Here is a 56,183-nt window from a genome sequence, read left to right on the forward strand (position 1 = left end):
GGGTGGGGCCGGGCGGGAGGTCACAACACCCCGCTCAGTTCCGCCGAGCGGTCACGAATCGTCGACTCAGCCCGCTCCAGTCGACGCATCGTGACCGTTGGCCGGCGCAGGAGCGGGGAGTCGTGGCCGGCTCGTGCGTGCGGCTTGCGCGTGTCTGGGGTCGTCTCTCCCGCACAGGAGGCCCGGCTCACCTCGTTCTCCACAGGTTCCGACCGTGCGTGGTCGGCTCGGGTGCCCCGCAACGACCATGACGGCATGCCAGCTCCCCGTCGCCTCCCTGCTCCGTTCGACCGATCCACCTTCCGTGTGGCCGATGCAGTGGGGCACGGCATCGATCCGGAACGACTCCGACGCGCCGACCTGGCAGCCCCGGTCCACGGTGTGCGTGCCCCGATCGACTCGGTGGACTTCATCGACGCCGTCGCCCTGGTCATGCGTCCCGACCAGTTCTTCAGTCACACGACCGCCGCCGCGATCTGGGGTGCGCCACTGCCGCAGTCGGTGCGCTCGGTCGGGCCGGTGCACGTCTCGACCACGAGGGACGGTTGCCGGATGCGTCGGCCCGGCGTGGCCGCGCACCGCCTGGACCGGCCGAGGACCGTCGAACACCGCGGGTTCCTGGTCAGTGTCCCTGCACAGATGTGGTTCGAGTGCGCCGGCGTGCTCGCACGTGACGCGCTGGTCGCGATCGGGGACCACCTGGTCGGACCAGCCGGGCTGGCGACGGTGGACGACCTCCGTGCGTCGATCCGCCCCGGCACACGATTCGCGCTCGCTGCTCGGCGCGCGCTGGACCTCGTCCGGGCCGGGGCGGAGTCGCCGCAGGAGACCTGGCTCCGGCTGGCAGTGGTCGAAGCGGGGTTCCCGGAGCCGGAGCTGAACATCGACGTGCACGACGGTGCGGGGCGGTTCCTCGGCCGCGTCGACATGGCGTGGTCGGAGTTCGGCATCGCGTTGGAGTACGACGGCGATCACCACCGCGAGCGCGACACCTTTCGACACGATCAACGACGGGACAACGGGTTCGTGGTGAACGACTGGCTCGTGATCCACGCAACGGCATCGGACGCGCACCGACCCGCGGTGTTGTTCGAGCGACTCCGCCAGGCGTTCGAGGTCCGAGCGGTCGGAAGTCGTCGGCGGTCAGCGTGACGGCCGTGATCGCCACGCTGAAGATCTCGTCGCCGGGCGGTCATGACATGTCGTCGGCTGTGCGCCGGCCGGTCACGAACTGTCGGTCAGCGAGCTCGTGGACGACAGATCGTGACCACTCGGCGGCCTCGAACGGGGTGTTGTGACCGCCCGGGACGCCGCGGGGCGGGACGCCCTGGACGCCTTGGACGCCCTGGACGCCCTGGACGCCGCGGGACGCGACACCCGGGACGCCCTGGACGCCCGGGGCGCCGCGGGCCGTACGGCCCGCGCGGGTCAGGCGGAGAAGTCGCGGGGGAGCAGGGGGAGCCAGACGCGGAAGGTGGCGCCGCCGCCCTCGGTGTCGAAGACCTCGACGGAGCCGTGGTGCGCCGCGACGATGCCGGACACGATGGCGAGCCCGAGGCCCGAGCCGCCGGTGTCCCGGGCACGGGACGTGTCCGCACGCCAGAAGCGCTGGAAGATCTTCTCGCGCAGCTGCGGCGGGATGCCTTCACCGTGGTCGATCACGTCGAGGTGTGCCATGCCGCGCTCGTCGTCCACGCCGATGCCGATCTCGATCGGGTCGTCGTTCGCCGTGAACCGCATGGCGTTGCCCATCAGGTTCGTGACGATCTGGCGGATCTTGTTCTCTTCCGCCAGGACGATCGGCGGGCGCTTCGGGAGCACGACCGTGGGCAGCGGCGTGGTCTCGTCGGTCGGCGCGGCACCGGCGTCGATGTTCATGGCGCGGGTGCGACGGGCTCGGAGTCGGGCGATGGTCTGGCGTGAGAACGCGATCGGCCCGGTGGTGTTCGCCGAGGTGGGCGACACGGGCGGTGCTTCGCCGGAGTCCGGGGAGCCGATGGACGACGACGCCGACGGACGGACGGCCTGGGGCACGCTCTCACCGGTCAGGGAGTCCTCGACGAGGACCTGGATCTCGCGGTCGGGGTTGGAGGCCATCGTGTCGAGCGCCGAGTCACGTGCGATGGCGACGAGGTCCACCGGGCCGAGCTCGAGCGGCTTCGACTCGTCGATACGGGCGAGCTGCAGCAGGTCCTGCACGAGCAGGCCCATCCGCTGCGCTTCCTTCTCGATGCGCTCCATCGCCTGGGCGACGTCCTCTTCCTTGCGCAGGGCACCCATCCGGTACAGCTCGGCGTACCCGCGCAGGGACACCAGCGGCGTGCGGAGCTCGTGCGAGGCGTCCCCGACGAACCGACGCATCTGGGCGATGGTGCGCTCACGGTCCTCGAACGCGGAGTCGATCCGCTCGAGCATGACGTTGAGGGAGCGGTTGAGTCGGCCGACCTCGGTGTTCGGGGTGTCGGCTTCGAGGCGCTGGTTGAAGTCACCCGCGGCGAACCGGGCAGCGGTGTCCTCGACGTCGCGCAGCGGGTCGAAGGTCGCGGTGACGAGCAGACGGGTGAGCATGGCGCCGAGCAGGATGACCGAGGCACCGAACCCGAGGAAGATCGCGGTGAACTTGCCGATCGTCTCGTCGGTGCCGGCACTGGAGACGGCGATGAGCACGTAGCCGGTCTCGGTGGTGCCGTCGGACTGGTTCTGCAGGGACGCCGGGATGATCTGGGCGCGCCACTCGTGGTTGTGCTGGCTGTCGTAGAGCGAGATGCGCTGGTTCGACTGCGAGGCCTCGACCAGGGTGGCTTCACGGACGTCAGGTCGGCTCGACGCCTTCGTCTGGCAGATCCGGTCGCCGTCGGCGTCGTACGCGGCGACGTAGGCGCTCTGCGACACCACGACGGACAGCTTGCAGTACTGCTCGCCGTCACTGATGTTCTGGCCCTCGAGCTGCTCGGTCGTCTGCTTGACCGTGTTGTCGAGCTGCTGCATGAGGTAGGTGGACAGCACCGTCATCGTGCCGAGTCCGGCGACGAGCAATCCGAGCGCGACGAGGAGCACCGTGATCCCGGTGATCTTGGTGCGCAGGGAGATCCCGTCCCACCAGTGGTTCATTCGCGTGTGCATGCTGCCCCAACGATAGACAGCGGCCGCCCGGTGAAACCGGACGACCGCCGTGAAGTCGAGCCCCGCGGGGCTCCGGCCCTACGAAGCCTTGGACGCCTTCAGCATGTACCCGAAGCCGCGCTTGGTCTGGATGATCGGCTCGGCGGAGTACTGGTCGAGCTTGCGGCGCAGGTACGAGATGTAGCTCTCGACGATCCCAGCGTCGCCGTTGAAGTCGTACTCCCACACGTGGTCGAGGATCTGCGCCTTGGACAGCACGCGGTTCGGGTTGAGCATGAGGTAGCGGAGCAGCTTGAACTCGGTGGGCGAGAGCTCGATCTGCGCGTCGCCGATCGTGACCTCGTGGGTGTCCTGGTCCATCGTGAGCTCGCCGGCGCGGATGATCGCGTCTTCCTCGTCGTTCATGGTGCGACGGAGGATGGCCTTGATGCGGGCGACGATCTCGTCGAGCGAGAACGGCTTGGTGACGTAGTCGTCGCCGCCGACGGTGAGGCCGGTGATCTTGTCCTCGGTGTCGTCCTTCGCCGTCAGGAACAGGATCGGCGAGGTGTAGCCCGAGGAACGCAGGCGCTTGGTCACGCCGAAGCCGTTCATGTCGGGCAGCATCACGTCGAGGATGATGAGGTCCGGCTCTTCTTCCAGCACGGCGGAGATCGCCTGTGCCCCGTTGCCCACCGCACGCACGGCGAAGCCGGCGAAGCGCAACGAGGTCGTCAGGAGGTCGCGGATGTTCGGCTCGTCGTCGACGATCAGGATCTTGGGGCCATCGCTCATGGTCCTATCTTCTGACTGTTCCCTCGGGGTTTCCTGAGAGCGGTTCGTGCGTCAGCCCACGGGCGTCTGGACCTGATCGGCATCCAGGATCGTGTAGGAGTAGCCCTGCTCCGCCAGGAACCGCTGCCGGTTCTGCGCGAAGTCCTGGTCGACGGTGTCCCGGGCCACGAGCGTGTAGAACGACGCGGGCAGGCCGTCCTTGTTCGGGCGGAGGAGCCGGCCGAGTCGCTGCGCTTCTTCCTGCCGCGACCCGAACGAGCCGGAGACCTGGATGGCGACGGTCGCGTCGGGCAGGTCGATCGAGAAGTTCGCGACCTTCGAGACGACGAGCACGTCGACCTCGCCGGACCGGAACGCGTCGTACAGCCGCTCCCGTTCGTCGACCGGGGTCGCCCCCGTGATCTCCGCGGCGTCGAGCGACGCAGCCAGTTCGTCGAGCTGGTCGATGTACTGCCCGATCACCAGGATCTGCTCCCCGCGGTGCTTCTCGATGAGTTCCCGCACCACCGGGGTCTTGGCCGGGGACGTCGCGGCGAGCCGGTAGCGCTCGTCGTCGCTCGACGCCGCGTACTCCAGGCGGTCCTGGTGCGGCAGGTCGATGCGGACCTCGTAGCAGGAGGCCGGCGAGATGTAGCCCTGCGCCTCGATCTCCTTCCACGGGGCGTCGTACCGCTTCGGCCCGATGAGCGAGAAGACGTCGCCCTCGCGGCCGTCCTCGCGCACGAGCGTCGCCGTGAGGCCCAGGCGCCGGCGGGCCTGCAGGTCCGCGGTCAGCTTGAACACCGGCGCGGGCAGCAGGTGCACCTCGTCGTAGACGATGAGGCCCCAGTCGAGGGCATCGAGGAGCGACAGGTGCGTGTATTCGCCCTTCCGGCGGGCGGTGAGGATCTGGTAGGTCGCGATCGTGACCGGCCGGATCTCCTTGACGCTGCCCGAGTACTCGCCGATGTCCTCCGGCGTCAGGGTCGTGCGCTTGAGGAGCTCGGTGCGCCACTGCCGCGCCGAGACGGTGTTCGTCACGAGGATGAGCGTGGTCGCCTTGACGGTCGCCATCGCCCCGGCGCCGACGAGCGTCTTGCCCGCACCACAGGGCAGGACGACGACGCCGGAGCCCTGGGCGAAGAACGTGTCGACGGCCTGCTCCTGGTACGGCCGCATGTGCCACTCGGCCGTGTCCAGGTCGATCGGGTGCGGCTGGCCAGGGGTGTAGCCCGCCAGGTCCTCCGCCGGCCAGCCGAGCTTCACGAGCTCCTGCTTGATCTGCCCCCGCGCCCACGGCTGCAGCTCGACCTCGGTCGAGGACCGCATGTCACCGAGCAACGGCTTGATGCGCTTCGACCGGATGACCTCGGCCAGCACCGACGGGTCCTCGGCGGTGAGCAGCAGGAGCGGCAGCCGCTCGAGTTCCTCGGTGGGGGAGTTCGCGATCACGGGAGCGTCGGGCCGTTCCTCGCGACGGATGACGAGCCGTCCGTAGCGCGAGACCGTGTCGCGGATGTCGACCGTGACGCTCTGCGGCACGGGGAACTTCGCGAAGCGTTCCAGGGTGTCGATCATCGCCTCGGCGTCGTGGCCCGCGGCGCGCGCGTTCCAGAGTCCGAGGCGGGTGATCCGGTAGGTGTGCACGTGCTCGGGAGCGCGTTCGAGCTCGGCGAAGGCGGCGAGCTCGTGGCGTGCGTCCTCGGCGTCGGGGTGCGCGACCTCGAGGAGCACGGTGCGGTCGCTCTGCACGATCAGCGGTCCGTTCATGACCTGCCAGCCTAGCCGTCGGCACCTGCGCGCGGGTGACCGCGGCTCAGGCGTCGCTCTCGACCGACACGACGAGCGACAGCGGCAGGGTGCGTTCGACGTCGACGGCCGTGTCCCGCCCGCGGACGCGTCCTGCCGCGACCGAGGTCGGCACGATCGAGAACGGTCGCTCCGAGCCGTCCGGCATCCGGACGGTCACGCGGATCGGCGTGCGTCCGCGCACGGCCAGGTCGATCTGCCGACCGAGCCACTCCTGCTCCGGCTCCGCGTCGCCGCGCTGCGTCGTCAGGCGGAGCCGTTCGACGAGTGCGTGCGCCGACTGTTCCGGCGAGCGCCCGGTGGGGCTGCGCCGGCCGGGAGGCCCGTGGTGCGCCTCGGGGCGGGCTGCGGTCGTCAGGACGGCCGGGTAGCGCTGGTCCTCGAGTGCGGTGTGCACGACGTGCGGCGGGTAGCGCGTGGTCAGTGTCGTCAGGTCGGGCCGCTCCCACGCGAGCTGCCGGAGCTCGGCGTCCACCCCGACGAGGTCCAGCTGGTCGGCGGTGCCGCGGACCTCGGTCCCGACGCCGCCCGGCCCCCGGTCGACGACGATGCTGCCGTCGCGTCCGGCCACCTGGTCGATCAGGTAGGCGAGGGGCTGCGGGATCCCGGTGGCCGACAGCCGTCCGAGCAGGGACAGCAGGTCGTCGCGGGAGTGCCCGGCCCGGAACGCCGCGCGCAGGGTGTCCTCGGAGATGCGGTAGCGCGCCGCGAGCCCCGGTGCCTCGAGGACAGCGACGGTGCGCAGGGCGTCGTCGTCCACCGGCGCGAGCGGCCCCGGTGCGATGACGGTGAGGTCGTGCTGCAGGTAGACCCGCTCGACGGTGCCCGGCAGGTCGTCGGCGGCCTGCTCGGCGTCGCCGTCGAGGAGCGCCCGACCGGTGCTCGTGACGATGCCGTCGACCGCCAGGCCGAGCGACGCCGCGGTGCCGGCGACGTCGAGCAGCAGGGCGTCGAGCCAGCGGGACCCCGCCGGGTACGCCCAACGCCCGAGCGGCACGAGGTCGCGCAGGTCCCCGTCGGCCAGCTCGAGCACCTGGTGCACGGCGGGCGGGAGCGTGTCCGACCACGCGGCCACCAGCGACACCCAGCGCTCCGGCCAGCCGGCGAGCAACCAGGCGTGTCCGGCGTCGGTGACGATCCAGCGTCCGGTGTCGGGGTCGGCGAACCCGATGCCGTCGAGCAGCGCCAGGCGACCGGCGACGAGCTCGGCGTCGGTGCCGATGCGCTCGGCGAGGGTGCGGGCGAGCGGCATGCCGATACCGCCCTTGACGAGTTCGCGGACCGCGCCGGCGTCGACCGCCCGCAGCAGCTCGGCGAGCACGGTCATCGTGGCGAACGCCTGCTCCGCGCCGGTGGTGCGCGCACGCTCGAGCGCCGCGGCGTCGAGGGCGGGAGCAGCGGGGCGGACCTGCTCCGGGCCTCCAGGCTGCTCGTCGAGCGAGGTGAGGTCGGGGTGGGCGGCCACGCGTGCGGCGACCGCGTCGTCGACCGCGCCGTCCTCGTCGGTGAGGCCGAGTTCGATCGCGGGGCCGAGCGCGTCGACGGCACCGCCGTCCCGCAGCGCGAGGATCGTCGCGCGCGGCAGGTGCTCGACGGCGGCGTCCACGGCGTCGTCGCTGCGGAGCGCCTCGGCCAGGTCGAAGAAGTCGGTGATGCGCTGCGGGCCGGTCTCGGCGAGTGCAGCGGTGGGGAGTCGCCTCGCCGCGACGAGGCGCTCGAGCGCATCGTCCGGCATCGCCCGGAGTCGGGCGGCGAGATCGGCGGTGGTCGTCATCGTCCGGTGCCAGCGTCCGGGGCGGACGTCAGCGAGCCGTCCGGTTCGCTCGTGCGCGACGTGTCCAGGTGATGCCGAGGAGCGTGAAGACCAGCACCATGGCGATCGGGAAGCCGAACAGCGGGATCGCCATGACCACCGGCCACGGCATCGCACCCTGGGCGGCAGGCGCGGTGAGCCACATGATGATCATCGCGACGAAGCAGAGCAGGCCGAGGATGATGATCCCACCGATCATGAACGCCAGAGCGCGTTCGGTACGATTGAACGTCACCGGGGGTTCTGCGGAGTCCTGCGGGTTCCCGGTTGATCGGGTCGGCTTGGCCATCGACCCAGGATATCCGACGCACCACGGCCGTACCACGACCTCGAGGAGTCCACGCATGCCCACCGGCAAGGTCAAGTTCTACGACGACGACAAGGGCTTCGGCTTCATCACCGGAGACGACGGCGACCAGGTGTTCCTGCACGCGTCCTCGCTGCCCGACGGCGTCGTGACCGTCAAGGCCGGCACGCGGCTGGAGTACGGCGTCGTCCAGGGCAAGAAGGGGTCGCAGGCGTTGTCCGTGCGGCTGCTCGAGCCCCAGCCGTCGCTGTCGCGGATGACCCGTCGCTCCGCGGACGACATGGCCGTGATCGTCGAGGACCTGGTGAAGGAACTCGACCGGATCAGCGGAGACCTCCGCCACGGCCGCTACCCGAAGAACGGCGATCGCATCGCCGCCATCCTGCGGCACGTCGCAGACCAGTTGGAGGCGTGACCCCATGACCGAGTCCGAGACAGCAGGGGCCGAGACGGCTCCCGACGCGGCGTCCATCGACGCAGCGTCCATCGACGCAGCGTCCATCGACTACACCGACCTGGCGCGCGAGGCGTTGCTCGAGGTCACCCCGGAGTCGACCGTCGGCGCGCCCGTCGGCACGGTGGACGAAGGGGACGGCGTCGTGTCCGTCCTGTTCGCCAACCGGCTGCCCGGCTACCCCGGGTGGCGGTGGACCGTCAGCGTCGCCAAGGTCGGCGACGACGAGCCGACCGTGCTCGAGGTCGAGCTGATGCCAGGGGACGGCTCGCTCGTGGCGCCCGAGTGGGTGCCGTGGTCCGAGCGACTGGCCGAGTACCGGGCCGCGCAGGAGCACGAGGGTGCGGACGGTGCCGAGGACGCGTCGGACGAGGACTCCGACGACGAGGACTACGACGACGAGTCGGAAGACGACGAAGACGACGAAGACGACGAAGACGACGAAGACGACGACGAGTCGGACGACGAGGACTCGGACGAGGACGACGACTACGACGACTCGGATGACGACGAGGACGATGACGAGTCGGACGACGACGACGATGACGAGTTCGACGCCGACGAGGACGACCTCGACGAGTCGGACGACGACGACATCGAGGGTGTGGACGTCGATGCGCTCGCCGATGTGAGCGACACCGACACCGACACCGAGGACGAGGCCCCGCAACCGCCCCGTCGTCGCCGTGCCCGCCGCGTGCAGCCGTTCGAGCCGGACGCCGATCTCGAGGTCGACCAGCTCGACGCCGGCGAGGCCGACCCGGGCTTCCACCGCGCCTGACCCACCCGGACCGACGAACGGGCCCGGCACCACCGATCCGGTGGTGCCGGGCCCGTCCTCGTTCCGGCGGGTGTCCCCGACGTCAGCGCAGGGCGTCGATCGTGAAGTCGATCGCTCGCACGAGCTTCGCCACGTCGTCCGGGTCGATCGCGGTGAACGTCGCGACGCGCAGCTGGTTGCGGCCGAGCTTCCGGTACGGCTCGGTGTCGACGATGCCGTTCGCGCGCAGGGTCGCGGCCACGGCCTTGGCGTCGATCGAGTCGTCGAGGTCGATCGTGGCGACGACCTGGGAGCGAGCGGCGGGGTCGGTGACGAACGGGGTCGCCCAGTCGCTGGCCTCGGCCCAGTCGTAGATCGTCGACGACGAGGTCTTGGTTCGCAGGTCCGCCCACGCCAGGCCCCCGGACTCGTTCATCCACCGCACCTGCTCGTCGAGGAGCAGCAGTGTGGAGATCGCCGGGGTGTTCAGGGTCTGGTTCAGGCGCGAGTTGTCGACGGCGTTCTTGAGCGACAGGAACTCCGGGATGTACCGGTCGGAGGCGGCGATGCGCTCGATCCGCTCGATCGCGGCGGGGGAGAGCAGCGCGAGCCAGAGCCCGCCGTCCGAGGCGAAGTTCTTCTGCGGGGCGAAGTAGTAGACGTCGGTGGCGCTGACGTCGAACAGGGCACCACCGGCGGCGCTGGTCGCGTCGACGACGGTGAGGGCGCCGGCGTCACCGGTCGCGCGGACGACCGGGGCCATGACGCCGGTCGAGGTCTCGTTGTGCGGGTAGGCGTAGACGTCCACGCCCTCCACCGGCTCGAGTGCGGCGAGGGAGCCGCCCGGTGCCTCGACGACGTGCGGGGCCTCGAGCCACGGGGCCGCTGCGGCCTTGGCGAACTTCGACCCGAACTCGCCGAAGGACAGGTTCTCGGCACGGCGCTCGATGAGGCCGAACGCGGCGGCGTCCCAGAACGCGGTCGAGCCGCCGTTGCCGAGGACGACCTCGTAGCCCTCGGGGATCTGGAACAGGTCGGCGAGGCCGGAGCGGACGCTGCCGACCAGGTCCTTGACGGGCTTCTGGCGGTGCGAGGTGCCGAGGATCGTGGCGCCGCGCGTCACGAGGGACTCGAGCTGTGCGCCGCGGATCTTCGACGGTCCGCAGCCGAAGCGACCGTCGGTGGGGAGGAGTTCGGCCGGGATGACGATGTCTGCCATGCACCGATCCTAACGACGACGATCCGCCTGCCCGAGCCCGTGTACCGGCCGGACGGGGAGGGTTCGGCCCGCTCGTCCACCGCGTCGGATGACCCTTTCTCACGTGCGTCCGGGCGCCGGTCGGTGTTCGTCGGTGCGAACAAGTAGTGTGGTCGGCGCTGGGCCCAGACATGAGAGGCGGACCGTGACCGATCTCGTCGACACCACGGAGATGTACCTTCGCACCATCCTCGACCTCGAGGAAGAGGCGATCGTGCCGCTGCGCGCGCGCATCTCCGAGCGCCTCGGACACTCGGGCCCGACGGTCTCACAGACCATCGCCCGCATGGAGCGCGACGGCCTGGTCGTCGTCTCCGGCGACCGGCACCTGGAGCTCACCGACGAAGGTCGTTCCCGCGCCACCCACGTGATGCGCAAGCACCGTCTGGCCGAACGCCTGCTGGCCGACGTCATCGGGCTCGACTGGGCCTTCGTGCACGACGAGGCCTGCCGGTGGGAGCACGTCATGAGCGAGCAGGTCGAGGTCCGCCTGCTCGAGATGCTCGGCAACCCGACCGAGTCGCCCTACGGCAACCCGATCCCCGGACTGGCCGAGATCGGAGGCCCCGCGGCCGCCGGGTTCCTCGACGGCGTCCAGAACATCGTCGCCGCGACCGAGGGCACCGACGCCGTCACGACCGGGGTCGTCCGACGCCTGGGCGAGCCGGTGCAGTTCGAGCCGGAGCTCCTGCACCAGCTCCGCACCGCCGGGGTCATGCCCGGGCGCATGGCGAGCGTGCAGCGCGCGGGTGCCTACGTCGCGGTCCGCGTCGAGGGCGAGGACTCGGGCATCGAGCTGCCCATCGAGGTCGCGCAGCACGTCTACATCGAGCGGGACTGACCGTTCCTGGTCGTCCCTGAGAGTCTTTACCGTTTCGTTACCCACGGGGCGTTTGGTCTCGACACGGTAACGACGCCTCCGTACACTCGTCCGAGTCGCCGCGCTGCCCCTGAGCCGGAGACCCGTGGCAGGACGTCTCGAACCCGTCTCCTGCCTCGATCGGAAACGATGACGAACGGATGGGGTTGCACATCGCCGGACACCCACGGCGGCGTGATGACGAGACGTTGGAGACCCACCTCTTGACGCAGACCGGTACCGCCGCGGACGACCAGACGCCCGCGAACCCGACGAACACCGAGAACGCCACCACCGCCCCGCTCACCCGGCGGGCCGTGCGCGAGACCGAGGGCCGCCCGGTCCGCAAGGTCGTGCCGGTGCGCTCCGCCCCGCTGCCCGGTGGTCGTCGTGCCGCGCAGGCCGCGGCCGCAGCGAACACCGCCAAGGCCAGCTCGTCGTCGCGCAAGCGCAAGTTCCTCGCGCCGGTCGTCCTCACCGTGGCCGCCGGCATGTTCGGAACCGTCGCGGTCGCCCCGGCCTTCGCCGCGACGACCTCCACCAACTCGACCGCCGTCGCCGACGCCCAGCGGCAGGCCCGTGCCACGCAGAGCCAGGAGCTGTCGGTCTCCGACGCCGTGGCGCTGGCCGACACGAGCCGTGACGGCTACGGCGCGACCTCCACCGCGACGCTCGACGCCGAGAAGGCCGCCAAGCAGGCCGCCGCTGACCAGGCCGCCGCAGCGAAGGAAGTCGCCGAGCAGTCCGAGCAGACCCAGACCGCCCGCGCCGCGACCGCGAAGCAGTACTCCTCGTACACCGGGCCCACCGCCGCCGAGTACGCGGCCAGCTCGTCCGCCGCCGACACCCCGTTCTCGCTGCCGGCCGTGGTCGCCACCGCCAAGCAGTACATCGGCACCCCGTACGTCTTCGGTGGCGCGGACCCGTCGGGCTTCGACTGCTCGGGCTACATCATGTTCGTGTACGCCCAGTACGGCATCAACCTCGCGCACTCGGTGCCGCTGCAGGACCAGGCCGGCGCCACGATCCCCGAGTCCGAGGCGCAGCCCGGTGACGTCGTCATCTTCAACAACGAGGCGCACGACGGCTTCTACATGGGGAACGGCATGATCATGGACGCCCCGAAGCCCGGTGGCTCCGTGCAGATCCGTCCGATCTGGACCAGCGACTACCACATCGTCCGATTCGGCATCTGACGACCACTGCCCTTCCGGCGTGTGAACTTCACCGGAACCGGCCCGCGCACCCTCGTGCCGGGCCGGTTTCTGGGTTAACCTGACGCTGCACCGGTCCGCACCGGCGCGAACAGGAGACCCTCATGTCGATGTTCCGCACGACCCGCACCATGGGTCGGCGCGCGCGCGTCGACATATGGTCGAGCACAGCCTGCGGGCACGAGCACGCCCCTGCATGACGAGAGCACTGCCCATCCGGGTGGTGCTCTTCGTGGTTCCAGGGGTGTGAACAGGTCGTCCTCACCCGTTCGCGTCGTCGGTCCGACGCACCCGCAGCGCCTGGAAGCCGTCCAGGCACGTCGGAAGGGAACCCATGCGCACTCTCGTCCTCAACGCCGGTTACGAGCCCCTCGCGGTGATCTCGTTCCGACGAGCCCTCGTGCTGGTCATGAACCAGAAGGCCGCCATCGTCGCCGCCGACGTCGAACACCCGGTCACCGGGTCGACGTCGAGCTACGACCGTCCGTCCGTCATCATCCTCACCCGCTACGTGCGCATCCCGCACTCCAGGCTCGTGCCGGTGTCCCGTCGCGGCGTGCTGCGTCGGGACGGCAACCACTGTGCCTACTGCGGCCGGCACGCCACCACCATCGACCACGTGCAGCCGCGGTCGCGCGGTGGGCAGGACTCCTGGGAGAACCTCGTCGCCTGCTGCCTGGCCTGCAACAACACCAAGGGCGACCGCACCCCGCAGGAGATGGGGTGGCGCCTCCGGTTCCCGCCGAAGGTGCCGCACGGATCCTCGTGGGTCGTGCGCGGCATCGAGCGTCCGCAGGCGGAGTGGGACGAGTACCTCGTGGCCGCGTAGCGGCCGCCGCCGCGTTTCGTGTGCAGCAATGGTCGGGCCGATCAGGCCGACCCGACCGTTGCTCCACACCATGTGACGGACTGGAGGCCCGTGGTGACGCCGCCACGGGCCTCCAGTCCGCCTGTCGGTGGTGCTGACTAGCGTCGCCGGCATGGGCGAGACACCGCACATCGACGACGCGACCATCGACGACCTGCGCGCTCGGCTGCGTGCCACGCGCTGGCCGGACGCGCCCGCCGGGATCGGCTGGTCGCTCGGCGTGGACCTCGACGTCCTGCGCCCGCTCGTCGAGTACTGGGCCGACGGGTTCGACTTCGACGCGCACCGTGCCGAGCTCGCCGCGCTGCCCTCGCGCCGTGTCGTCGTCGACGGCATCGGCATCCACGTCCTGCACGCCCGCGCCCCGCGGCCCGATGCCCTGCCGGTCCTGCTCGCGCACGGCTGGCCGGACTCCGGGTGGCGGTACCGCAAGGTGCTGCCGATGCTCGTCGACGCCGGGTACGACGTCGTCGTGCCGGACATGCCGGGCTACGGCTTCTCGGATGCACCGCCGCAGGTGCTCGACGCCCGGCGGGTGGCCGACATGTGGGCGACGCTGATGACGGACCTCGGGTACGAGCGGTTCGCGGTGTCCGGTGGCGACATCGGCACGCACGTCGCCCGCTACCTGGCGCTCGACCACCCGGACCGGGTCGTCGCCGTGCACCGCATCGACGGCGGGCTCGCCTGGCCGGGGCTGGATGCGTCGACGTTGTCCGCGGCCGAGCGGGAGTTCGTCGCCGCGACCGATCGATGGCGCACCGCCGAGGGTGCCTACGCGATGCTGCACCGGACGAAGCCGCAGACCGCGGCCGTCGGGCTGAACGACTCACCCGCGGGGCTCGCCGCCTGGATCGTCGAGAAGCTCCGGGCGTGGAGCGACTGCGACGGGGACCTGTGGTCGGTCTACACGCGCGATGAGGTCCCCGCGCTGCTGACCGAGTACTGGGCGACCGCCACGATCGGGTCGGCGATGCGGATGTACCACGCGAACGCGGCGATCCCGGCAGAGCAGCTGGAACGACGGGTCGAGGTGCCGTCCGGGTTCTCGATCTTCCCCGGCGACATCGTGCCGGCGCCGCGGGAGTGGCTCGAGCGCACCACGAACCTCGTGTTCCACCACGAACTCGACCGCGGTGGGCACTTCGCGCCGTTCGAGCAGCCCGACCTGTTCGTCGACGAACTGCACGCGTTCCTGGGGCCCTTCCGCCGCTAGAGTGGACGGGCCAGCCTCTGTAGCTCAATGGAAGAGCAGTTCCGTCCTAAGGAAACGGTTGGGGGTTCGAGTCCCTCCAGGGGCACCAGCAGGATTCCAGTGTCTCGGGTCGTTCGTGGTCGGGCAGGTCCCGAGCAGCGGCCAGCATGGTGGCGAAGACCGAGAGTCGCTGCGATTCGTCCGGACGTCGAAGGCTTCGGTGGTCACCTCGTTCCCTTCCTCGGTCGCAGGAGTCTCCGCGCCGTGGTGCATCATCCAACCGGCTGGGCCGGCGGGTCCTCCGGCATGGGGTGTTCCGCCTGCCAGAGCGCGTCGACCTGGCCAAACTCCCGCGGGTAGCACTGGGTGTCGAACACCTCGAGGCCCTCGGCCGGCGTCGAGTACAGGTACCAGGGGCCCGTGCCCACCGGTCGGCTCGTCCAGGACCCGTTCGCGAACCACGAGAGCGGGACGTCGTCCATCGGGTGTCCCGCCTGCGTGAGACAAGCCTCGAGCCGGTTGAAGGCCGCGCGGTACTCGTCGAGGGTGATCAGGTCGTCCCGGAGCTCGGCTCGCTGCTGGGCAGAGGGTTCTGCGATCGGCGCAGACTCGACCCACGAGGCCCAGACGGCGTAGCGGGCGGAGCCGCCGCCCGTCACGCTGATGGTCGCTGCCGAGTGTCCGGAACCGGTCGCGGGGGACAAGCTCCAATGCTCACCGGTCGTGCCGGGGGTGCAGCGGGTGGGCCCGTCGATGGTCGTCCCGTCGACGGCCACGGTGAAGGTCCCTGGGTCGAGGCACTTCCACGTGAGCGTCACACGGTCGGCGCCCGCGGGGCGGGCACCGAGCGAGAACGAGCCGTCGCCCTGTGTGACCGCGAAGGCCGGAGTCCCGAGGATCGTGGCGTGGTTGGCATCCTCGACCATGTAGCGCGTCGAGGTCGCAAGGGCGCTCTCCAGTGGGGTGTCCAGGTCGTTCGACGGGAGGGCAGCCGCGGTGATCCCGCCCGTGACGGCCGATCCCGCCAGGAACGCCGCCGCGATCGTGAGGACCGTGCCCCGGGTCGGTCGGCGACGTCGACGGAGCGGCGCTCCGGTGGCGCTGGTCGCGTCGACCTCTGCGACGAGTGCGTCGCGCATCGCTGCGAGACGAGGGGAGATCTGGTCGTGGTTCACAGTGTGCCTCCGAGGGGTTCCGCTGTCGCCGAGTACTGCTTGTGGAGCCGCGCCTTCGCACGGTGGAGCCGGGACTTGACGGTGCCGGGTGGGACGCCGAGGACGGTCGCGGCCTCACGCTCGCTCAACCCCTCGAGCACGTAGAGGGACAGGACCCGCTGGTCCGCGATCGGGAGACCACGGAGCGCGGTCACCGCCTCTGCGTCGGTGAAGGAGTCCGCTGGGTCGGGTGCCGGACCGTCGACCGGGAACCTGCCGAGGAACGAACGGTGGCGCCGAGACGACCGCGTCAGGTTGTGCGCCGTGTTGGTCGCCGTGACGAGGAGCCACGGCAGCATCGAGTCGTCGACGAAACGGACGCGGTCCCGCTTCCGCCAGGCTTCGAGGAACACCACGGCGACCACGTCGTCGGCGTCGTCCGGAGTCGGGACGAGCGCTCGGACGTGACGACGCAGTCGCGCCGCGTGCCGGTCGAAGAGGCGACCGACGGCACGGCCGTCCCCGGCGACGCCCAGGGCCCAGTCGGACCGGTCCCCCGTGATCTGGTTCATGCCCTGTATTGTCCGGTCGCCCAGGATCGGTTCCGGTTCTGTGCGGCAAGTTCTCCACAACCGTCGCCCCGGACGGTAGTGGAGCCTGCTGGCCCCGTACGATTGACCCCGTGTCCAAGGTCCTGAGCAGTCTCCCCGTCGGCGAACGAGTCGGCATCGCGTTCTCAGGGGGTCTCGACACCTCCTGCGCCGTTGCCTGGATGCGCGAGAAGGGAGCGATCCCCTGCACGTACACGGCCGACATCGGCCAGTACGACGAGCCGGACATCGACGCCGTCCCGAGCCGCGCCCACGAGTACGGCGCGGAGATCGCCCGACTGGTCGACGCGAAGAGCGCCCTGGTCGAAGAGGGCCTGGTCGCGCTGCAGACCGGTGCGTTCCACATCCGCTCCGGCGGCAAGACGTACTTCAACACGACGCCGCTCGGCCGCGCGGTGACGGGCACGATGCTCGTCCGCGCCATGAAGGAAGACGGGGTCGACATCTGGGGCGACGGCTCCACCTACAAGGGCAACGACATCGAGCGGTTCTACCGCTACGGCCTCATGGCCAACCCGCGCCTGCGCGTCTACAAGCCGTGGCTCGATTCCGAGTTCGTCGAGGAGCTCGGTGGCCGCAAGGAGATGAGCGAGTGGCTCGTCGCCCGCGGGTTCCCGTACCGCGACTCCACCGAGAAGGCGTACTCGACCGACGCGAACATCTGGGGTGCGACGCACGAGGCGAAGAGCCTCGAAGAGCTGTCGAGCGGCCTGGACATCGTCGAGCCCATCATGGGCGTCGCCGCCTGGCGTGACGACGTCGAGGTCGCGACCGAGATCGTCAGCGTCCGGTTCGAGGCCGGTCGCCCCGTCGCGATCAACGGCGTCGAGTACACGGACGCGGTCGCCCTGGTCTACGAGGCGAACGCCATCGGTGGCCGGCACGGCCTGGGTGCCTCCGACCAGATCGAGAACCGCATCATCGAGGCGAAGAGCCGCGGCATCTACGAGGCTCCGGGCATGGCGCTGTTGCACATCGCCTACGAGCGCCTGCTCAACGCGATCCACAACGAGGACACGGTCGCCTCGTACCACAACGAGGGTCGCCGTCTCGGTCGTCTGATGTACGAGGGCCGCTGGCTCGACCCGCAGTCCCTCATGCTCCGCGAGTCGCTGCAGCGCTGGGTCGCCTCCGCCGTCACCGGCGAGGTCACGCTGCGCCTGCGTCGCGGGGACGACTACACGATCCTCGACACCACGGGCCCCGCGCTGTCGTACCACCCGGACAAGCTGTCGATGGAGCGCGTCGGCGACGCCGCCTTCGGCCCGGACGACCGCATCGGCCAGCTCACCATGCGCAACCTCGACATCGCGGACTCCCGTTCGCGGCTCGAGCAGTACGCCGCCGCCGGCCTCATCGGTGGCGCGACGGCCGAGCTCGTCGGCGAGCTCGAGGCGGGCGAGGCCGAGGAGATCCTCGGCGGCGCGATCGTCGCCTCCGACGCCGAGGACGCGATGGGTCGTCGCACGGACCTCGCCTCCGAGGGCGCGGCCTTCGACTCCGGCACCGACTGATCGAGCGGACCCGCGCCCTGGGCGCGCCCCCCTAATGACGGGAGGCCCGGTGCCAGCTGGCACCGGGCCTCCCGTCCGTCGTCCGCGGTCGGCCGGTCGGCCGGTCGGCCGAGAAGCGCACTGCGTTCGACGCGACGCCTCCCAACACCTAGCGTGGAGGTACCGGGTCAATCATCAGGGACTCGTCGTCACGATGCTCCTCACGATCTGTGAGGTCTGGCACAGCGGGTCGACCCGGGCGGATCCGAGATGCGCATCATCTCGAACGAAGGGCTGGTCGTCATGACCGCCACCATCCAGAACGCCTGGCACCGCCACGGCCTCCGTTCCCCCGAAGACCTCGCCGCCCTCGTTGCCGAACGGCTCGAAGGAACCGGCCACCAGCTCGTCAGCTTCAGCGAAGCGCGCTACGAGCCCACCTACGCGGACTTCCTCGGCGAGCAGCTCTGACCCCCAGCGGGCTGCCGCTCGACCGTCGGTAGAGTCTGCGCATGCGCACAGCCCGAACCGCCGCGGCGGCACTGGCGATCGTCGTGGCGGGACTGCTGACGCTCGTCGGCGTCCAGCCCGCGTCGGCCCACTCGGCCCTGACCAGCAGTACCCCGGCTGACGGGGCGGTCGTCACGGGACCGCTCGAGTCCGTCGACCTGACCTTCTCCGAGGCGCCGCTCGCCGGCCTCGACGCCGGACTCCGGATCCAGGTGACGGACGCCTCCGGCGCCGACGTCGCCACGGGAGACGTGACGGTCTCCGGGACGACCATGCGCCGCGCGGTCGACCTCGACCGGGGCAGCTACACGGTGCTCTGGCGGTACGTGTCGCCGGACGGCCACCCGATCGAGGGCAGGCTCGCGTTCGAGTACCGGGCCGCTGCGCCGGTGTCCACCCCGAGCGCGAGTGCCACCCCGACCCCGACGGCGGCGAGCGGTGCGCCGACGCCGAGTGCCACCGCGACGGCCACCGGAGCTTCGGACGGTGCTCCGTCGACGCCGCCGGGCATCGCGCCGGGCGTGTGGATCGGCCTCGGCGCCGGAGCCGTCCTGGTGGCCGGTGCGGTCGTCGTGCTGCTGCTGCGGCGCGGTCGCAGCGCGTAGCGCGCGCGGGCCGCGCACTTCGTGAGCAGAAGAGGTCGGGTCGCACGCGCGCGCCCGACCGTTCCTGCTCACGAAGCGCACGCGGCGCACGTCACGCGACCACGCAACGGACGGGAGGCCCGGTGCCGGACCGCACCGGGCCTCCCGTCCGCACGCGGTGCGTGACGCCGGGGGCGACGCGCCTCACGCCACGGGGGCGGCCTCCAGCGCGGCGTCGGCGCGTGCCGCGCTGCCCTCGGCCAGGCCTCGGGCGATGCGGCCCCGCGTCGCCAGCCAGAGGACGACGGCGGCGACGAACACGATGCCCTCGGTGACGGTGAGTGCCCAGATGATCCCGGCGAGCCCGAACCACACGTTGCCGGCGATCACGATCGGGATGAACAGCACGCCCTGCGCCATCGACAGCACCATCGCGGGCATGACCATCCCGGTCGCCTGGAACAGCGAGGTGAGCAGTCCCGTGAACCCGTTGACGACGGCGGCGACGAGCTGTGCCGTCAGGATCGTCATGCCGATCGCGAGCACCGAGTGGTCACCGGAGAAGATGGTGAAGACCTGCTCGCGGAACACGAACACGGTGCCGGAGAAGACGAGCACGATGCCGCCGACGGTGAGGGCCGCGGCGCGCAGGCCGGAGCGGAGTCGATCGGCGTCACCCGCGCCGAACGCGTAGGCCAGCAGCGGCAGCACGCCGATGGTCACGCCCATCACCAGGAACTCCGGCACCTGGGCGATGCGGACCGCGACGCCCATCGCTGCCAGCGGGTCGTCACCGTAGGCGGCGGCGAGGTTGTTGAGGACGAGTGTCGTGACGATGAGGAACGCGGACTGCAGCAGCTCGCCGACGCCGATGCCGAACACGGGCTTCAGGACGTCCGCACGCAGGGTGAACCACTTCGGCGCGAAGCTGACGTTCTCGCTGTTCCGCTGCAGCCAGGTCACCCAGTAGGCGATCGAGACCACGTTGGCCAGGCCCACCGCGAGTGCTGCGCCGCCGACACCCCAGTGCAGCCCCAGGATGAACAGGACGTCGAACACCAGGTTGCCGACCGTGGACAGGACCAGGCCGATCATCGCCTGCCTCGCGGCGCCCTCGGAGCGGACGATCTGCTCGAGCGCGAAGGACGCGGCGAGGACGGGGACGAACGCGAGCATCACGGCGATGTACTCGCTCGTGGCGGGGACCGCTGCCGCGTCGGCACCGAGGACGGCGACCAGCGGGCGGAGCAGCAGGAGTCCGACGACGCCGAGCACGGCTCCGGTCACGACCGCGCCCCACAGTGCGAACGAGGCGACGTGCTTGATGTCCCGCGCCTTGTCGGGGTCGTGTTCCGATGCTCCGAGCAACCGGGACATCAACGCGCTGCCGCCGACGCCGTACACCCCGCCCACGGCCATCACGAGGCCGAGCAGTGGCGTGCCGAAGGTGATCGCGGCGAGCAGGGACGTGTCGTGCTGGGCGCCGATGAAGCCCGCGTTGATGACGTTGTACAGGGCGCTGACGACCATCGCGGCGGCCATCGGCACGCACAGGTACACCAGGGCTCGGGCGATCGGGGCAGCGGAGAGGTACCAGCGGTTCGTCGCCGCAGCGGTGGTGGTGGAGGACATGACGGTTCCCTTCCGGGCATGACGGTGGGCGCGCCGACGGACGCCGGCACGGCAGGGGGAGCACGCGACCGATGGCGTTGCGGGGTCGCGGGGTCGCGAGGTCGCGAGAGAGCAGGATCGCGGGGTCGCGAGGGCGCGCCGGCGGATCCGGCTGGGAGGCGCGTGGTGCGTGAGCGGGTCGGGCGGTGGCGCGGGTGGTGCGCTGGCACGGGTGGTGCGGGTGGTGCGCTGGTGCGGTGGTGCGGTGGTGCGGCGGTGCGGCTAGCGGGTCGGCGGCGTGAGTTCCGCGGTCACCTTCTGCAGCAGTCGCCGCAGGGTGGCGCGTTCGTCCGCGTCGAGCGGTGCGAGCAGGGAGTCGTCGAGGGCGACCATCGCGTCGGTGAACCCGGCGATGAGGTCGATGCCGGCCTGGGTGGCGTGCACCGTCTTCGTCCGCCCGTTCGTGGCGTCCGGTCGTCGTTCGATCAGGCCACGCCGCTCGAGCCCCTGCAGGAGACTCGAGACGCTGGCCGCGCTGGTGCGGGTGACCTCGGCGATGTCCCGTTGGATGGCGCCGGGGTGTTCCTGCAGGTACCCGAGCACGAACGACTGCTCGTGGGTGAGGTCGCGCTCGCGGACCCACTCCTCGGCGCCCTTGCGCTGTGCCCATCCGATCCACCGCATGAGCTGGAGCGGTGTCGTGAAGTCCGGTGCCTGCATGATCAGGACTCTAACTGTTAGCCATCGAACTGTCAACGGATCCGGTCCGAGCAGTGACCCCACAACGGGGGCATCGAGTGCCGCGCGGGTCCTGGTAACTTGCACAGGAAGCGGCCTCACCAGCCGCCTTCGGCCCGTTCGGCGGGCCCACACATCCCTCGGCTCACCACCGGGGGCGGATCAGCGGCGGACCCCGTCGGAGGAGGAGGCACCGTGCCACACCACGGACGACCCACCGCGATCCCGGCGCGACGAGTTCGTCGTGCCTGACCAGGACGGGCGTCGGCGGGTACCGGCGTCCGCCTCACCGGGTCCGCGACACGTTCGGGTCGTCGCGGATCCCCGGGGCGGTGGTGATCGAGTCACCGCCGCCCCGGGACCTCGCGGTCGATCCGATCGGCGTCTTCGGGAACCTGCCGGTCCACGGAGCCGGATCGGCGTGATACTGGGGTGGTGCGTGAACTCCAAGCCGCCATCGCAGCGGACCTCAACGTCCAGCCGACCATCGACCCGGAGCAGGAGGTCGCCCGTCGTGTCGGGTTCCTGCGCGACTACCTGCTGACGACCGGGGCGAAGGGGTACCTCCTCGCCATCAGCGGCGGGCAGGACTCCACCCTGGCCGGCCGCCTGACCCAGCTCGCGGTCGAGTCGCTCCGCGCCGAGGGTCACCCGGCGGAGTTCACGACCGTCCGCATGCCCTACCGGGTGCAGGCCGACGAGGACGACGCCCAGCTCGCCCTGCAGTTCATCGCGGCCGACCCGGGCATCACCGTGAACATCGAGCACGGGGTCGACGGGGTCATGGAGGACACCGCGGCCTCGGGTGTCGAGCTGAGCGACTTCGTGAAGGGCAACGTCAAGGCGCGCATGCGCATGGTCGCCCAGTACGCGGTCGCCGGGCAGCGCGGCCTGCTGGTGGTCGGCACGGACCACGCGGCCGAGGCCGTCACGGGCTTCTTCACCAAGTACGGCGACGGCGGCGTCGACCTCACCCCGCTCACCGGGCTGTCGAAGAGCCAGGGGCGGCAGCTGCTCGAGCACCTCGGCGCACCGGCCCGCCTGTACGAGAAGGCACCCACCGCCGACCTGCTCGACGAGCTGCCCGGGCAGACCGACGAGGCGAACCTCGGGCTCACCTACGCCGAGATCGACGCCTACCTGCAGGGACACGACGTGCCGGTCGAGGTCGCCGAGGCCATCGAGTCGCGCTACCGCGCGACGGAGCACAAGCGTCAGGTGCCGGCGACGCCCTTCGACGAGTGGTGGCGTGCGGGCGCGTAGTCGCTGACGCAACCCCGGTCCGGAGGCTCGGTGCAGGTGATCCTGCACCGAGCCTCCGGTCTGTTGTCCCCATCTCTCCACCTCGCGCTCCGGCTGTCCGCATGCGCTCCTAGGATGGGAGCCAACGGAACAACAGATGCGGAATCCAGGCTGCCGCCTGGTCCGGAGGGGGAGTCATGGAAGTCCTGTTCGCGCTCGGAGCCGTCCCGCTGGTCATCGTGGGGATCATCGTCCTCGCCGTGATCGCGCTGATCTACGCGAAGGTCGTGTACCGCAACGCCGGTGCCGACGAAGCGCTCATCATCACCGGCAAGCGCTCCCGCAAGGTCAAGAACGCCGATGGCACCGAGACCGTCGAGTCCGGCATCAAGGTCGTGCTCGGCGCCGGCGTGCTCGTCCGCCCCTTCTTCGAGAAGGTCGCGAAGCTGTCGCTCAGCTCGCGTGCGATCGACATCAACGTCAACGCGCAGGACTCCCGCGGTGTCACCATCGACGTCGAGGCCGTCGCGCTCGTCAAGGTCGGCGAGACCGACGCCTCGATCCGGGCGGCCGCGCAGCGGTTCCTCGGGCAGGAGAAGAAGATCGACGACTTCGCGCGCGAGGTCCTGTCCGGTTCGCTCCGCGCCTCGATCGGTGCGACCGACGTGTCGACCATCATCCGCAAGCGCGACCAGCTCACCGTCGCCGTGCTCGACGTCGCGAAGGACGCCCTGCACAGTCAGGGGCTCGACGTCGACTCGTTCGAGATCAAGGGCATCTCGGACCGCAACGAGTACATCAGCGACCTGGGCCGTGCCGAGCGTGCACGCGTGCGACTCGAGGCCGAGAACGCCGAGGCCCAGGCCGACCGTGAAGCGCGAGAAGCCCGCGCGACCGCCGACCAGGCGATCGCCGAGGCCGAGAATACCCTGGCCATCCGTCGTGCGGCGCTGCAGCTCGACGCCGACCGCGCTTCCGCCGAAGCCGCTGCCGCCGGGCCGCTCGCCCAGGCCCGTGCGGCGCAGGGCGTCGTCGAGCAGGAGCAGATCACCGCGCAGAAGCGTGCCGAGCTGCGCCGTGCCGAGCTCGAGTCCGAGGTCTCCGCCGTCGCCGAGGCCCAGGCGCGCAAGACGCGCGTCGAGGCCGAAGCCGCTGCTGGAGCCCAGGTCGAGACCGCACGCGCCCAGGCCGAGGCCCGCCGGATCTCCGCAGAGGCCGTCGCGGCCGAGGCGAAGGCCGAGGCGGACGCCCGCAAGCTCGCCGCCGACGCCTCACGCGCCGAGGGTGAAGCTGCCGCCGACGCGATCCGTGCGAAGGGTCAGGCCGAGGCCGACGCGACCAAGGCGCAGGCCGACGCGCTCGCGCAGCACTCCGAGGCCGTCCTCCGGGTCAAGGCGATCGAGACGCTGCCGAGCATCGCCCGCGAACTCGCCGCACCGATGAGCAACATCGACACGCTCACCGTGGTGTCCTCCGACGGCGCCGGTGCGCTGTCGAAGAGTGTCGTCAGTCAGTTCAGCGAGGTCGATGCGTTGCTCGGTGCCACCGCCGGGTTCACGCTGAGCGACATCGTGAAGAGCACCACGACAGGGCAGGCCGCTGCCCGCGCCGTCGTGCGCGAGCAGCCGGTGCCCCAGGTCGAGCCGGCCGAGTAACCGAGCGGGTGCCTGCAGCGGGCGCGACGGGGGATCAGCCCTCGTCGCGCCCGTTCTCGTTCTGCGGGTCGCGCTGTTGTGCGCCGGCGTCCTCACGCTCGTCCGCGAGCCGCTGCTGCCAGACGACACTGCGGGCCGCGCCCGAGAGCACGTCGTCGACGCTGCGACCGCTCTGGGCGGCGAGGGCGCCGCTGAGCCCGGCGGTCAGCGTGCCGCCGGCCGACGCGAGTCGCTCGACGACCTCCTCCTGCCGCGGGGTCAGTGGTTCGTCGACCAGTTCGTCGATCGTTTCGCGGATGTTCTGCTCGCTCGCGTCCAGTGCCGCCTCGTCGCCGGACTGCAGGGCTGCTGCCTCTCCGACGACGACGAGACCGAGGCGCGCGGCGTCGTCTTCGGGACGCGGGGTGCGGTGCTCATCAGTCATGCGGTGGACCGTACGCTCCGGTGCGCTGCGCTCCCTGGACAGATGCGTCCCCCGGGCGCGCGGGCGGGCCGTCAGGCGGCCCAGCGGCGGAGCAGCCACTCGGCGGCGGCGACACCCTCGCGCCGTTGGAAGTCGCGGATGGTGGGCATGTTCGGCGGTGCCGGGGGCAGGGCGTGCTCGAAGAACAGCCCGGCGAGCCCGGCCAGCACAGCGTCGATCGTCGCGGCGGGCACCCCGGCGAAGACGGGGTGCGTGGCGAGGTGGTGTTCGACGTCGTCGTCTTCGCCGCGGACGAGCGTGTCGAGCAGGTAGGTCAGGGGGTCGAGCCAGTGCGCGCCCACGCTCGCCCAGGGCCAGTCCACCACCCAGACGAGCCCGGCGTCGTCGACGAGCAGGTTGTCCGCTCGGCAGTCGGCGTGCACGAGGTGTTCGCCGTCGACGAGTGCAGCTGCCCCCGAAGCCGCGCGGGCGATCGCGGGGCCGGCTTCGAGGACGTGCGGCGGGATGACCTCGGCGACGCGGACGGCGTTCGAGTCGTCAGCCAGCATACGGTCCCAGGCGCCGAACTCACCGCGCAGATCCTCGGCGATACGGGGGAGCGCCGCCAGCCCGTCGGTCGCGAGCGGCAGTGTGTGGAGTGCGTCGAGCACGGCCGTCGTGTCCGATCCGTCGAGGTGCCTGCCCGGGTGCTGCCCAGCGACGTCGTCGAGCACGAGCGCGACCCAGTCGTCGCCGTCGACCGTGGCGTGGGGCGCGTCGAGCAGCCGTGGCGCCTGCACGGTGGTCGGCAGCTGGGCCATGACCGCGGCCTCGCGGCGGTGCAGCTCGAGGGCGGCCTCGTTGCGCGAGCGCGACACCGTCTTCACGAAGGCTCGTTGCCCCGCCGCGGTGGTCACCCGGTCGGCGCTGCCGGGAGACCACCCGCCCGCCTGGGACTCGGCGGTCAGGACCGGACCGCCCAGTACCCCCTCCACCTGCTCCCGCAGCGTCGTCGGTACATCGGTCCAGGTGGTTCGCCCCATGCGCCGACGGTACCTGAGAACCCGTACACGAACGTGCACACTCGGCAACTTTGCGCTCGCAGCAAAGGTGCTGACGGTGTAAAGTTGCAGAGCCTGCAAGGTCGACCCTCGATCGGGGCGCCGACCAGGCCGACGACCACCACGCCACATCCCCTGTGAGGAACCCCGCATGTCCACTGCCACCGCACCCGTCGAGGTGTCGCGCGGACGACAGGACTCCCCGGCGAGCACGCCGGGCAAGCCGATCATGTCGCACCGCCAGATCCTGCTCGTCATCTACGGCCTGATGGCGGGCATGTTCCTGTCGTCGCTCGACCAGACCATCGTCGGCACGGCGATCCGCACGATCGGCGACGACCTGCACGGCCTCGACCAGCAGGCCTGGGTCACGACGGCCTACCTGATCGCCTCGACCATCACCACGCCGATCTACGGCAAGCTCTCCGACGTCTTCGGCCGTCGCCCGCTCTACATCTTCGGCATCGCGGTCTTCATCCTCGGGTCGCTGCTCTCGACCCTGTCGACGTCGATGACCATGCTCGCCGCCTTCCGCGCGTTCCAGGGCATCGGTGCCGGTGCGCTGATGTCGCTCCCGCTCGCGATCATGGGCGACATCCTCGCGCCCCGTGAGCGGGCGAAGTACCAGGGCTACTTCCTGGCGGTCTTCGGCATCTCGTCCGTGATCGGTCCGCTCATCGGTGGCCTGTTCGCCGGCGCGAGCTCGATCGTCGGCATCACCGGCTGGCGCTGGGTGTTCCTGATCAACGTGCCGATCGGCGTCGCCGCGCTCCTCATGGTGATCGCGTTCCTGCACCTGCCGAAGTTCGGCGAGGCCAAGGCCAAGCCGCGCATCGACTGGTGGGGCGCGACCTCGGTCATCGTCACGCTCGCGCCGCTGCTCCTCGTCGCGGAGCAGGGCCGCACGTGGGGCTGGGCTTCGGCCAGCGCGATCGCCTGCTACGTCATCGGTGCGCTCGGCCTCGTCGCCTTCCTGGTGATCGAGACCCGCATGCAGGACGACGCGATCATCCCGCTCAAGCTCTTCCGCTCGAGCACGTTCTCGATGGCGACCATCCTGGGCTTCCTGGTCGGCTTCGCGATGTTCGGCGCGATGCTCACCATCCCGCTCTACCTGCAGATCGTCACCGGCCTGACGCCGACCGAGTCCGGCTTCGCGACGCTGCCGATGATCGGTGGCCTGATGATCGCCTCGATCGCTTCGGGGCAGATCGTGGCTCGCACCGGCAGGTACCGGATCTTCCCGGTCATCGGCACGGCCCTGGTGTCGCTCGGCTACGTCGTCCTGACGTTCATGACGATCGACAAGCCGCTGTGGTTCCTGATGATCGGCATGTTCCTGATCGGCCTCGGCCTCGGCCAGCTCATGCAGAGCATCACCCTGGCCTCCCAGAACTCGGTGCAGCCGCGTGACATGGGTGTGGCGACGTCGTCCGCCACGTTCTTCCGCCAGATCGGTGGCACGCTCGGCACCGCCGTCCTGCTGTCCGTCCTGTTCTCGCTCATGCCGACGAACATCCTGCACGCCACGGCGGACGAGTCGAACCTCGAGCCCGCCCTCAGTGCGGCGCTCGACCCGGAGGTCGCCAGCGCGAAGGCGAACCAGGGCGTCATGGACCAGATCTGGGACCCGATCGTCACCCCGCTCCAGCAGCAGGTGCAGTCCGGCCTCGACACCGCCACCGACCAGGTGACCCAGGCCACCGCCGGGGCTCCCGACGCCGTGCAGCAGCAGGCGCTCACCGCCGCCGCCGAAAAGGCGCACGCCAGCGTGCAGGACGGCCGGCTCGTGGTCGACTGGTCGGACTCGGCGCAGCGCACCTACTGGGTGGACCAGCTCGCCCCGGAACTGTCGAAGCAGATCGACAAGGGCGCGAATGACTCGAGCGACTCGAACGCCGAGACGAGCGACACGTCGTACCTCAACGGTGCGGACGCTGCCCTGACCCGGCCGTTCATGTCCGGGTTCAACGCCTCGGCCGTGACCGTCTACTGGGTCGGCTTCGCGGTGATCCTGCTCGCGTTCGTCCTGAGCTTCTTCTTCAAGGCGCCGCCGCTCCGCAAGAGCTCGGCCCTGCAGGAGCAGGCGGACGACGCCGGCACCGCCGACGACCTCGAGGCGCAGGCCGTGCGGGCTGCGGACACGATGGGCTCGCCCACCGCCCCGGTCACCGGTTCGATCCCCGTCCAGGGTGGTCGGTCGCAGGTCTGAGTCACGCCGGGCCTCTTCGTCGCAGGACGCGGAGGCCCGGCACCGCGCGAACCAGGAGCAGCACGTGCACCAGCCGACCACCACCGAGGCCACCGCCCCGACCGACTGCGGCCTGCGGGAGCGCAAGAAGCAGCAGACCCGGTCCGCCATCCACCGGTCGGCGCTCGCCCTCGTCACCGACCACGGGCTCGCCGGGGTGACCGTCGAGCAGATCTGCGCGGACGCCGGGGTCTCCCCGCGGACGTTCTTCAACTACTTCCCGTCGAAGGCCGACGCCGCCCTGGGGCTGCCGGTGACGACGGTGCCGGACGAGGCGCGTGCGGTGTTCCTCGGTTCCGAGGGCCCGCTCGTGGCCGACCTCTGTGACCTCGTCGCGCAGACGGTCTCCCTGCCGGCGGACCGCCAGCGCATGAAGGAGCTCGTCCGAGCACGCCCCGAGATGGTCCCGGCGATGCTGCAGTGGATGGCCCACGCGCGCCAGACCGTGCTGGCGGTCGCCGCCGAGCGGGTCGGCGAGGACACCGGGCGGACCGCGACCACCCTCGTGATGGCGGCCGTGATCGAGTCCGCCCACCGATCGGCGGACGGCTCCCGCGACGAACTGGCTGCGCGGCTGCGCGCGGTCGTCGGGGAGATGGGGCGGCTCGCCGCCGCCTGACCAGCGTGACCATCGTGTCGTCCCCGGCGCGGGGCGACCACGGCCTGGAGGCGCGGTGCGGGTCCGACCCGCACCGCGCCTCCAGGCCGTGGTCGCGTCCACACCGTCGCGCCGTCAGTCATCGGACGGTTGCGCGATGACTTTCGCCAGAACAGCAAGAACAAGCCTCTTGACGCGCAAGACATCGGATGTTTTGATTGCACCATTCGGTCGACGGAGACCGGACGGCAGGAGACACAGATGAGCCGCATCACCGGTCTGCACGTGCACGACATCCGGTTCCCGACCTCGCGCGAGCACGACGGGTCCGACGCCATGAACCCCGCACCCGACTACTCCGCCGCCTACGTCGAGATCACCACCGACGCGCTCGACGGCCTGGTCGGCACCGGCTTCGTCTTCACCATCGGCCGCGGCAACGAGGTGCAGGAATCGGCGATCGCGGCGCTTCGTGGACACGTCGTCGGTGCCGATGCCGAGGCCGTCCTCGCCGACATGGGCGGCACCTGGCGCGCGATGGTGCACGACTCGCAGCTGCGGTGGCTCGGCCCGGAGAAGGGCGTCATGCACATGGCGATCGGCGCCGTCGTCAACGCCCTGTGGGACCTCCGGGCGAAGCGTGCGGGGCAGCCGCTCTGGGCACTGCTCGCCGACCTGAGCCCCGAGGAGCTCGTCGACCTGGTGGACTTCCGGTACCTGACCGATGCGATCACCCCGGCCGAGGCGCTCGAACTGTTCCGCGCCGCCCGACCGATGCGTGCCGAACGCCGGGCCCGCCTGGAGCGCGAGGGCTACCGCGCCTACACGACGACCCCGGGTTGGCTCGGCTACGACGACGAGAAGCTCGCGCGGCTGTGCCGGGAAGCGGTCGACGACGGGTTCACCCAGATCAAGCTCAAGGTCGGCGGCGACGTGGGCGAGGACGTCCGCCGGATGGGCATCGCCCGCGCCACCGTGGGCCCGGACATCCGGATCGCGATCGACGCGAACCAGCGCTGGGACGTCGACGAGGCCGTGGCGTGGATTGAACGACTCCGCCCCTTCGACGTCGCGTGGGTCGAGGAACCGACCAGCCCGGACGACATCCTCGCCCACGCCGAGATCGCCCGGCGCATCGCCCCGATCCCGGTCGCGACGGGGGAGCACATGGCGAACCGGGTGATCGCGAAGCAGTTGATCCAGGCCGGTTCGATGTCGGTGCTGCAGATCGACGCCACCCGGGTCGCCGGGGTGAACGAGAACCTGGCGATCCTGCTCCTCGCCGCCAAGCACGGCGTCCGTGTCTGCCCGCACGCCGGCGGGGTCGGCCTGTGCGAGGCGGTGCAGCACCTGTCGATGTTCGACGCGGTCGCCCTGACCGGCGACCTCGACACCCGGTGCATCGAGTTCGTCGACCACCTGCACGAGCACTTCGTGACCCCGGTCGACGTCCACGACGGCCGCTACTGGCCGCCGACCGCGCCCGGTGCCGGCACCGAGATGCGCGCCGACACCCTGACCACCCACGCGTTCCCGGACGGCCCGGTCTGGGCCGAGTCCGATCCCGATCGGGTCCCGGACGCCGTCCGGGTCGCCTGAACACCCCACCGCACACCCCATCACCACGACGAAGTGGAGACACCGATGCAACGACGACGCACCGCCGGGCTGGCGGCAGCAGCAGCTGCCGTGCTCGTGCTCACCGGCTGTTCCGCTGGCAGCAGCGCCAGCGACGGCCAGTCCGAGGACTCCCTCACCTGGGCCATGTGGATCGCCGGGAAGGAGGACAAGGCCGCGTGGCAGAAGGTCGCCGACACGGTCAAGACCGACGACGACGTGGACGTCTCGATCCAGGGCTCACCCTTCAACGACTACTGGACCAAGCTCCGCACCCAGCTGTCCACCGGCACCGCACCCTGCATCGTGAGCATCCAGTCGCTCCGCGCCGCGAACTACACGGACGTTCTCGTGCCGATCGACGACATGGCGAAGAAGGCCGACCTCGACCTGAGCGAGTACGACCAGACCGGGCTCGACGGGATGCGGGTCGACGGCAAGCTCTACGGACTGCCGTACGACACCGGCCCCATGGTCATGTTCTACAACAAGGACATCTTCGAGAAGGCGGGCGTCGACGAGCCGAAGCCGGGCTGGACGGTCGACGAGTTCGAGGACGCCGCGAAGCAGCTCGAGGCCGCGGGCACGCCGATCTGGGGCACGAGCGTCGAGGACATCCCCCTCGAGTCGATGATCCTCGGCTACAACGGCGGTCGGGTCATCGAGGACGACGGCACGCTCGACGCTTCGAACGCGGAGTTCGCCGAGGGGCTCGACTGGATCGGCGGTCTGGTGAAGGACGGCTACGCCACACAGGCGAGCACCGACGGCTCCACCGACGACAACGCGTTCGTGTCCGGTGACGTCGCGATGTACAGCGACGGCCCCTGGTCGATCATCAGCCAGAAGGCCAAGGTCAAGTTCGACCTCGGCATCACGACCATCCCCTCGGGCACGGACGGACCCAGCTCCTTCGCCGCCGGGTCGGGGTTCGGCATCTCGAAGCAGTGCAAGTACCCCGAGCAGGCGTTCAAGGCCATCACCACGATGACGAACGAAGCCACGCTCACCTCGCTCGCCGAGCAGGGGCGCGCCTTCCCGGCACGCACCGCGGCGCAGCAGGCCTGGTACGACAACGCCGGCATCGACGGGGTCGAGGACGCCCTGAAGACCGGACTCGAGAACGCCACCCCGTTGCCCGGCAACAAGCAGAGCGACCAGCTCAACCAGCTCTTCGCGCAGTACGCCCTGCAGGCGGTGAACGGACAGACCTCCGGCAAGGAGACGATGTCGTCCATCGCGAGCCAGCTCGGCTCGCAGTGACGAGCGTCACCCCCTGACGGACGGAAGGCGCGGGTCGACCCCGCCCCGCGCCTCCCGGTCCGTCCCATCCCCTGACCAGGACCGCGCGAACGACGAGGAGGTCGTCGCATGACCACCATCCAGGACCCACCCGCCGAGGCGGCGCTGCCCGCCCCCGCGGTCGCGGTCGCGACCGGCGCGGCCCCGCGCCGGAAGGACAGCGGCGCCGACGCCGAGCTCGGCCGCCGCTCCTGGTGGGGCGCCGCCTTCGCCGCTCCGCACTCGATCGGCCTCGTCGTGTTCACGGCGTTCCCGATCCTCGCGTCGCTCGTCGTGAGCTTCATGAACTGGCCGATGCTCGGCGAACGCTCGTGGGCAGGCCTGTCCAACTACGCGCAGCTGTTCTCCGACCCGATCTTCCGCACGGTGACGCTGAACACGGTGCTGTTCGTCGTGCTCTACGTGCCGCTCAACCTGGTCGTGTCCCTGGGGCTCGCGGCCTGGCTCACGCCGAAGATCCGCCACCGGCACGTCTTCCGCGTGCTGTTCTTCATCCCGACCATCACGCCGATCGTTGCGAACGTCGTGGTCTGGCGGATGCTGTACCAGCCGGGCGGTGCCATCGACGCGACGCTGCAGTCGACCGTCGGCGTGAACGCGCCGAACTTCCTGGCCGACGACGACTGGGCCATGCTCGCCGTCGTCGCGATGAGCGTCTGGCAGGGGTTCGGCTACAACATGCTGATCTTCTCGGCAGCGCTCGACTCCGTGCCGGAGAACCAGATCGAGGCCGCAGCGCTCGACGGGGCAAACGCGTGGCAGATGTTCTGGCGGATCAAGTTCCCGCTCATCTCGCCGTCGATCTTCTTCGCCACGATGATGACCCTGATCACCTCGTTCCAGGTGTTCGTCCAGCCGTTCGTCCTGACGAAGGGCGGCCCGGGCACCGCCACCGAGACCCTGGTGCAGTACATCTACAACACCGGGTTCCAGACCCAGCAGCTCGGGCTCGCGTCGGCCGGGGCGTGGGTGCTGTTCGTCATCATCCTCGGCATCACGGCCATCCAGTTCCTCGGACAGAAGCGGTGGGTGCACTATGACTGAGCTGACCTCGTCCAACCGGACGATCAACCCGCGGGCGCTGCCCCGCACGCACCGGCAGTCCGGCCGGGTGCGCCACGCGGTGGGCTACGTGCTGCTGTGCCTGGTGGCCCTGCTGTTCGTCTCGCCGCTCATCTACATGGTGGCGACGAGCCTGAAGCCGTCGGCCGACGTGTTCACCACACCGCCGACGCTGTGGGGCTCGTCCATCGAGTGGGGCAACTACGCGCAGGCGTTCACGTACCTGCCGTTCGCCCGGTTCATCCTGAACGGCGTCTTCGTCGCCGCGGCGGGGACGGCGATCAACGTCGCCGTCGCGGTGCTGTCCGGCTACGCGTTCTCGCGATTGCGGTGGCGCGGCCGGAACACGGTGTTCATCCTGTTCCTCGCGACGCTGATGATCCCGCAGGACGTGCTCGTGATCCCGATGTACGTGATGATGCAGGGCTTCGGGTGGGTCGACACCTTCCAGGCGCTCATCATCCCGTGGGCGTTCACGGCCCTCGGCGCGTTCCTGGTGCGGCAGTTCTTCCTCACCGTGCCGCAGGAGCTCGACGACGCTGCACGGGTGGACGGTGCCGGAGCGATCCGGACGTTCTTCTCGGTGATGCTCCCGCTCGCCCGACCCACGATGGCGGTCCTCGCCGTGTTCTCGTTCATCGCGTACTGGAACTCGTTCCTCTGGCCGCTCGTCATCGTCAACGACGTCGAGGCCCGCGGCACCATCCCGCTCGGCCTGCAGCAGTTCTTCGGGCAGCAGGGCTCCGAGTGGAACCTCGTGATGGCGGCGTCGGTGATCTCGATGCTGCCCACCGTGATCCTGCTGATCCTGCTCCAGAAGCACCTCGTCAAGGGCATCGTCACCAGCGGCCTCGGCGGCCGGTAGCGCTGCCGTGGCGTCTCCCCTCGTCCTCCCCTGAAAGGAACACTGGCCACATGACCATCACCGCACCTGCCGAGCCGCAGACCGCGACCGACGCCGCGGGGTTCCCCGCGTGGTTCTCCCACGACCGGTTCGGCATGTTCATCCACTGGGGGCTGTACGCCCTGCCGGCACGGCACGAGTGGGTGAAGAACCGCGAACGGATCACCGACGAGGACTACCAGAAGTACTTCGACCACTTCGACCCGGACCTGTTCGACGCAGCGGACTGGGCGCGTCGGGCACGACAGGCGGGGATGAAGTACGTCGTCCTCACGACGAAGCACCACGAGGGCTTCTGCCTGTGGGACACCGCGCTCACCGACTACAAGTCCACGAACACCCCCTTCGGCCGGGACATCGTCCGGGAGTTCGTCGACGCCGTCCGTGCCGAGGGGCTGCGCGTCGGTTTCTACCACTCGCTGATCGACTGGCACCACCCGGACTTCACCGTCGACGGCGTGCACCCGCGGCGGGACGACGGCGAGCAGGCGATCACGGCGCTGAACGAGGGGCGCGACATGACCCGGTACCGGGAGTACCTGCACGGGCAGATCGAGGAACTCCTGACGGACTACGGGCAGGTCGACTACCTGTTCTACGACTTCTCGTACCGGGACAACGACCACGAGGACATCTGGGGCGGCAAGGGCCAGGACGAGTGGGGCTCCGAGGAGCTCATGGCGCTGACGAAGCGCCTGCAGCCCGGCATCATCGTGAACGACCGGCTCGACATCCCCGGCGACCTGGTCACCCCGGAGCAGTACCAGCCCGACAAGCCGATGGAGGTCGACGGCGTCCCGGTGCCGTGGGAGGCCTGCCAGACGCTGAACGGTTCGTGGGGCTACGACCGTGACAACACGAACCTGAAGCCGGTCGACCTGCTCGTCCGCATGCTCGTCGACGGCGTCTCGAACAACGGGAACATGCTGCTCAACATCGGACCGACCGGTCGCGGCGAGTTCGACGGGGTCTCGCGGCAGACGCTCGACGGCATCGGGACGTGGATGCGACAGCACGCCCGCTCGGTGTACGGCGCCGGGCCCTCGCGGTTCGTCGCCCCGCGGAACACCGTCTACACGCAGAACGGCAACCGCCTGTACCTGCACCTGTTCGCGTGGCCGTTCGAGCACGTGCACCTGCCGGACCTCGCCGGCAAGGTGGCGTACGCGCAGCTGCTCAACGACGCGTCGGAGATCCACTTCCGCGAGATCCCACCGGGCACCCGGGCGCAGAACACCGGTCTCGGCGGCCAGCCCGCAGGCACGCTCACCCTGACGCTGCCGATCGTGCGACCCGACGTCGCCGTGCCGGTCGTCGAGCTTTTCCTGCGCGACTGATGCAGCGGATCCTCTCGCGCACCCGGCTGCGGCCCGGACGGGAGTCCGACTACGAGCAGGCGCACGCGGCGATCCCGCCCGCACTGGCCGACCGGCTGCGGTCCGCCGGGGTGTCGAACTGGAGCATCTGGCGCGACGGGCAGGACCTGGTGCACCTGATCGAGGTCGAGGACTACCGTGCGATGCGCCGCGCGCTGGCGGACGACCCGGTGAACGCGGCCTGGCAGGCGGTCATCAACCCCCTGCTCGAAGCGGACGACGACTACTCGGGCGACGACGACGGGATCCCGCTCGTCTGGACCCTGGAAGGACAGGCATGACGCAATCCGCTCAGGAGTTCGACCGTGGACCGTTCTGGCTGGGCGGCGCCGGGATCGGCAACCTGCTCCGCCCGGTCTCCGACGACGACGCCCGCGCTACGGTCGACGCTGCCTGGGACGCCGGGGTGCGCGGGTTCGACACCGCGCCGCACTACGGCCTCGGCCTGTCCGAACGACGACTCGGGGTGGCGCTCGCCGGACGCCCCCGGCAGGACTTCCTCGTGTCGACCAAGGTCGGACGGCTGCTCGTGCCGGGCCGTGGCGACGGCGACGACCTGGCCTCCGGCGGCTTCGCGGTGCCGAACGACACCGTGCGGCAGTGGGATCCGTCGCCGTCGGGCGTGCGGCGGTCGCTCGACGAGTCGCTCGGACGGCTCGGGCTCGACCACGTCGACGTCGCCTACCTGCACGACCCGGACGTCTACTCGCTCACCGACGGCCTGACCCAGGCGCTCCCGACGCTCGCCGAGCTGCGCGACGAGGGCGTGGTGCGGGCGGTCGGGGTCGGGTCGAACTCGGTCGAGGCGTTGTCGGCGGCCGTCGACACCGGGCTCTGCGACGTCGTCATGCTCGCCGGTCGGTACACCCTGCTCGAGCAGCCCGGGGCGGCGTTGGTGGCGCGGTGCGCTGCGCTCGGCGTCGCCGTGGTGGCGGTCGGTGTCTACAACTCGGGGTTGCTCGGGCAGGAGCGACCCGCGGTGGGGTCGACCTACGACTACGCCGAGGCGCCGACGGCGCTCATCGACCGGGCGAACGCCATCGCCGACGTGTGCGAGCGCCACGCGGTCACGTTGCCCGAGGCTGCGCTGGCGTTCCCACGCCGGGCCCCGGCGGTCGCGGCGATCGCCCTCGGAGCGCAGTCCGCCGACCAGGTGCGCTCGAACGTCGCCCGGTCCGCCGCCCACGTGCCGGAGGCGCTGTGGGACGACCTGCGCGCGGGCGGGCTGCTGGCGGTCTGACCCGCGCACGAGGAAAGGCACCCAGAACCACGCGGTTGCGTGGTTCGGGGTGCCTTCGGTGGTGCGCCGGTCGGACCGGCAGCGTGGTGCCTAGCGACGCGAACCGCGGCCGGCGACCCGCGTGTAGATGAACAGCACGATGATGGCGCCGATGATCGAGCCGATGATGCCGGCCGGCTGGAAGAAGCCGTCCATCGGGTCGTGCTGGAAGATCAGGAACCCGAGGAACCCGCCGACGAACGAACCGACGATGCCCAGGACGATCGTCATGAGGATGCCGATGTTCTGCTTGCCGGGGATGATGAGCCGGGCGAGAGCGCCGGCGATGAGTCCGATGATGATCAAGCTGATGATGAGACCGAGCACGGTGTCCTCCTCGTGGGTGCGGTTGCCGCGGCATGGTTGCCGGAGTCAGGGCCGAGGACTGACACAACTCCGAGGTTCCTGGGAGGACTGTCGGGTTCAGTCGAGTGAGCGTCGCAACCAGCGCTCGACACCTTCCACGTGCGACACGACGAGGGCCTGCACGAGCTGCGGATCCCGGCGCCGGATGGCGTCGACGATGGCCGCGTGCTCGTCGAGCGTCCGCTGCACCGACCCGTTCTGCGTCAGTCCGCGCCACACCCGCACCCGCACCGTCTTGCTCGACAGCGCGTCGAGCAGCCCGGACAGGTACTGGTTGCCGCCGATGCCCGCGATGGTCGAGTGGAACAGCAGGTCGTGGGCGACGAGGTCCTCGACGCCGGTGTCCTCGCCGACGGACTGCATCAGGGTCGCGAGCTCGTCGATCTGCTGCTCCGTGGCGCGGGCCGTCGCCAGGACGGCGGACGCCGGTTCCAGGATGCGGCGCACCTCGAGCAGGTCGACGAGCGACCGGTCGTGGTGCATGTCGACGACGAACGACACCGCCTCGAGCAGGACGCCCGGTTCGAGCGACGTCACGTAGGTGCCGTCGCCGCGTCGGACGTCGAGGACGCGGATGAGCTCGAGCGCCTTCACCGCTTCGCGCAGGCTGTTGCGGGACAGTCCGAGCGACTCGCTCAGTTCCTTCTCGGGCGGGAGGCGCTGGCCGGGTTGGAGCTCGCCGCTGACGATCATCTGCTGGATGCGTGCGATCGCATCATCGGTCAACGACGCCACGTCACCACCTCCTGTGGACCCGGCCGCGTGCGCGACGGGACGTCCCGACGATACCCGGGACGGGCCTCCAGGCCGGTGCGGCGGAGCCGCGGGGCGACCATCAGGCCGGCCGCAGCCGGAGCGCCTGCATCCCGCCGTCGACCGCCAGCTCGACGCCCGTCGTCGACCGGGCGAGCGGGCTCGTCAGGTAGGCGACCGCCTCGGCGACCTCCGCCGCCTGCACCAGGCGTCCGTGCGGCTGACGTGCCTCGAGCGCGGCGCGTTCGGCGGCCGGGTCGTCCGCGGAGGACAGGAGTCGTGCAACCCACGGGGTGTCCGCGGTACCGGGGTTGACGGCGTTGACGCGGATGCCCTCGCGGACGTGGTCGGCGGCCATCGCGCGGGTGAGTGCGGAGATCGCCCCCTTCGTGGCGGAGTAGAGCGCCCGCTGGGGCAGCCCGGCGGTGGCCGCGACGGAGCACGTGTTGACGATGCTCGCGCTGTCCGACGCTCGGAGGTGGGGGAGTGCGGCGCGGGACAGGCGCACGGCGCCGAGCACGTTGACCTCGTACACGCGTCGCCATTCGTCGTCGGTGTTGTCCTCCACCGTCCCCTGGGCGCCGATGCCGGCGTTGTTGACGAGCACGTCGAGACCCCCGAGCTGGTCGACCGCCGAGGCGACCGCGGCACGGACGGACTCGTCGGACGACACGTCGCACGTGACGGAGACGAATTCCTTGGCGGTGGACGGTTGCAGGTCGAGCACCGCGACCGCTGCGCCCCGCTCGTGCAGCGCGGCCGCGATGGCCGCGCCGATGCCGGAGGCGCCGCCGGTGACGATCGCGCGGAGACCCGCGTGGCTGCGGGGCGTTCCGGTCGTGCCGGTCTGGGCGGTCGTGTCGGCCATCAGGCTGCTCCCACCGTCTGTCGTTGCGAACCCAGCCCGTCGGCGGTGAGCTCGACCACGTCGCCGGGCTGCAGGTACGGTGCGTGCCCGGCGAGGGCGACCCCCGCCGGGGTGCCGGTGCTGATGACGTCGCCCGGGTACAGCACCATGAACTGCGACAGGTACCGGACGATCTCGACGGGTCGGAAGATCATGTCGGCCGTGGTGCCGTCCTGGCGGACCACTCCGTTGACGGTGAGCCGGAGCGCGAGCGCCGCCGGGTCGACCTGGTCGGGGGTGACCAGCCACGGGCCGAGGGGGTTGAACGTCTCGCAGGACTTCCCCTTGTCCCACTGCCCGCCCCGCTCGAGCTGGAAGGCCCGTTCGGAGACGTCGTTCGCGATGGCGTACCCGGCGATGCAGGCGCTCGCGGCCTCGTCGGAGTCGCAGTAGCGGGCGGTCCGCCCGATGACGACGGCGAGCTCGATCTCCCAGTCGGTCTTCTCGCTGCCGCGGGGGATCAGGACCTCGTCGTCCGGCCCGATCACCGTCATCGGGTCCTTCATGAACACGATCGGCTCGGTCGGGATCTCGGCACCGGTCTCGGCGGCGTGGTCGCGGTAGTTCAGGCCGATGCAGACGACCTTGCCGGGGCGTGCCACGGGTGCGCCGCGGCGGAGGCCCTCGGCGTCGGGGAGCGCTCGGACGTCGCCGGCGCTCCGCGCGTGCCGGACGCGGGTGACCGGGTCGGACGCCAGGAACGCCCCGCTGATGTCGGTCGTGATCGGGCGGAGGTCGAGGACCTCGCCGTCGGAGTCGACCGCGACGGGGATCTCGCCGCCCGCGGGGCCGAGTCGTGCGAACTGCATCGTTCCTCGCTCTCCGGCTGCACCGGCGCAACCAGAGACATCCTATGTCTGGTCCGGGGCTCCGACAAGGTTCCGGGTGCTGAGGGTCCTGCCGTGCAGGTAGGTGCGCTCCGCCGTCCCGCCGAGGACCGCCTGCCGTTCGTCCGGGGACAGGTCGCCCAGCGCTTCGGTGGTCCGCAACACGACGTCGTCGTACGTCGTGGCGAGCGTCGAGACCGGCCAGTCGGACCCGAACAGCGACCGCTCCGGGCCGAAGCACTCGATCACCTGCCGGGCGTACCGGTCGACGGGCTGCCGTCGCCACTCCGGGCCGGCCTCGGTGAACAGTCCGGACACCTTGCAGGCCACGTTCGGACGCGCGGCGAAGTCGTCGATCCGGCCCGGCCACCCGGGGTCCCCGCCCGCGATGTCGGGTTTGCCGGCGTGGTCGAGGACGAACGAGCCCTCGGGCACGGCGTCGAGCAGCGTGAGGGCTGCGCGGTGCTCCCGCGCGCGGACGAGCACGTCGAACACCAGGCCGGCGGCGGCCACGGCGCGGACCCCGCGGACGACCTCGGGCCGGGCGAGCCAGTCCGGGTCCGGTTCGTCCTGCGCCTGGTGCCGGATGCCGACCAGGCGGTTGCCGACCAGCCGGTCGCCATCGGGTCGCGCGACGACGGCGGCGATCCGGTCGGCGACGTCGGGGGCGGTCAGGTCCACCCAGCCGACGACGCCGGCGACCGGCTCGGGCTGCTCGAGGAGCCACGCGGTCTCGCCGGGGTCGTGCACGGCCTGCACGACGATCGTCCGGGTGACGTCGGTGCCCCGGGCGGCGGCGATCAGGTCGTCCACGTCGAACAGGCGGCGGATCGGAGCGACCGAGTCGTCCATCCAGGGGTACGACCGGTCGGCGGGATCCCAGAGGTGGTGGTGAGCGTCGATGATCACGCGATCATGATGCCCGATTCATCCGATGTCCGCCCGGTGCGGCCGGTGCCGCCGGTGCGGCGACCTTTCGCGCTCAACGACACCTCACGGACGCTGCGGCGCGTGAGGTGTCGCTGAGCGCGTGGGGTCGCAGGGGCGAGCGCCGATCAGACGATGCCCGAGGCCTCGAGTTCGGCCCGCAGCTCGGCGTCGGACGGCTCGACGAAGTGCTTGCCGTTGGGCAGCACCACGACGGGGATGTTCTTCCGGCCGCTGATCGCCTCGGCACGGTCGGCGGCGGACAGGTCCTGCTCCACGTCGACGTACTCGTAGTCCACGCCGAGGGTGTCGAGCAGCGCCTTGGACCGACGGCAGTCGCGGCACCAGTCGGCGCCGAACATGGTCACGCGGTCGGGGGCAGTCGTCGCATCGCTCATGTGCAGAGAGTACGTCGGAGCGCCCCCGGGCATTCCCGTGACGCCCCTCGCCCTGCCCGGAGCACGATGTGCCCATGAGCCTGCCCTGGGACACGCCCGTCGCACACCCCCACCACCGCCACGGCTGGTGGTGGAAGACCCTGCTCGTCGGCTTCGTGCTGTGGGTCGTCACGATCATCGTCACGGTGTCGACGCAGAACACGAACCTCGTGCCGACGATCATCCTGCTCGGCAGCTTCCTCGTGCCGTTCACCGTCGTGCTGTTCGTGATCGAACGGGTCACCGGCACGGTCAGCACCATGCAGCTCGTCACGGCGTTCTTCGTGGGCGGGATCCTCGGGGTGCTCGGGGCGTCGCTGCTCGAGGCCGACCTGGAGCAGGGAGCCGGGCTGTACCTGGTCGTCGGGTTCGTCGAGGAGTTCGTGAAGGGCGTCCTGCTCGTCGTCGTGGGGTGGCGCGTCCGCCCGAAGACGGCGAGGCAGGGTGCGCTGCTCGGCGCGACGATCGGGGCCGGGTTCGCCGCGTTCGAGTCCGCCGGCTACGCCTTCAACGCGGCGATCACGGCCCGGGGGATCGACCTGGCGTCGCTCCTGCAGACCGAGGTGGTCCGCGCGGTGCTGGCGCCGGTCGGGCACGTGCTCTGGACCGCGATCCTCGGTGCGGTGCTCTTCGGTGCGGCCACCGGGCGTGCCCGCTTCCACTGGTCGTGGCCGCCGATCGTCGCGTACGTGGTGGTCTCGGTGCTGCACGGGCTGTGGGACGCGAACGGCACCATCGCCACGTTGATCGCGTTCGTCGTGTCCGGGGTCCCGTTCTCGGCCGCGCAGTACGGCATGGTCCCCGCGGCGGTCGGCGGGATCGTGACGACCGTCTACGTGATCGGGCTCGCGATCGTGAGCCTGATCGGGGTGGCCGTGCTCGTCGGTGTGCTCCGCCACCACCGCGGGCGAACTCCGGCCGAGCCGACACCCGACGGCTGGGACACGACGCCAGGACCCGGCCACCTGCGCTGAACCCGATCGCCGCCGCCGGTCGCCCTACGATTGGCACATGCCGCCAGCACCCGACGCCGAGACGCTGGCCTGGGCCTCGGCGGCCGTCCGGCGCTTCGCCGCAGCGACCAACCTGATCGTCGCCGCACGCCGGTTCCGCATCGTCGGCGGCGACCCCCGTGACGCCAACGCACTCCGGCACCTGCTGACCGCACTCGGCGCGCGCGAAGCCGAGCCGCAGCCGCAGTCGAACCTGCCGCAGCCGTCCGACCTCGTCGACCAGCTCTGGTGCCTCGGGACGCCCGACGAATCGACCCCTGCGGTCGAGCAGGCCGCCGACCGCCCACGCGGCACCACCCTGGTCGTCATCGACGCCGGCCGGTACCTGCCCGCCGTCGACGAGGACGCCTTCGGCCCCGTCGCACCCGCCCGCCCCGGCGTGCTCGCCGTCCCGATGCTCTCCGACGACGTCTTCCTGGTGTCCACCGGCCGCGACCCCGAGGACGACCCCGCGGCGGACGCCCGCCTGCGCTGGGCACGACGGTCGATGCCGGTCGCCCGCTCGGTCGCCGCGGAACTCCGCGACGGTGGGCTCCTGCGCGGCACACGCATCGGCGTCGCGATGTTCCTCGAGCCCAAGACGGCCGTGCTCAGCCTGCTGCTCCGTGACGCTGGTGCCGAGGTCGTCGTCTACGCCCACGCCGACGAGACCGACGACGCCGTCGCCGAAGCGCTGCGGTCCGCCGGCCTGACGGTGTTCGCCAGCAGCACGGCGACGCTGGCCGAGCAGAAGCAGCTGGCCCTCGCGATGCTCGACACCGCGCCGCACATCCTGCTCGACGACGGCTCGCACGTCATCCGGCTCGCCCACCAGGAACGCCCCGACCTGCTTCCGACGATGCTCGGAGCCGCCGAGGAGACCACGAGCGGCCTCCGGCCCCTGCGTGTACTTGCGGCGCGCGGCGAACTCGGCATCCCGGTGGTCGCAGTGAACGACGCCCGCACCAAGACGTTCTTCGACAACCGGTACGGCACCGGGCAGTCGACGGTCTTCGCGGTGCTCGACCTGGTCGACGGACTCGCGCCCGGCACGCACCGCGTCGTTACGGGAGGCACGGGGGTCGTCGCCGGGTTCGGACACGTCGGTGAGGGGGTCGCCCTGGTGCTCACCGCCCTCGGGCTCCGCGTGACGGTCGCCGAGACCGACCCCGTCCGCGCCCTGCAGGCGCGGTTCGCCGGGTACGCCGTGGCCCCGCTCGCCGAGGCGGTGCGCGACGCCGACCTCGTGATGAGCGCCACCGGGGTGCCGGACACCATCGACCTCGACGTGCTCCGTGCCTGCGCGGACGGTGCGGTCCTGGCCGTCGCCGGAGGGGTCGACCAGGAGATCGCCATCGACGACGCCCTCGCCGCCGGGGCCCGGCGCCAGGACGTGGGGCCGAAGGCCGAGCGGTTCGTGTTCCCCGGGGCCGACGGCGGACCGATCGTGCTCGACGACGGCGGCTGCATCAACATCACCGCGGCCGAGGGCAACCCGGTCGAGATCATGGACCTGTCGTTCGCCGTGCAGCTCGGCGCCGTCCGGATGCTCCTGGAACGCGGCGACGAGCTGGAGCGTGCCGTCGTGCCGATCGACCCCGCGGTCGACGACGTGACCGCCCGCGCGGCGCTCGCCGCCTTCGGGAGCCGACCGGTGCCTCCCGGCCTTCCCGCTGAGCACCCGGCGGACCGCGAGCCGGACGTCCGGACCCACCGTTTCGGAGACCCGGCATGAGCGCCCGTCCACACCCGGTCACCGTGCACTCGGCGCGCGTCGTCGTCCCGATGACCGCGCCGCCGATCGCCGACGGCGCGGTGGCCGTGCAGGACGGCCGCATCCTGCACGTCGGCGACCGGTCGTGGGTCATCGACCAGCTCACCGGGTCCGGCGCGACCTTCACCGAGCGGCAGTGGCGTGGCGCGCTCCTGCCCGGCCTCGTGAACGCGCACTCGCACCTCCAGTACACCGGCATGGCCAGTGTCGGCCAGCGCCAGTACAACGGGTTCGAGGACTGGGCCGCAGCGTTCAACGTCGACTACGCCGAACCGCACGACTGGCGGGCCGAAGCCGCGGACGGTGCGCGGTCGTCGATCCTGGCCGGCGTCACGAGCATCGCGGACATCGTCACCGACATCGAGGCCTCGACCGCGCTGCAGGACGCCGGGCTCGGCGGCATCGCGTACTGGGAGGTGATGGACTGGGAGAACGACGCCTGGCAGTCGCACGGTCGCGACCAGGTGCTCGACGAACTCGACCGGATCCCCACGACACCCGGTGCAGGCCTGTCGCCGCACGCGCCGTACTCCCTCGAGGTCGCTCCCCTGCTCGAACTCCCCGACATCGTGCGGCAGCGCGGCCTGCGGCTGCACCTGCACCTCGGCGAGGCGGCGTTCGAGGGGGAGCGCATCGCCCTCGGTCCGGTCCCCGGACTCGACGGGGTCGACGGCGTCGGCCACGGGAACGACTGGCACCTGGCGAACGTGCCGTCGTTCCGGGCGCTGCGAGCCCTGGGCTTCGGTGCGAGCGCCACCGCGTTCGTCGATCGGCTCGGTGTGCTCGGGCCGGACTGCCACATCGCCCACGGCGTGTACATGACGGCTGCCGACCGGGCGCTCCTGCGGGCCCGGGGCACCGCGGTGGCGCTGTGCCCCCGCTCCAACGCCGTCATCGGCCTCGACCCGCCGCCCGTCGCCGACTACCTGCGCGAGGGCAGCCCGATCGCGATCGGCACCGACTCCCTGTCGTCGTCACCGTCCCTCGACCTGATGGCCGACGTCACCGCACTGCACCGGATCGCCCGCGCCCAGGGCTACGGGCACCGCGACCTGCACGAGCGGCTGCTCGCAGCGGCGACCCTCGGTGGTGCGCACGCGATGGGGCTCGCCGTCGGGTCGGACCGCATCGGGCACCTCGCCGTCGGGGCGCGTGCCGACCTGGCGGTCTTCGACGTCGACGCCCGCACGGTGCCGGACGCGCTCGCCGAGCTCGTCGAGGACGGCGCCGGGCGGGCGGCCGCCACCGTGATCCGCGGGGTCGTCCGCGCGGCGGCGGGCGTCGTCACCGAACCGGCTTCACCGCACATGGACACCGCCGCACCGCACCAGGAGGAACGATGACCGAGTCCGCACCCCACCCCGGCATGGCCGCACGCCGAACCGTCACCGGTGAGCTGATCGAGTGGCTCGACGTCCCGAAGCGCGCGATCGCCCTCGGCATGGAACCGCACCCCGAGGGCGGCTGGTACGTCCGCACCTGGACCTCGCCGGCGACGGTCACCACCCCCGCGGGGGAGCGTCCCGCCGCCACGCTGATCCACTTCCTGCTGCCCCCGGGCGAGGCCTCCGCCTGGCACCGGGTCACGAGCGACGAGATCTGGATGTGGCACGGCCCGGACACCGTCGACCTGCAGCTCGGCGGCGACGGTGACGTCCCCGAGCCCGGCGCGACGATCACCCTCGGCCCGGACGCCGGACGCGACCGGGTGAACGACGCGCAGGCGTTCGTGCGCGGCGGCGTGTGGCAGCGGACGATCCCGGGCGACGGCGAGGTGCTGCTGAGCTGCCTGGTGTCGCCGGGCTTCTCGTTCGACGACTTCACGATGGCCGACGACGGGGACCCTGCCGCCGAGTAGCACCGCGACACCGTTTCGCGTTGGTATCCCACCGCGAAGTACACTTCGACCTGCCCCCACCCCCCCTCGCACGAAGGCCCGACCGTGACCCGTCACCTCCGCTTCACCCTCGCCGTCGCCACCGCCGCGGTCGCCGCCCTCGCCCTGTCGGCCTGCTCCGCCGGGGGCAGCGGCAACGCCGACGGCACCGTGACCGACGGCAAGCTCACGATCGCCACCGGCGACCCGGCGTACTCGCCCTGGATCGAGGACAACAAGCCCGAGTCCGGCAAGGGCTTCGAGTCCGCCGTGGCGTACGCGGTCGCGAAGGAGATGGGCTACGGCGAGTCGGACGTCGTGTGGAAGCGCAGCACCTTCGACAGCGCCATCGCCCCGGGCCCGAAGGACTGGGACCTCAACGTCCAGCAGTTCTCGATCGACGCGAAGCGCAAGAAGGCCGTCGACATGTCGAGCGCCTACTACACGACGACCCAGGCGGTCGTGACGACGTCCGGGTCGAAGGCCGCCGACGACACCACCATCGCCGCGCTCAAGCAGGACGCCATCGGCGTCGCGACCGGTTCGACGAGCATCGCGAGCGTCAAGGACGTCCTCGGGGTCACGCCGAAGGTGTTCAACTCCAACGACGACGCCGTGCTCGCGCTCAAGTCCGGGCAGATCGACGCGATCGTCACCGACCTGCCGACGGCCTTCTACATGGCCTCGGCGCAGGTCGACGACGGCACCGTGTCCGCGCAGTTCCCGTCCGACGGCAAGGGCGACGAGTTCGGCTTCGTCCTGCCGAAGGACTCGGAGCTCACGAGCAAGGTCGACAAGGCCCTGAAGACCCTCGACGACGACGGCACCCTGCAGGACCTGCAGACCAAGTGGCTGTCGTCGGAGACCGGTACGCCGGTCCTGAAGTAACCGGATGACCCTGCCAGCAGGGGCCGGCACCCCGGTCGCCGCACCCGCGCCGAGCCAGGTCGAGCTCGAGCGTCGGCTCTACCGTCGCCAGCGTGGCCGTCGCTCCGTCGTGGTGTCGGTCGTCTCCACCCTGGTCGTGCTCGCCGTCGTGTACTTCGGCGTCGTGAACACCCCCGGGTGGGCGGCGGTGCAGCAGTCGTTCTTCGACCCGGAGACCGCGGTCGACACGTTCCCGGACATCCTGCTGGGCCTCTGGCTGAACGTCCGGATCCTGTTCTTCAGTGCCATCGGCGTCGCCGTCTTCGGCACGTTGCTCGCGGTCGTCCGCGGCCTGCGCAACCCGGTGTTCTTCCCGCTGCGGATGCTCGCGACCGGCTACACGGACCTGTTCCGCGGTCTGCCGCTCATCATCGTGCTCTACCTGGTCGGCTACGGCATCCCCGGACTCGGGGTGTTCCCGCGGCTCCCCGCCGAGGTCTGGGGCACGATCGCGATCACCCTGACCTACTCGTCCTACATCGCCGAGGTGCTCCGGGCCGGCATGGAGGCCGTGCACCCCTCCCAGCGTCTGGCCGCCCGGTCGCTCGGACTGTCGCACGCCAAGACCCTGCGGCTCGTGGTGCTGCCGCAGGCGATCCGCAAGGTCACGCCGGCGCTGATGAACGACTTCGTGTCGATGCAGAAGGACGTCGGTCTGGTGTCGATCCTCGGTGCCGTCGATGCGGTCCGCTCCGCCCAGATCGCGCAGGCCGAGACCTACAACTTCACGCCGTACTTCGTCGCCGGACTGCTGTTCGTGGTGATCAGCCTGCCGCTGATCCGCGTCACGGACGCGATCGCGCGTCGCCAGCAGCGGCGCGAGCAGATCGGAGGGACCGTATGAGCGAGGCCGGCCTGGAGGCCCGTGGTGCGTCCGGTGCGGACGCCGCGGTCCTCGAACTGCGCGGGTTGCGCAAGGCCTTCGGCGAGCACGAGGTCCTGCGCGGGATCGACCTGACGGTCCACCGCCACCAGGTCATCTGCGTCATCGGGGCCTCGGGCTCCGGCAAGTCGACGCTGCTCAAGACGGTCAACCTGCTCGAGGGCATCGACGACGGCGAGATCCTGCTGCAGGGCACGGACATCGCCGACCCGCGCATCGCCGTCGACGCCGTGCGGGCGCGCATCGGCGTGGTGTTCCAGCAGTTCAACCTGTTCCCGCACATGAGCGTGCTCGACAACGTCACGCTCGCCTCCCGCCAGGTGCACGGCATCGGACGGGCCCAGGCCGAGGACACTGCTCGACGGCTGCTCGACCGGATCGGGCTCGCCTCGTTCGCCGATGCGTACCCCGACCGCCTGTCCGGCGGGCAGCAGCAGCGCGTCGCCATCGTCCGGGCGATCGCGTCGGACCCGGAACTCCTGCTGCTCGACGAGGTCACGAGCGCCCTCGACCCGCAGCTCGTCGGCGAGGTGCTCGACCTGGTCACCGAGCTGAAGCGACAGGGTTCGACGATCCTGATGACGACGCACGAGATGCACTTCGCACGGAACGTCGCCGACCGGATCGTGTTCCTGCACCGCGGCGAGGTCGTCGAACAGGGTTCCCCCGCCGACGTCCTCGACCACCCGCAGCACCCGGCGCTCGTCGAGTTCCTCGCCCGCGTGCACGCCTAGGGCGTCAGCAGCACCTTGCCGATCACCTCGCCGTCGCGCACGCGGCGGTGGGCCTCCTCGACCTCGGCCAGGGGCAGCACCGAGTCGATGACCGGGCGCACCCGGCCGTCGGCGACCAGCGGCCACACGTTGTAGCGGACCGCCTCGACGATGTCGGCTTTCTCGGCGAGCGGCCGTGCGCGCAGGGTCGTGCCGCTGATCGTCGCGCGCTTCCGCATCAGCACACCGAAGTCGAGCTCGGCGGTGCGGCCGCTGCCCGAGGCGATGACCGCGATGTGCCCGTTCGGGGCGAGGGCACGCAGGTTCCGCTCCAGGTAGGACGGTCCGACGACGTCGAGCACCACGTCGACGCCGACACCGTCGGTGAACGCCAGGACGCGTTCCACGAAGTCCTCCGTGCGGTGGTCGATGACCAGATCGGCGCCGAGGTCACGGGACGCGGCGACCTTGCGGTCGCCGCCGCTCGTCGCGATCACCGTCGCACCGAGGGCCTTCGCCCACAGCACCGCGTGCGACCCCATGCCGCCCGTTCCGCCGTGCACCAGGAGGGTCTGCCCGGGGCGGAGCCCGGCGAGCATGCCGATGTTGGAGTAGACCGTGCAGGCGGCCTCGGGCAGACCGGCCGCCTCGACCAGGTCGACGCCCTCGGGGACCGGCAGCACCTGGGTGACCGGCGCGACCACGAGTGCCGCGTACCCGCCGCCGGAGAGCAACGCGCACACCCGGTCGCCCACCGCCACGGTCGTGACGCCCGCACCGACGGCCCGTACCGTGCCGGAGACCTCGAGCCCGAGGATCTCCGACGCCCCGGGCGGCGGCGGGTAGTTCCCGGCGCGCTGCTGCAGGTCGGCGTTGTTGACGCCGGCCGCGGCGACCTCGATCAGGACCTCGTCCGTGCCGGGTTCGGGGTCGGGCAGGTCGGTGACGGACATGGAAGCGTCGTCGAACGTGATGGCTCGCATGCCCTCGACGGTACGCGCCGCATGCCTCCGGCCGGCTGCCGGTCGCGCACAACCGCCGCCGGTCTCCCTGTGGAGGTTCCCTGTACGCTCGACGACGGATCTGCACCTCATCCGGGGGAGTGCGGACAGATCGAGGGGGACTCTCCACCATGCCCAAGAAGCTCATCGCGCTGGCCACCGCCAGCCTCGCACTCACGCTGCTCGCCGGTTGCTCGGGCGGCGACGGCGGTTCGTCCGGTGGCGACTCGGGCTCGTCCAGCGCACCGTCGGCCTCGAAGACCGCCGCCGCAGCACCCGCCCAGACCAAGGAAGAAGCCTGCTCCCTGCTCGAGAACGAACTCGCGTCGTTCCTCAAGGAGCAGGGTTCGAGCTCTGCCCCGGCTGAGCCGAAAGCCCGTGCGGCACTCGTCGACGAGTTCGTCCAGCGCATCGACTCGGCACTGACGAAGGTCTCGAACGAGCAGGTGCACGACACGTTCGAGGACTTCTCCGGCGCGGCGAAGGGCTACAGCTCCGCCATCCGTTCCGGCGCGGCCGAGGACTCCGCCGAGGTCGAGAAGGCCCAGTCCGACGTACAGACCACGCTCGACCAGGTCTCGGCGGTCTGCCCCGCCAAGAGCTGAGCGGGCTCACGCCCCGCCCCACGCACCACGACGCCCCGCCACTCCGGTCACAGGAGCGGCGGGGCGCCGTGCTTCCCCGGGGGAACGGGCGTCAGACGGCCGCGGGCTGCGAGGCGTCGAGGCGTGCGACGTCCTCCGGCCGCAGCCGCACGGTCGGCGCCGTGATCGAGTTCAGGATCGACTGCGGTCGCGACGCACCGGGGATCGGTACGACGACGTCGCTCTTCTGCAGCTCCCACGCCAGGGCGATGACCTGCGGGGTGACCCCGCGGTCGCGGGCGATGTACGCGAAGTCCTCGAACGCCGTGCCGAGGTCCGCCGCGCTCCCGATGCCGCCGAGGGGGCTCCACGGCAGGAACGCGATGCCGAGCTCGTCGCACAGTTCGAGTTCCGGCTCGCTCGACCGGAACTTCGGTGAGTACTGGTTCTGCACCGATGCCAGGCGTCCGCCGAGCACCTCGTTCGCGGTGCGGATCTGGTCCGGGTCGGCGTTCGAGATGCCCGCCATCCGGATGACGCCCTCGTCGAGCAGCTCGGCGAGCGCCCCGATCGAGTCCGCGTACGGCACGGCCGGGTCGGGGCGGTGGAACTGGTAGAGCCCGATGGACTCGACACCGAGACGCTTCGCCGAGGCCTTCGCTGCCTCCTTCAGGTACTCCGGGTGCCCGTTCTGCGCCCAGTTGCCGGTTTCGGGACGCAGGTGGCCGCCCTTCGTCGCGATGAGCACGTCCGAGGTGTCGTCGTGGAACTCCCGGACGGCCCGCGCGATGAGCTCCTCGTTGTGCCCCACCTCGTCGTGGCCGCCCAGGTGGTACGCGTCGGCGGTGTCGATGAGCGTGACACCGTTCTCGAGCGCTGCGTGGATCGTGGCGATGGACTGACGCTCGTCCGGCCGGCCCTCGATCGACATGGGCATCCCGCCCAGACCGATGGCACTGACGGACACGTCTCCGATGACTCGTTGCTTCATCGGCCCAGCATGCGCCCGGCCCCGAGGGTGACGCCCAGTTCCCGCACCGACGAGGCGCCCGCACCGTCGAGCCTCCCCCTCGTCACCGACGAGCCCACGCCGGCGCGTGTTCCGGCAGCGGGCCGAACGCGATGCCGCGGGCGTAGAGGCCCCGGACCGGCGGGACCCAGCGCGCGAGCAGCACCGGGAGCAGCGGCGGACCGTCCTGCAGGTGCCCGGCGAAGGCCCGTTCGAACACGACCCGGTGCAGCACGGCCTGCGCGGCCTGCACCAGGGCGGCGGGCGGGGTCCGACGACGCTGGACGGCTGCGAGCGCCCGGTCGAGGCCGCCACCGCGGAGCCCGCGTCGGAGCGCCGGCACCAGGATCGTCGCGGTCGCCACCGCGTCCTGCACCGCGAGGTTGATGCCGACCCCGCCGGCGGGCGACATCGCGTGCGCGGCGTCCCCGATGCAGAGCAGACCCGGGCGCCACCACCGGCGCAGGCGGTCCATCCGGACGTCGAGCACGTGCACCTCGTCCATCGAGGCGATCGCGTCGACCCGGTCCGCGAAGTCCGGCCGGAGCCGCGCCACCCGGGCACGGAAGGCCGCCACCCCTGCAGCGCGCAGGGCCGTGTCCGAACCCTTCGGCGCGAAGTACGCGACCTGGTGGTACTCCGGCCGCGGGAAGCTCAGCAGCACGTCCCGGTCCGAGAACGCGGGGGTGAGGGCGCTCGCCGCGTCCCCGGGGTGCCGGGGCAACCGGAACCACCAGGTGTCGAACGGCACCCGGAACGCTCGCGGCACGAGCCCGGCGGCGCGACGCAGCACCGAGTTCCGCCCGTCGCAGGCGATCACGACGTCGGCGCGGAGTTCCCCGGGTTCGTCGGTCCCGTCCCTCGGCCGCAGGTGGACCCCGGTCACGACCCCGTTCTCCTCGATGAGTCCGGTCGCCGCCCCGCCCATCGAGATGCGGAACGACGGTTCCTCACGGGCGGCGGTCACGAGCAGGTCGAGCAGGTCCCACTGCGGCACCATCGCCACGTGGTCGTACGGGGGCGCGAGACGCGAGAAGTCACCGAGCAGCAGCCGGGAGCCGTCGGGCATCGGCAGCGAGAAGTCGTCGAGGCGTGACTGCGGCAACGCCCGGAACGGTGCACCGAGTCCGAGTTCGTCGAGCAGCCGGATGGTCGAGGCGTGCACCGTGTCGCCCCGGAAGTCCCGGTTGAAGTCGTCGTGCCGCTCGAGCACGCGCACGTCGACGCCGGCGCGGGCGAGCAGCAGCCCGAGGACGACCCCTGCGGGGCCGCCACCGACCACCGCGACCGTTGTCCGCGACACCGTCACCATGCCCGGGACGCTACCCCGGTACGGACCGGAGGCGCGTGGCGGCCGCGACCCGCGCCTCCAGGCCGGAACCCCCACGCGTTCTCCGACCCGACACGCGTCGGACGACCGGTGTCCGGTCGGATGGGTGGTGTCGCTGCGCGCCGGTCAGGCGCTGGCGGACACCGACGACGATCCGGAACCGCTGTCGACGGCGTTCGCGAAGACGACCCCGCCCCAGGCGATGACCACGATCGCGAGCACGAAGCCGATCGCCGCGATCCACCACGACGGCTTCCGTCGGATCCACGCGCCGATCGACAGCACGATCGTGGCGACCCCGATGACGAAGGCGCCACCGACCGCGATGGCCGCGCCACCGAAGTACCCACCGGGTGTGCACCCGGCCGAGGCGTCGCACTCTGCCCTGGCCGAGGCGATCGCGACGATGCCGACGACCGCCGTGATCGCGGTCATGACGGCGCCGAACACCAGGAGCAGCACCGTCGAGATCCGGTCGGCGAGCTTCGCCGGCGGGAACAGCGTGGTGCCACCGCGCTCCCACGCCGCGCGCTGCGCGTCCGTAGGGCCGGAGGAGGACTGCGGCGGAGGGCCGGGGACGTTGGACCAGGTCATGCGTGCAGTCCTACCGCGCCTCGACCCCGAACGCCTGTGCGAGCCGCTGGATCTTCTGCGCCCGACCGAGCCGCGGCAGGTCGGAACCGTCGCGGATGACCCGCCCGCGGGCCTCGAAGTCGTCGAGGAAGTCCTGCGCCCAGGCGACGTCGGTCGGGGTGGGGGAGATGACCTCGTTGATGACGGGGAGCTGCTCGGTGTCCAGGCAGAGCTTGCCGGTGAGGCCGAGCGACACGGCCACCTGCGACTGCTCGCGGAGGATCGGGTGTGACGAGCCGACCGTGGGGCCGTCGATCGGACCCGGCAGGTCGCCGACGCGCGAGGCGACGACCAGCTTCGATCGCGGGTACGCCATCGCGAGCGTGTCGGCGCTGGTCCCGGTGTCGCGGCGGTAGTCACCGGAACCGAAGGCCAGGCGGAACGCGCCCTGCGCCTTGGCGATCGACACGGACTCCTCGATGCCCAGGGCCGACTCGACCAGGGCGATCACCGGCGTCTGGCCGCCGAGCCGGTGCCAGGTGTCGGTGACCTGGGCGGGGGACTCGGTCTTGGCGAGCATGACGCCCTGCAGACCGGGCAGGCCGCGGAGCTCCTCGACGTCGTCCGCCCAGAAGTCCGTCGTGACGTCGTTGATGCGCACCCAGGCCTCGCCGCCGCCGGCGAGCCAGGCGGCGACGCCCTGCCGGGCCGAGGGCTTCGCGGCGGGGTCGACCGCGTCCTCGATGTCCAGGATGATCTGGTCGGCGCGGGAGCGCTGGGACTTGTCGAACCGGTCGGTGGCGGTGCCGGAGACCAGCAGCCACGACCGTGAGATCTCGGCGGGGACCGATCGACGCCGGTTCGGCGTGGGGGCGGACGGAGTGGTGCGGTCGTCGATGGCCATGCCCCGTTGGTACCACACCGGACGGGGCCGCCGTCGGATCGGACGCGCCGCACGCCGGGTCGGACGCGCCACACGTCGGGTCGGACGACGGTCGCGTCCGTGCGGAAACCCCGAAACCTCGGTTCATTGCCAGAGAGGCCGTCCGGTTCCGCCTACAGTGTCGGATGTGTGGCGAGCGGACAGGGTGACCGACGGTGAGGACGACGTGAACGACGACGTCCCCGTCGAGGGTGCCCGCGCGCGCCCCGACGACGATCGAGACGAGCAGCAGGACGTGGACCAGGAACGGACCGACGACGAGCCGGACCGCACGCTCCGCCCGGAGCTGCAGATGACGAGCCCGCAGGCGATCAGCCTGGGGGACCCGCGGCTGCAGGCCGGCAACGCGGCCGAACCGACGTGGGACGGCTGGCGCACCCAGCTGACCGGCGTCGGTGGCACGAGCCCGCTCACGCACTTCAGTGACCACCCGCGCGCCCGCATCGAGCTCTCGACCACCCACCCGGGCGGTCTCGCGCAGTTCATCACCGGCAAGACGACCCTGCTGTCCAGCCTGATCCGCGACGAGGTGGCGCTCCGTGCCGCCCGCGTGGCCGCCGGACACGTCGAGGCGAAGGGCACCGAGCTGGCCACGGTGCGCGGCATCGACGCCGTGAAGCTCGGCATCGGCATGGCCGACTGGAAGCACGGCGACGAGCAGTTCCGCGGCCCGGTGCTCCTGCGCCCCCTGGCGATCCGCCGGCACGGACGCGACTTCGAGGTGCGCCTGCTCGGCGAACCGGTGCTCAACCCGGGCCTCGCCGACGCGCTGCACGAGCAGTTCGGGGTCATCCTCGACGCGCAGTCCTTCGTGGCCCTCGCGCAGCAGGACGGCTCCTTCACGCCGAACCCCGTCATCGACCGCCTGCGTGGCCTGACCGCGCACATCCCCGGCTTCTCGGTGCACGCCCGACTCGTGGTGTCCACCTTCGCCGAGGTCGCGACCGGCATGGTCGAGGACACCGGCGACCTGTCGCACCCCGTGCTCGACGCCCTGGCGGGCAACCCGAGCGCGAAGTGGCAGGTCGAGCAGTCCTACCACCCGGTCGAGCAGACCCCGTCGGACGAGCGCAGCCCGGAGACCGACACGCTCCTGCTCGACGCCGACGACGAGCAGGAGAACGTGATCGCGCAGATCACGGCCGGCAACTCCATCGTCGTGAAGACCCTGCCCGGCACCGGTGGCACCCAGACCATCGTGAACGCCCTGGGCGGCCTGGTCGCCGCGAACAAGCGCGTGCTCGTCGTGAGCCCGCGCCGCGCCACCCTGCGGGGCATCGCCGCCCGCTTCGGTGAGGTCCAGCTGCCCGGGGTCGCGGTCACGCCGTCGACCCTGCGCCGCGACGTCGTCCGTGCCATCGCCCGGAACGAGAAGGCCGCGCGTCCGAACCTCCGCGAGGTCGACGACGCGCTGGTCCGCCTGCGCAAGGTGCTGAAGGACTACCGCGGATCGCTCACCCGCAAGGACCCCGACTTCGGCGTCTCGGTGCTCGACTGCCTGGTGGAGCTGTCGCGCCTGTCGCTGCTGCCCGTCGCCCCGTCGACCACCGCGCGCCTGTCGAAGCAGTCCGTCGCCTCGATGGTCGACGGCCGCTCGCGCGTCGCCGAGACGATGGTCAGCGCCGCGAACCTCGGTGAGTTCCGCTACGGCCCCGACGACTCGCCCTGGTACGGCGCGAAGTTCGGTTCGAGCGACGGTGCCCAGCGTGCGCACCGCATCGCGAAGGACCTCGACGCCGACGGTCTGCCGACCCTGCTCCGCCGCGCCCACGACCTGGTGAGCTCGACGCACATGCGCCAGTTCACGACGATCAACGAGCTCGGCATCTACCTGCGCCTGCTCACCGAGATCCGCGACACGCTCGACCGCTTCCTGCCGGTGGTCTTCGACCGGTCGGTGTCCGAGCTCGTGGCCGCCACCGCCCCCCGCGGCGAGGGCGCTCCGATGTCGTCGACGAACCGTCGCCGGCTCAAGAAGCTCGCCCGCGAGTACGTCCGACCGGGCGTGCACGTGTCCGACCTGCACGAGGCCCTGACCCGCGTCCAGCAGCAGCGCGTGCTCTGGCAGCGTTACGTCGCCGCCGGCGTGAACCCCGAGGTGCCCACGGGCATCGCCGACGTCCAGGTGCTGTTCTCGAACGTCGCCGAGGACCTCGCGCGACTCGACGAGCCGCTGGGTCGCACCGAGCGCGACCGCCAGCTCGCGAACACCCCGGTCGACCAGCTCGTCCCGACCATCGCCGAGCTCGCCGCCGAGTCCGACGTCCTGCACAACCTGCAGGAGCGCACCGAACTCATGCAGACCCTGCGCGACCTGCAGCTCGAGCCGCTCATCACCGACCTGGCGAACCGGCACGTGCCGGACGTGCAGGTGCCGGCCGAGCTCGAGCTCGCCTGGTGGCAGTCCGCCCTCGAGACCATGCTCGAGTCCGACCGGGCACTGCTCGGCGCGAACACCGACATGCTCGACCGGGTCGAGGCCGACTTCCGTCTGGTGGACGACGCCCACGCGGCCGGGGTCTCCCAGGGCCTGGCGTGGCAGCTCGCCGAGAACTGGAAGGTCGGTCTCGTCGACTGGCCCGAAGAAGCGACGGCGCTCAAGACCCAGCTCCGCGACGGCGCGATCACGTCGCGCCTGCTGCAGGACTCCGCACCGCACCTGTCCCGGTCGATCGCACCAGTCTGGCTCGCCAGCCCGTACGAGGTGCCGCAGATCGCCGACACGATGCCCTTCGACACGGTGATCCTGGTCGACGCCGGCGCCGTGACGATCGCCGAGACCGTCGGAGCCGTCCGTCGTGCCCGGCAGACCGTCGTGTTCGGCGACCCGGTCACCCAGACGCCGTCGCCGTTCCGCATCGCCGTGGACCCCGAGCACCGGGCACTGCAGGTCGACGAGGGCACGCTCGACGCGTTCCACGCCGACTCCGCCCTGGCGAAGCTGTCCACCCTGCTGCCGACCCTGTCGCTGTCGCGGTCGTACCGCGCCGGCGGCGAGGACCTCGCCGAGCTCGTGAACCGTCGCTTCTACGGCGGCAAGATCGAGTCCCTGCCGTGGGCCGGCTCGTTCCTCGGCCACGGCTCGATCGCGCTCGACTACGTCAGCGACGGCAAGGCCGTCCCGGACCCCGAGTCCGGTGCCGTCGAGAGCGTCGACGCCGAGGTGGACCGCGTGGTCCGGCTCGTCATCGACCACGCCCGCACCCGTCCGACCGAGTCGCTCATGGTCATCACGGCCTCGGCGAAGCACGCTGTGCGTGTCGAGCAGGCCGTGCTGACCGCCGCCCAGGGCCACAAGGACCTGACCGAGTTCGTCATCGGCGACCGTGCCGAGCCGTTCATCGTGGCGACGCTCGAGCAGTCGGTGGCGCAGAGCCGCGACCGCGTCGTGTTCTCCATCGGCTACGGCCGCACCCCGCACGGCCGCGTGCTGCGCGACTTCGGTCCGCTCGGCAAGCCCGGTGGCGAGCGGCTGCTGGCCGTCGCCATGACCCGCG

Annotated in this window: 53 protein-coding genes and 1 tRNA gene (1 of these 54 running past the window's edge); 31 read left to right on the plus strand and 23 right to left on the minus strand. The window is 71.0% G+C overall.

Going from position 1 to position 56,183, the window contains the following annotated elements; all coding sequences use genetic code 11:
- Window positions 1-255: 255 nt before the first annotated feature.
- Window positions 256-1,152: a hypothetical protein gene (locus DEJ27_RS14660; protein ID WP_146238639.1), complete on the plus strand. Its 897-nt coding sequence runs from the start codon at window positions 256-258 to the stop codon at window positions 1,150-1,152.
- 276 nt (window positions 1,153-1,428) lie between these two features.
- Here DEJ27_RS14660 and DEJ27_RS14670 read toward each other — a convergent pair whose 3' ends face one another.
- The 5 genes from DEJ27_RS14670 to DEJ27_RS14690 form a co-directional block, all read right to left on the minus strand.
- Window positions 1,429-3,123 carry a cell wall metabolism sensor histidine kinase WalK gene (locus DEJ27_RS14670; RefSeq protein ID WP_071244033.1) on the minus strand — a complete coding sequence of 565 codons (1,695 nt, stop codon included), beginning with the start codon at window positions 3,121-3,123 and terminating at the stop codon, window positions 1,429-1,431.
- A 78-nt stretch (window positions 3,124-3,201) separates the two neighbouring features.
- Complete coding sequence (locus DEJ27_RS14675; protein WP_017888045.1) at window positions 3,202-3,897, minus strand: response regulator transcription factor; 696 nt, start codon at window positions 3,895-3,897, stop codon at window positions 3,202-3,204.
- A gap of 51 nt (window positions 3,898-3,948) precedes the next feature.
- On the minus strand, window positions 3,949-5,646 hold the full coding sequence (locus DEJ27_RS14680; RefSeq protein ID WP_027466594.1) for a DNA repair helicase XPB: 1,698 nt from the start codon (window positions 5,644-5,646) through the stop codon (window positions 3,949-3,951).
- Window positions 5,647-5,692: 46 nt separating this feature from the next.
- Window positions 5,693-7,459, minus strand: a complete 1,767-nt coding sequence (locus tag DEJ27_RS14685; RefSeq protein ID WP_111091282.1) for a helicase-associated domain-containing protein — start codon at window positions 7,457-7,459, stop codon at window positions 5,693-5,695.
- Window positions 7,460-7,487: 28 nt separating this feature from the next.
- Window positions 7,488-7,787 (minus strand): hypothetical protein, encoded by a 300-nt coding sequence (locus DEJ27_RS14690; RefSeq protein ID WP_071244038.1) that lies wholly within the window; start codon window positions 7,785-7,787, stop codon window positions 7,488-7,490.
- 55 nt (window positions 7,788-7,842) lie between these two features.
- Between DEJ27_RS14690 and DEJ27_RS14695 the strand changes: the two genes are divergently transcribed.
- The gene (locus DEJ27_RS14695) at window positions 7,843-8,220 is read left to right on the plus strand and encodes a cold-shock protein (protein ID WP_017888041.1); all 378 of its coding nucleotides are present in this window, start codon (window positions 7,843-7,845) and stop codon (window positions 8,218-8,220) included.
- A 4-nt stretch (window positions 8,221-8,224) separates the two neighbouring features.
- Complete coding sequence (locus DEJ27_RS14700; protein WP_110862896.1) at window positions 8,225-9,040, plus strand: DUF3027 domain-containing protein; 816 nt, start codon at window positions 8,225-8,227, stop codon at window positions 9,038-9,040.
- An 82-nt stretch (window positions 9,041-9,122) separates the two neighbouring features.
- Here DEJ27_RS14700 and serC read toward each other — a convergent pair whose 3' ends face one another.
- Window positions 9,123-10,238 carry a phosphoserine transaminase gene (serC, locus tag DEJ27_RS14705; protein WP_110862897.1) on the minus strand — a complete coding sequence of 372 codons (1,116 nt, stop codon included), beginning with the start codon at window positions 10,236-10,238 and terminating at the stop codon, window positions 9,123-9,125.
- 184 nt (window positions 10,239-10,422) lie between these two features.
- Here serC and DEJ27_RS14710 point away from each other — a divergent pair, with 184 nt between their 5' ends.
- From DEJ27_RS14710 to DEJ27_RS14730, 5 genes are all read left to right on the plus strand, one after another.
- Window positions 10,423-11,118: a metal-dependent transcriptional regulator gene (locus DEJ27_RS14710; RefSeq protein WP_027466592.1), complete on the plus strand. Its 696-nt coding sequence runs from the start codon at window positions 10,423-10,425 to the stop codon at window positions 11,116-11,118.
- Window positions 11,119-11,345: 227 nt separating this feature from the next.
- Window positions 11,346-12,332, plus strand: coding sequence for a C40 family peptidase (locus DEJ27_RS18125; RefSeq protein ID WP_181430169.1), 987 nt, complete (start codon window positions 11,346-11,348; stop codon window positions 12,330-12,332).
- A 352-nt stretch (window positions 12,333-12,684) separates the two neighbouring features.
- Window positions 12,685-13,179 (plus strand): HNH endonuclease, encoded by a 495-nt coding sequence (locus tag DEJ27_RS14720; protein ID WP_027466591.1) that lies wholly within the window; start codon window positions 12,685-12,687, stop codon window positions 13,177-13,179.
- Between the two features lie 151 nt (window positions 13,180-13,330).
- Window positions 13,331-14,434 carry an epoxide hydrolase family protein gene (locus DEJ27_RS14725; protein WP_111091284.1) on the plus strand — a complete coding sequence of 368 codons (1,104 nt, stop codon included), beginning with the start codon at window positions 13,331-13,333 and terminating at the stop codon, window positions 14,432-14,434.
- 13 nt (window positions 14,435-14,447) lie between these two features.
- Window positions 14,448-14,522: transfer RNA gene (locus tag DEJ27_RS14730), tRNA-Arg, on the plus strand.
- A 163-nt stretch (window positions 14,523-14,685) separates the two neighbouring features.
- Here DEJ27_RS14730 and DEJ27_RS14735 read toward each other — a convergent pair.
- Window positions 14,686-15,588 carry a hypothetical protein gene (locus tag DEJ27_RS14735; protein WP_111091285.1) on the minus strand — a complete coding sequence of 301 codons (903 nt, stop codon included), beginning with the start codon at window positions 15,586-15,588 and terminating at the stop codon, window positions 14,686-14,688.
- Window positions 15,585-16,139 (minus strand): RNA polymerase sigma factor, encoded by a 555-nt coding sequence (locus DEJ27_RS14740; protein WP_110862901.1) that lies wholly within the window; start codon window positions 16,137-16,139, stop codon window positions 15,585-15,587. Before DEJ27_RS14740 ends, DEJ27_RS14735 begins: the two co-directional genes overlap by 4 nt.
- 110 nt (window positions 16,140-16,249) lie before the next feature.
- Here DEJ27_RS14740 and argG point away from each other — a divergent pair, with 110 nt between their 5' ends.
- The 3 genes from argG (at window position 16,250) to DEJ27_RS14755 (ending at window position 18,786) form a co-directional block, all read left to right on the plus strand.
- Window positions 16,250-17,692: an argininosuccinate synthase gene (argG, locus tag DEJ27_RS14745; RefSeq protein ID WP_042540079.1), complete on the plus strand. Its 1,443-nt coding sequence runs from the start codon at window positions 16,250-16,252 to the stop codon at window positions 17,690-17,692.
- 249 nt (window positions 17,693-17,941) lie between these two features.
- Window positions 17,942-18,142 (plus strand): hypothetical protein, encoded by a 201-nt coding sequence (locus DEJ27_RS14750; protein WP_110862902.1) that lies wholly within the window; start codon window positions 17,942-17,944, stop codon window positions 18,140-18,142.
- A gap of 41 nt (window positions 18,143-18,183) precedes the next feature.
- Window positions 18,184-18,786: a copper resistance CopC family protein gene (locus tag DEJ27_RS14755; RefSeq protein WP_111091286.1), complete on the plus strand. Its 603-nt coding sequence runs from the start codon at window positions 18,184-18,186 to the stop codon at window positions 18,784-18,786.
- A gap of 183 nt (window positions 18,787-18,969) precedes the next feature.
- Here DEJ27_RS14755 and DEJ27_RS14760 read toward each other — a convergent pair whose 3' ends face one another.
- Both DEJ27_RS14760 and DEJ27_RS14765 read right to left on the minus strand, forming a co-directional pair.
- Window positions 18,970-20,397 (minus strand): MATE family efflux transporter, encoded by a 1,428-nt coding sequence (locus tag DEJ27_RS14760; RefSeq protein WP_111091287.1) that lies wholly within the window; start codon window positions 20,395-20,397, stop codon window positions 18,970-18,972.
- Window positions 20,398-20,658: 261 nt separating this feature from the next.
- Window positions 20,659-21,096, minus strand: coding sequence for a MarR family winged helix-turn-helix transcriptional regulator (locus tag DEJ27_RS14765; RefSeq protein ID WP_111091288.1), 438 nt, complete (start codon window positions 21,094-21,096; stop codon window positions 20,659-20,661).
- A gap of 453 nt (window positions 21,097-21,549) precedes the next feature.
- Here DEJ27_RS14765 and nadE point away from each other — a divergent pair, with 453 nt between their 5' ends.
- Both nadE and DEJ27_RS14775 read left to right on the plus strand, forming a co-directional pair.
- Window positions 21,550-22,377 (plus strand): ammonia-dependent NAD(+) synthetase, encoded by an 828-nt coding sequence (gene nadE / locus DEJ27_RS14770; RefSeq protein WP_110862399.1) that lies wholly within the window; start codon window positions 21,550-21,552, stop codon window positions 22,375-22,377.
- Window positions 22,378-22,553: 176 nt separating this feature from the next.
- Window positions 22,554-24,011: an SPFH domain-containing protein gene (locus tag DEJ27_RS14775; RefSeq protein ID WP_110862392.1), complete on the plus strand. Its 1,458-nt coding sequence runs from the start codon at window positions 22,554-22,556 to the stop codon at window positions 24,009-24,011.
- Window positions 24,012-24,045: 34 nt separating this feature from the next.
- Here the strand turns inward: DEJ27_RS14775 and DEJ27_RS14780 are convergent, their stop codons facing one another.
- Window positions 24,046-24,435 (minus strand): hypothetical protein, encoded by a 390-nt coding sequence (locus DEJ27_RS14780; RefSeq protein WP_110862391.1) that lies wholly within the window; start codon window positions 24,433-24,435, stop codon window positions 24,046-24,048.
- A 71-nt stretch (window positions 24,436-24,506) separates the two neighbouring features.
- The gene (locus tag DEJ27_RS14785) at window positions 24,507-25,457 is read right to left on the minus strand and encodes a phosphotransferase family protein (RefSeq protein WP_111091289.1); all 951 of its coding nucleotides are present in this window, start codon (window positions 25,455-25,457) and stop codon (window positions 24,507-24,509) included.
- 169 nt (window positions 25,458-25,626) lie between these two features.
- On the opposite strand from DEJ27_RS14785, the gene DEJ27_RS14790 reads away from it, so the two are divergent.
- From DEJ27_RS14790 to DEJ27_RS14830, 9 genes are all read left to right on the plus strand, one after another.
- Window positions 25,627-27,687 (plus strand): MDR family MFS transporter, encoded by a 2,061-nt coding sequence (locus DEJ27_RS14790; RefSeq protein ID WP_110862389.1) that lies wholly within the window; start codon window positions 25,627-25,629, stop codon window positions 27,685-27,687.
- A gap of 64 nt (window positions 27,688-27,751) precedes the next feature.
- Entirely contained in the window at window positions 27,752-28,345 is a 594-nt protein-coding gene (locus tag DEJ27_RS14795; RefSeq protein ID WP_111091318.1) for a TetR/AcrR family transcriptional regulator, read from the plus strand.
- Between the two features lie 240 nt (window positions 28,346-28,585).
- Window positions 28,586-29,923 carry an enolase C-terminal domain-like protein gene (locus DEJ27_RS14800; RefSeq protein WP_111091290.1) on the plus strand — a complete coding sequence of 446 codons (1,338 nt, stop codon included), beginning with the start codon at window positions 28,586-28,588 and terminating at the stop codon, window positions 29,921-29,923.
- A gap of 45 nt (window positions 29,924-29,968) precedes the next feature.
- Entirely contained in the window at window positions 29,969-31,204 is a 1,236-nt protein-coding gene (locus tag DEJ27_RS14805; protein WP_258370371.1) for a sugar ABC transporter substrate-binding protein, read from the plus strand.
- A gap of 108 nt (window positions 31,205-31,312) precedes the next feature.
- Window positions 31,313-32,287, plus strand: coding sequence for a carbohydrate ABC transporter permease (locus tag DEJ27_RS14810; protein ID WP_111091292.1), 975 nt, complete (start codon window positions 31,313-31,315; stop codon window positions 32,285-32,287).
- On the plus strand, window positions 32,280-33,170 hold the full coding sequence (locus tag DEJ27_RS14815; protein ID WP_110862385.1) for a carbohydrate ABC transporter permease: 891 nt from the start codon (window positions 32,280-32,282) through the stop codon (window positions 33,168-33,170). Before DEJ27_RS14810 ends, DEJ27_RS14815 begins: the two co-directional genes overlap by 8 nt.
- A 50-nt stretch (window positions 33,171-33,220) precedes the next feature.
- Window positions 33,221-34,546 carry an alpha-L-fucosidase gene (locus DEJ27_RS14820; RefSeq protein ID WP_110862384.1) on the plus strand — a complete coding sequence of 442 codons (1,326 nt, stop codon included), beginning with the start codon at window positions 33,221-33,223 and terminating at the stop codon, window positions 34,544-34,546.
- Window positions 34,546-34,866, plus strand: coding sequence for an L-rhamnose mutarotase (locus tag DEJ27_RS14825; RefSeq protein WP_110862383.1), 321 nt, complete (start codon window positions 34,546-34,548; stop codon window positions 34,864-34,866). The genes DEJ27_RS14820 and DEJ27_RS14825 overlap by 1 nt, the downstream gene beginning before the upstream one ends.
- Window positions 34,863-35,825 (plus strand): aldo/keto reductase, encoded by a 963-nt coding sequence (locus DEJ27_RS14830; RefSeq protein WP_111091293.1) that lies wholly within the window; start codon window positions 34,863-34,865, stop codon window positions 35,823-35,825. The genes DEJ27_RS14825 and DEJ27_RS14830 overlap by 4 nt, the downstream gene beginning before the upstream one ends.
- Before the next feature lie 90 nt (window positions 35,826-35,915).
- Here the strand turns inward: DEJ27_RS14830 and DEJ27_RS14835 are convergent, their stop codons facing one another.
- The 6 genes from DEJ27_RS14835 to DEJ27_RS14860 all read right to left on the minus strand — a co-directional run bounded on the left by DEJ27_RS14835 (window position 35,916) and on the right by DEJ27_RS14860 (window position 40,042).
- Window positions 35,916-36,191: a GlsB/YeaQ/YmgE family stress response membrane protein gene (locus DEJ27_RS14835; RefSeq protein WP_027466577.1), complete on the minus strand. Its 276-nt coding sequence runs from the start codon at window positions 36,189-36,191 to the stop codon at window positions 35,916-35,918.
- Window positions 36,192-36,287: 96 nt separating this feature from the next.
- Window positions 36,288-36,965 (minus strand): FadR/GntR family transcriptional regulator, encoded by a 678-nt coding sequence (locus DEJ27_RS14840; protein WP_110862381.1) that lies wholly within the window; start codon window positions 36,963-36,965, stop codon window positions 36,288-36,290.
- A gap of 100 nt (window positions 36,966-37,065) precedes the next feature.
- Entirely contained in the window at window positions 37,066-37,851 is a 786-nt protein-coding gene (locus DEJ27_RS14845) for an SDR family NAD(P)-dependent oxidoreductase (protein WP_111091294.1), read from the minus strand.
- Window positions 37,851-38,699: a fumarylacetoacetate hydrolase family protein gene (locus DEJ27_RS14850; protein ID WP_111091295.1), complete on the minus strand. Its 849-nt coding sequence runs from the start codon at window positions 38,697-38,699 to the stop codon at window positions 37,851-37,853. The genes DEJ27_RS14845 and DEJ27_RS14850 overlap by 1 nt, the downstream gene beginning before the upstream one ends.
- A gap of 42 nt (window positions 38,700-38,741) precedes the next feature.
- Window positions 38,742-39,626, minus strand: a complete 885-nt coding sequence (locus DEJ27_RS14855; protein WP_111091296.1) for an amidohydrolase — start codon at window positions 39,624-39,626, stop codon at window positions 38,742-38,744.
- Window positions 39,627-39,772: 146 nt separating this feature from the next.
- On the minus strand, window positions 39,773-40,042 hold the full coding sequence (locus DEJ27_RS14860) for a glutaredoxin family protein (RefSeq protein WP_111091297.1): 270 nt from the start codon (window positions 40,040-40,042) through the stop codon (window positions 39,773-39,775).
- A gap of 74 nt (window positions 40,043-40,116) precedes the next feature.
- Here DEJ27_RS14860 and DEJ27_RS14865 point away from each other — a divergent pair, with 74 nt between their 5' ends.
- The 7 genes from DEJ27_RS14865 (at window position 40,117) to DEJ27_RS14895 (ending at window position 47,267) form a co-directional block, all read left to right on the plus strand.
- Window positions 40,117-41,055: a PrsW family intramembrane metalloprotease gene (locus tag DEJ27_RS14865; protein WP_110862378.1), complete on the plus strand. Its 939-nt coding sequence runs from the start codon at window positions 40,117-40,119 to the stop codon at window positions 41,053-41,055.
- Between the two features lie 37 nt (window positions 41,056-41,092).
- A complete protein-coding gene (locus tag DEJ27_RS14870; RefSeq protein ID WP_111091298.1) occupies window positions 41,093-42,808 on the plus strand; it encodes an adenosylhomocysteinase in 1,716 nt (571 codons plus the stop codon).
- Entirely contained in the window at window positions 42,805-44,190 is a 1,386-nt protein-coding gene (locus DEJ27_RS14875) for an amidohydrolase family protein (protein WP_111091299.1), read from the plus strand. The genes DEJ27_RS14870 and DEJ27_RS14875 overlap by 4 nt, the downstream gene beginning before the upstream one ends.
- The gene (locus DEJ27_RS14880) at window positions 44,187-44,705 is read left to right on the plus strand and encodes a cupin domain-containing protein (RefSeq protein WP_250895887.1); all 519 of its coding nucleotides are present in this window, start codon (window positions 44,187-44,189) and stop codon (window positions 44,703-44,705) included. Before DEJ27_RS14875 ends, DEJ27_RS14880 begins: the two co-directional genes overlap by 4 nt.
- An 84-nt stretch (window positions 44,706-44,789) precedes the next feature.
- The gene (locus DEJ27_RS14885) at window positions 44,790-45,611 is read left to right on the plus strand and encodes an ABC transporter substrate-binding protein (protein WP_111091300.1); all 822 of its coding nucleotides are present in this window, start codon (window positions 44,790-44,792) and stop codon (window positions 45,609-45,611) included.
- A gap of 4 nt (window positions 45,612-45,615) precedes the next feature.
- Window positions 45,616-46,494 (plus strand): amino acid ABC transporter permease, encoded by an 879-nt coding sequence (locus DEJ27_RS14890; protein WP_110862374.1) that lies wholly within the window; start codon window positions 45,616-45,618, stop codon window positions 46,492-46,494.
- On the plus strand, window positions 46,491-47,267 hold the full coding sequence (locus DEJ27_RS14895) for an amino acid ABC transporter ATP-binding protein (protein WP_111091301.1): 777 nt from the start codon (window positions 46,491-46,493) through the stop codon (window positions 47,265-47,267). Before DEJ27_RS14890 ends, DEJ27_RS14895 begins: the two co-directional genes overlap by 4 nt.
- Here the strand turns inward: DEJ27_RS14895 and DEJ27_RS14900 are convergent.
- Complete coding sequence (locus tag DEJ27_RS14900; protein WP_111091302.1) at window positions 47,264-48,229, minus strand: NAD(P)H-quinone oxidoreductase; 966 nt, start codon at window positions 48,227-48,229, stop codon at window positions 47,264-47,266. The two genes, DEJ27_RS14895 and DEJ27_RS14900, sit on opposite strands and share 4 nt — an antisense overlap.
- A gap of 149 nt (window positions 48,230-48,378) precedes the next feature.
- Here DEJ27_RS14900 and DEJ27_RS14905 point away from each other — a divergent pair, with 149 nt between their 5' ends.
- Entirely contained in the window at window positions 48,379-48,852 is a 474-nt protein-coding gene (locus DEJ27_RS14905) for a hypothetical protein (protein WP_111091303.1), read from the plus strand.
- Window positions 48,853-48,943: 91 nt separating this feature from the next.
- On the opposite strand, the gene DEJ27_RS14910 is transcribed toward DEJ27_RS14905, so the two are convergent.
- From DEJ27_RS14910 to DEJ27_RS14925, 4 genes are all read right to left on the minus strand, one after another.
- A complete protein-coding gene (locus DEJ27_RS14910; protein ID WP_110862371.1) occupies window positions 48,944-49,822 on the minus strand; it encodes an aldo/keto reductase in 879 nt (292 codons plus the stop codon).
- 82 nt (window positions 49,823-49,904) lie between these two features.
- Window positions 49,905-51,152, minus strand: coding sequence for an FAD-dependent oxidoreductase (locus DEJ27_RS14915; protein WP_110862370.1), 1,248 nt, complete (start codon window positions 51,150-51,152; stop codon window positions 49,905-49,907).
- Window positions 51,153-51,296: 144 nt separating this feature from the next.
- A complete protein-coding gene (locus DEJ27_RS14920) occupies window positions 51,297-51,764 on the minus strand; it encodes a DUF6264 family protein (RefSeq protein WP_111091304.1) in 468 nt (155 codons plus the stop codon).
- Window positions 51,765-51,774: 10 nt separating this feature from the next.
- Window positions 51,775-52,647 carry a CoA ester lyase gene (locus tag DEJ27_RS14925; protein WP_027466565.1) on the minus strand — a complete coding sequence of 291 codons (873 nt, stop codon included), beginning with the start codon at window positions 52,645-52,647 and terminating at the stop codon, window positions 51,775-51,777.
- A 184-nt stretch (window positions 52,648-52,831) separates the two neighbouring features.
- Between DEJ27_RS14925 and DEJ27_RS14930 the strand changes: the two genes are divergently transcribed.
- Window positions 52,832-56,183 carry the 5' portion of an ATP-binding protein gene (locus DEJ27_RS14930; RefSeq protein ID WP_083404080.1) on the plus strand. It continues 476 nt past the right edge of the window, so the window shows 3,352 of its 3,828 coding nt (coding positions 1-3,352); it begins with the start codon at window positions 52,832-52,834; the stop codon falls past the right edge of the window.

It is taken from the genome of Curtobacterium sp. MCPF17_018, from assembly GCF_003234135.1.
Lineage (GTDB): Bacteria > Actinomycetota > Actinomycetes > Actinomycetales > Microbacteriaceae > Curtobacterium > Curtobacterium flaccumfaciens.

Coding starts and splice junctions, on each gene's coding strand:
- DEJ27_RS14660 (WP_146238639.1), top strand. CDS start 256: ATGCCAGCTCCCCGTCGCCTCCCTGCTCCGTTCGACCGATCCACCTTC.
- DEJ27_RS14670 (WP_071244033.1), bottom strand. CDS start 3,123: ATGCACACGCGAATGAACCACTGGTGGGACGGGATCTCCCTGCGCACC.
- DEJ27_RS14675 (WP_017888045.1), bottom strand. CDS start 3,897: ATGAGCGATGGCCCCAAGATCCTGATCGTCGACGACGAGCCGAACATC.
- DEJ27_RS14680 (WP_027466594.1), bottom strand. CDS start 5,646: ATGAACGGACCGCTGATCGTGCAGAGCGACCGCACCGTGCTCCTCGAG.
- DEJ27_RS14685 (WP_111091282.1), bottom strand. CDS start 7,459: ATGACGACCACCGCCGATCTCGCCGCCCGACTCCGGGCGATGCCGGAC.
- DEJ27_RS14690 (WP_071244038.1), bottom strand. CDS start 7,787: ATGGCCAAGCCGACCCGATCAACCGGGAACCCGCAGGACTCCGCAGAA.
- DEJ27_RS14695 (WP_017888041.1), top strand. CDS start 7,843: ATGCCCACCGGCAAGGTCAAGTTCTACGACGACGACAAGGGCTTCGGC.
- DEJ27_RS14700 (WP_110862896.1), top strand. CDS start 8,225: ATGACCGAGTCCGAGACAGCAGGGGCCGAGACGGCTCCCGACGCGGCG.
- serC (WP_110862897.1), bottom strand. CDS start 10,238: ATGGCAGACATCGTCATCCCGGCCGAACTCCTCCCCACCGACGGTCGC.
- DEJ27_RS14720 (WP_027466591.1), top strand. CDS start 12,685: ATGCGCACTCTCGTCCTCAACGCCGGTTACGAGCCCCTCGCGGTGATC.
- DEJ27_RS14725 (WP_111091284.1), top strand. CDS start 13,331: ATGGGCGAGACACCGCACATCGACGACGCGACCATCGACGACCTGCGC.
- DEJ27_RS14740 (WP_110862901.1), bottom strand. CDS start 16,139: ATGAACCAGATCACGGGGGACCGGTCCGACTGGGCCCTGGGCGTCGCC.
- DEJ27_RS14750 (WP_110862902.1), top strand. CDS start 17,942: ATGCGCATCATCTCGAACGAAGGGCTGGTCGTCATGACCGCCACCATC.
- DEJ27_RS14755 (WP_111091286.1), top strand. CDS start 18,184: ATGCGCACAGCCCGAACCGCCGCGGCGGCACTGGCGATCGTCGTGGCG.
- DEJ27_RS14760 (WP_111091287.1), bottom strand. CDS start 20,397: ATGTCCTCCACCACCACCGCTGCGGCGACGAACCGCTGGTACCTCTCC.
- DEJ27_RS14765 (WP_111091288.1), bottom strand. CDS start 21,096: ATGCAGGCACCGGACTTCACGACACCGCTCCAGCTCATGCGGTGGATC.
- DEJ27_RS14775 (WP_110862392.1), top strand. CDS start 22,554: ATGGAAGTCCTGTTCGCGCTCGGAGCCGTCCCGCTGGTCATCGTGGGG.
- DEJ27_RS14780 (WP_110862391.1), bottom strand. CDS start 24,435: ATGACTGATGAGCACCGCACCCCGCGTCCCGAAGACGACGCCGCGCGC.
- DEJ27_RS14785 (WP_111091289.1), bottom strand. CDS start 25,457: ATGGGGCGAACCACCTGGACCGATGTACCGACGACGCTGCGGGAGCAG.
- DEJ27_RS14790 (WP_110862389.1), top strand. CDS start 25,627: ATGTCCACTGCCACCGCACCCGTCGAGGTGTCGCGCGGACGACAGGAC.
- DEJ27_RS14800 (WP_111091290.1), top strand. CDS start 28,586: ATGAGCCGCATCACCGGTCTGCACGTGCACGACATCCGGTTCCCGACC.
- DEJ27_RS14805 (WP_258370371.1), top strand. CDS start 29,969: ATGCAACGACGACGCACCGCCGGGCTGGCGGCAGCAGCAGCTGCCGTG.
- DEJ27_RS14810 (WP_111091292.1), top strand. CDS start 31,313: ATGACCACCATCCAGGACCCACCCGCCGAGGCGGCGCTGCCCGCCCCC.
- DEJ27_RS14815 (WP_110862385.1), top strand. CDS start 32,280: ATGACTGAGCTGACCTCGTCCAACCGGACGATCAACCCGCGGGCGCTG.
- DEJ27_RS14820 (WP_110862384.1), top strand. CDS start 33,221: ATGACCATCACCGCACCTGCCGAGCCGCAGACCGCGACCGACGCCGCG.
- DEJ27_RS14825 (WP_110862383.1), top strand. CDS start 34,546: ATGCAGCGGATCCTCTCGCGCACCCGGCTGCGGCCCGGACGGGAGTCC.
- DEJ27_RS14830 (WP_111091293.1), top strand. CDS start 34,863: ATGACGCAATCCGCTCAGGAGTTCGACCGTGGACCGTTCTGGCTGGGC.
- DEJ27_RS14845 (WP_111091294.1), bottom strand. CDS start 37,851: ATGGCCGACACGACCGCCCAGACCGGCACGACCGGAACGCCCCGCAGC.
- DEJ27_RS14850 (WP_111091295.1), bottom strand. CDS start 38,699: ATGCAGTTCGCACGACTCGGCCCCGCGGGCGGCGAGATCCCCGTCGCG.
- DEJ27_RS14860 (WP_111091297.1), bottom strand. CDS start 40,042: ATGAGCGATGCGACGACTGCCCCCGACCGCGTGACCATGTTCGGCGCC.
- DEJ27_RS14865 (WP_110862378.1), top strand. CDS start 40,117: ATGAGCCTGCCCTGGGACACGCCCGTCGCACACCCCCACCACCGCCAC.
- DEJ27_RS14870 (WP_111091298.1), top strand. CDS start 41,093: ATGCCGCCAGCACCCGACGCCGAGACGCTGGCCTGGGCCTCGGCGGCC.
- DEJ27_RS14875 (WP_111091299.1), top strand. CDS start 42,805: ATGAGCGCCCGTCCACACCCGGTCACCGTGCACTCGGCGCGCGTCGTC.
- DEJ27_RS14880 (WP_250895887.1), top strand. CDS start 44,187: ATGACCGAGTCCGCACCCCACCCCGGCATGGCCGCACGCCGAACCGTC.
- DEJ27_RS14890 (WP_110862374.1), top strand. CDS start 45,616: ATGACCCTGCCAGCAGGGGCCGGCACCCCGGTCGCCGCACCCGCGCCG.
- DEJ27_RS14895 (WP_111091301.1), top strand. CDS start 46,491: ATGAGCGAGGCCGGCCTGGAGGCCCGTGGTGCGTCCGGTGCGGACGCC.
- DEJ27_RS14900 (WP_111091302.1), bottom strand. CDS start 48,229: ATGCGAGCCATCACGTTCGACGACGCTTCCATGTCCGTCACCGACCTG.
- DEJ27_RS14905 (WP_111091303.1), top strand. CDS start 48,379: ATGCCCAAGAAGCTCATCGCGCTGGCCACCGCCAGCCTCGCACTCACG.
- DEJ27_RS14910 (WP_110862371.1), bottom strand. CDS start 49,822: ATGAAGCAACGAGTCATCGGAGACGTGTCCGTCAGTGCCATCGGTCTG.
- DEJ27_RS14915 (WP_110862370.1), bottom strand. CDS start 51,152: ATGGTGACGGTGTCGCGGACAACGGTCGCGGTGGTCGGTGGCGGCCCC.
- DEJ27_RS14920 (WP_111091304.1), bottom strand. CDS start 51,764: ATGACCTGGTCCAACGTCCCCGGCCCTCCGCCGCAGTCCTCCTCCGGC.
- DEJ27_RS14925 (WP_027466565.1), bottom strand. CDS start 52,647: ATGGCCATCGACGACCGCACCACTCCGTCCGCCCCCACGCCGAACCGG.